Genomic DNA, 56435 nt, shown 5'->3' with positions numbered 1-56435 from the left:
GTCGTCAAGCTTCTCGATCTTGCTGCGGAGCCGCCGCTCATAACCAAATTGGCTGCGCGCCAGCACAAGGCTCGACAACACCGCATTCTGCGTGAACGGCCGCGGCAGAATGGCGTTCGGCGTCGCATGACACAGCGCGTCGGCATGAACGGTCTCCGTCGCCGGCAGGATCACGACCAGCGCCGATCGCGCATCGCCCGGAATCCATGGCAGACGCCGCGCCAGATCAGGTGAATATTCGCAGTAAACCACGTCGGCATCGGCGGGCACGCTCTCCGGCATCGGCCAGACCTGACGCACCCGCATCCGGAACCGCTGCAACTCGCGCAGCAACATGCCGACCTGATCGTCGACCGGCGCGACCACCACCGCCGACAGATCGGCAAGTTCCTGAACCATGGTCTTGCGCCCGCCGACGTCTCGGCTCAGCGTCGGCTTACGCGACATTTCGTTCATTGGACGCTTCCTGTTTGCGTTGCACGACCGTATCCGATCAGGAACGGATCGGCATGCACCGGCTCCTTCGACTGGCTGACGATATCGAACTGCCCAGTGCGATTGGCACGCCCGATCCGGGTCCACAGATCAGTATGCCCCGACATCGGGTTGACTGTCACCGCCCCTTGCGGCGCATCAAAGCTGGTGCCGAACACCATGGAGCGCAGCACTTCTGTGTCGAGCGAATTGACCTGTTCGAGCGCCTTCGCGAACAGATGCAGCTGGAAATAGGACGATTCGGCGCACATGTTGGTCGAGACGTCGGCGCCGAACCGCTTCTTGAAGCGCTGCACAAATGCGTTGTTGGCACTGCCCTCGACGCCTTGGAAATAAGATGCCGCCGTGACGTGCCCCGCGCCGACGTCGAAGCCCATGGCCGCAATTTCGGCTTCCGTCGTGGTCAGGCTGGCGATCGGCACCCGCTTCGGATCGAGCCCGACATTGGCGTAGGCTTGATAGAGAAACACGGTGCCTTCGCCGACGACAGTCGAGAAGATCACGTCGGGCCTGACGCGCTTGATGTCCTGGATGATCGGCACAAAGTCCTGCCAGCGCGCATAGACATTGACATAGCGCTCGCCGACCACCGATCCGCCATTGGCCTTGAGCAATTCGCGCATCACGCGGTTGGATTCGCGCGGATAGATGTAGTCCGAGCCCACGAAGTAGAACCGCGTTCCGAACGTATCCATCAGATAGCGGCACAGCGCGAGGCTGTTCTGGTTCGGCGAGGCGCCGGTGTAGATGACGTTCGGCGATGCCTCGAAGCCTTCGTAAAGCGTCGGATACCAGAGCAGGCCGTTGAGCCGTTCGACCACCGGCAGAACAGCCTTGCGGCTCGACGAGGTGTAGCAGCCGAAGATCGTGCTGACCTGGTCCTCGACCATCAGCCGCTTGGCGTAATGGCCATAAGCGGCGGAATCCGAGCCCGGATCGTAGGCAACGGGAACCAGCTCACGGCCGCAGACCCCGCCCGCCTCATTCACTTCCTCGATCGCGAGTTGCGTGCCCTGATACTGGGTCTCCTCGATCACCGACATGAAACCGGTTCGCGAGAACAGCACTCCTATCCGCCACGGAGCGGACGTCGTTTGGGTAAGGTTCGACATGATCAGGCCCTCAACAGAGTTGGAGGGACGAGAGGGATTATTGTTCTTGTTGCTCTCGAACAGCTTTGCCGGCGGCGCAAGATTGCATGACATCTGCCGCGAGACAAGGACCCCGGCCGCTCATCCTGTCAGCGGAGCTGACGCGAAACCGGGCAAGTGGATGTCTTAAGACCTGATCATAGGTGCAACGGTTCGCGAACCATCTATCTCCGGTAGACCTGCGATCGATTTCCCGTATCGAGGGCAGTCGCGAACGGTCACTTCGAGGAAACCTGCTGCTGGCGCCATTGCAGCAAGGCGTACGGTGGATTCGACTCCGGATGATGTTCGAAGACTCCCTCCACGTCAGCGCCGATCGTGACCTTCTGCGCGGGATCGCCGAGCAGATTGCCGACCATGCGGATTCCCCCGGCGTGAGGCAGATCGACAAGCACCGCAATATAAGGTCCATGCCCTTTCAGCGCCGCGTGCGAGGGATGCCACACGCGCTCCCAGCTGAAGATCCGGCCGCGCGGGGCGACCTCCGTCCATTCCGGATCGAAAGTGTGGCAGCGGTGGCAGAGCCATTCGGGTCCGAATTGCCAACTGTTGCAATGGCTGCAGCGCTGCACCAGCAGCCTGCCCTGTCGCAATCCTTCCCAATAAGGCGCTGACAGGCCATCAGGCTCTGCGACCGGGATTGGCAGGCCCGCCGGAAGATAGCCTGCGCTCGGATTGGTCATAAGGTGGCCTCCGAACCCAAAATGAGGTTGCTCGCGGGTGACACCATCGGACCTCCAATGACCATTGCGACATCGCTGCGGCGGGCCTGGCTTGTCGATGTGCCGCGCACCTGACGAACGGCCTCCAGCACGAGCTCAAAGCCGTGCATGTAGCATTCGGCGAGATTGCCGCCGCTGGTGTTGAGCGGCAGCCGCCCGGACGGCGCGATCAGGTTGTCGAATGTCAGAAAGTCGTTGGCGTCCTCCGGCTTGAAGAAGCCATGCTCCGCCAGCGCCATCACGACGCCGCCGGTGAAATTCTCATACGCCTGGACCACACCGACGTCGGACGGCCCTACCCCGGTCATGCGGTAAAGATCAGGCGCCACCGTGTCGAAACTCGCGGTGGCGTAGAGCGGCGCGTTGTGCGCCGTCGCGGCCGCACGATGTCCGGAGCCAAAGGCCGCACCGAGCAGATAGGCCGGCTTGCGCCTGAAGTCGCCGGCGCGATCGGCCGGCACCAGCACCAGGGCCGCCGCGCCGTCATTCTCCATACAGCAGTCGTAGAGATGAAAGGGCTCCACGATCCAGCGCGAGGCATCGTATTTCCCGGGATCGAGCGGCCTGCCGTGCATCACGGCACGCGGGTTGGCCTGGGCATGATGATAGGAAGCGAGCGCAATCGCGCGCAAGGCGTCCTGCCGGACGCCGTGCTCGTGCATGTAGCGCTGCACGCGCATCGCAAAGCGCTGCGGCGGCGCCAGCACGCCGTAAGGCATCAAATAGGACCGTTCGCCCGACACGGTGTGGATCCCGGCCGCCTGCCCGAAGCGGCCATATTGGCCCTGCGCCAAAGATCGGAAGACCACGACGCAATCGGCCAGACCCGCGACAATCGCGGCCGCCGCATTGGCAACGGCCGCGCAGCAGCCGCCACCTCCTCCGCCCCATTGCATGGTCGCTGTGCGCAATCGATGTGTGCCGAGCGCCGCCGCCAGCCGCGACGCCTCGCTGCGATCGTCGCTGTAGGAGGAAAAGCCATCGATATCGCGGGGATCGAGCCCGGCGTCCTCGCACGCCGCCAAAATGGCTTTCAGCGCGAGCTTGAGTTCCGGGTCGGGAGACGCGCCATGGCGATAATATTCGGTTTCGCCGATCCCGATCACGGCGACACGGCCCCGCAGCGTCCGCTCGTCTCGCGCTCGCGCCGTTTCACGCCTTGACGTCCTCTTTGGCATCCTTCCTTGACGGCTGGCTGCCGAAAGCGCCGCCCGCGGCAAGACGCGCGATCTGTGCCTCGTCATAGCCGAGCAGCTCGCGCAGCACGCCTTCGGTATGCTGGCCGACCGCCGGCGCCGCGACCGGATCGACGATCGGCGTCTGCGAGTAGCGGATCGGCAGGTTCACATTCGGCACCCAGCCGACCGTCTCGTGCGGAATCCGGGTGACGATGGCGCGCTCCCTCGCCTCGGGTGACCGGATCGCTTCGCCGACGGTGCGCAGCTGGCCGCAGGGAACACCGGCCGCCCGCATCTGCGATTGCCAGTGTGACCAGGGCTGCTTGCCAAACGCGTCACCGAGGATCGCGAACAACTCCTCACGCCGGCGGATCCGGTCAGGGCCTGTCGCATAAATCTCGGCCGCAGCAAGGTCTTCGCGCCCGAGCACCTGCGACATCAAGCGCTGGAAGATCTTGTCATTGCCGCAATTGATGTAGAACGAGCAATCGCTGGCCAGGAACACGCCCGACGGGCAGGTGTCGGGACTGGTGTTGCCGCTTCGCTTCGGATCGGCATCGTTGAAGAGCGACTGCATGGTCGCGTATCCCGTCATCAGCACGGCATTCTCGAACAACGATACCTCGATGGCCTGTCCCTGCCCACTGCGCTCGCGTGCGAACAGAGCCCCGAGGATTGCATTGCTCGCCATCATCGCGGTGCTGATATCCATCACCGGCGACAATGCGCGCACGCCCTCGCGATCGGCATAGCCGTTCATCGACACAAAGCCGCTCTCGACCTGCGCGATCGGGTCGAAACCGAGCCGGTCCGAAAACGCCCCGTCACGTCCATAGGCCGACACCGCGCAATAGATGATCTCGGGCTTGATCTTGCGGCAGCTGTCGTAGTCGAGCCCCAGCCGCGCCATGACGCCGGCGGAGAAATTCTCGACGACGACGTCGGCCGTGGCGATCAGCTCACGCGCAACCTTCAGGCCCTCGGGGGATTTGAGATCGAGCGCAACGCTGCGCTTGTTGCGGTTGGTCCAGAGAAACGGCGCGCCTTGCTTGAGATCGGGATGCACAGGAGGATGGCGACGCAAATCGTCGCCGCGGCCGGGCGCCTCGACCTTGATCACCTCGGCGCCCATGTCGGCCAGGATCATGGTGGCAAACGGTCCCGCGATGAAATGGGAAAAATCGACCACCCGAATCCCCTGAAGCGCCCTTGGCGCATTGGAGGCGCGAGGCGTGTGCTCCGGGAATTCGGCTTCAAGCTGATCCAACATCGGGACATCCGTCGGTTTGAGAAGTGTTGATCCACGTCTGCCGCAAACGTTCAATTGCTCTTCGATGACTCGACGAGCGAGCAGCCGCCCTGATCGAGCGGCCGAAACGCCTCCGGCCCGGACAGCACGCCGACCTGCTCCAGCAGATCCCACTTGCTCTTCGAGGCAGTCGGGCTCTTCACCTTGAAGATGTACATGTTGTGAATGGCGCGGCCATCCGCGCGAACGACAACTGGCCCGAACAAGACGTCATCGATCTGCGTCTCCTTCAGCTTGCGGATCACGACCTGGGCATCGTTGCTGCCTGCCACCAGCGCCGCGTTGAGATAGGCCAGCACCGAAGAGTACACGCCGGCGTGGAACGCGGTCGGTGACTGCCCATGTTGCCGCTCGCTGAACCTGGCCGACCAGGCGCGGCTGGCCTCGTTGAGGTTCCAGTAGAACGGCTGGGTGATGATCAGCCCCTCGCCGACCGCAAGCCCGCTGGATTCGACATCGTTGGTGGTGGTCAGCAGCGCCGCGAAGGTCCGCCCGCTCTGCTTCAGCCCGAATTCTGCGGATTGCTTGATCAGGCTGACCGTGTCGCCGCCTGCCGTTGCGAACGCGATCACGTCCGCGCCCGAGCCCTCGGCCTGCAGAATGAACGAGGCATAGTCCGCATTGTTGATGGGCACATTGACCGACCCGAGCACGGAGCCGCCGCCGGCACCGATCACCGCCGTCCCGTCGCGCACCATCGACTTGCCGAGCGCATTGTCGGTCGCGATGAAGTACCACCTCTTGCCGCCGTGACGGACGAGGTAGGCGCCGATCGTGTGCGAGGCTGCCCAGGTGTCGAACGTCCACTGGATCGTGTTGGGCGAGCAATGTTTCCCGGTCAGGTCCGACGACGCCGCGCTCGATGCAATCAGCGCCGCCCTGGTGCCGCGCACGACCTCGTTGACGGCGAGCCCAACGGCCGAGTTCGGCACGTCGGCGACCGCATCGACCTTCTCCTGATCGATCCAGCGGCGCGCGATTGCAGCGCCGACGTCGGCCTTGTTCTGGTGGTCGGCCGAGACGATCTCGACCTTGAAATCGGGATGAAGCCGCATGAAATCCTCGGCGGCCATCCTGGCTGCCGTCACCGACCCTTCGCCGGCATTGTCCGAGTAGGGACCGGATGCGTCATTGAGCACGCCGATCTTGATGGTGCGCGCAGCGTCCGCCGATGCGGGAGAACTGGCCCAAACGGCCAGCAGCGATATTCTGACTATACGCGAAAGATATTTCACTGTTACCACCCTTAATATGTTGTTGTCTTAGAGATCGAGCACCAGCGTCCGCGATTTGGCGCCCGAGCAGCAGATCATGACGCTCTGGTTCGCCGCCTGCTCGTCCTGGCTCAGGAACTGATCGCGATGATCGGGAATGCCCTCGAGCACGCGCGTCTCGCAGGTGCCGCAGACCCCCTCAGCGCAGGCGTAGTTCACCGCAATTCCGGCATCGAGCAGCGCATCGAGGATCGTCTTGCCGGCATCGACCGCAATCGTGCGGTTGCGCCGCGCGAGCCTGACGTCGAAGCCACCCTCGGTGGCCGGTGCTTCGCGCGCCTTGAAATACTCGACATGGACGTGATCGGCCGGACGATCGGCGGTCGTCGCCTCGAATGCTTCGAGCATCGGCACCGGGCCGCAGCAGTAGAGATGCGCGTGAGCCGGTGCGTTCCTGACGATAGCCGGGATATCGAAGACACGTCCCGATCGCTCGTCGTCGAAATCGACATGCATGTTCAAATGGACATCCGGTCGGAATGCAGCGAACTCGTCGAGAAAGGCGGCGGCGGCGCGGGTCCTTGCGGCATAGAACAGCTCCCAGCGGCGTCCCAGCGCCTCCAGACGGCGGATCATCGAGAAGAGCGGCGTGATACCGATGCCGCCCGCGATCAGGATCGAGTGCTCGGCCTCTTCGCGAAGCGCGAAGTTGTTTCGTGGTTGGGATATCGTGAGGATATCTCCCGCCTTGATGCAGTCGTGGACAAAGCTGGAGCCACCCCGGCTCTCGCCATCCCGATTGACCGCTATCACATAGCGATGCCGTTCGCGCTGGTCGTTGACCAGCGAGTAACTGCGGATCATGCCGTTCGGCAATTGCAGATCGATGTGGCTGCCGGCCGTAAACGGCGCCAGCTCGCCGCCGGCGCGGGCGATCAGCTCGTAGGAATTGATCCGCTCGGCCTCATAGCCGATGCGCTTGACCAGCACGTCCTGCGTCACGTCAGCCATGGCGGGATGGGCTCACAGCTCGTACCCGAAATCGGCACCGAGCTTCGCCCGCATGAACGGCGCGCCGACATCGACCCAGGAATCCTCCGGCGGCAGCCGCAGCGACACCGCCCGCACCATGAACACGTCGGGCTCCGTAACGCCCTTGGGCTTGACGGCGTGATCGCAATAGGCGCCAAGCGCTTCCAGGATGAAACGCCGCGTCATCGCGATACCGGTGTCGCTCGAGCAGAGCGTCTCCTTGGTGCGATCGAAGATCGGCGAGACGCCGCTCTGGCAGGCGCCGTCCTGCACCCACAGACCCGGCAGCCCCGAGAACCAGGTGGTCCGCTGTGCCTCGTAGTCGAACTGAAAGCCGTTCTGCGGATTGTATTTGGTCCAGTAGCCCGCGTATGGGACCGTCACCGGATGCTGGACCAGGGCGTGGCGGCTGGCGTGGCCGCTTTCGCGGCCCTTGTGTCCTTCGGCAAAGACCTGCCGCGTTTTCGGTAGCAGCGGCTCCGACGGATGATAGGAGAACATGATGCAGAGCGTGTTCTCGTCATCGATCGGCACCCAGGCGTGGCCGCTCAAATCCGGGAACGGCGACAGCGGCGGCACCAGCGTATAGAACGGCAGCAGGAACTGGTTGACGCGCCAATACAGCGTATTGGCATCGTAGTTGCGCCGCGCCGCGATGCTCATGCCAAAGTCCTGCTTGATGCATTCGAAGGTCGGCCGCAGGTCGCGCTTCTGGATGCAGGCGCTGGTCGTGCCCTGGGCATCCAGCCGTCCATGCAGCAGCGGTGCATGCGCCGAGTCGATCTCGCCTTCGACCGCCTGCAGCCAGTTGCACTCCTGGACGCGAACCGAGATGTGCACCTGCTCAGCCGGCACCAGATTCCATTCGAGATTCGGCAGCGGCGGAAGCTCGGTCTGGTCGGGACCCATATAGGTCCAGATCATCCCGTTGCGTTCCTTGCAGGGATAGGCCTTGATCCGTACGCGCTCCTTGAGGCGACTGCGCACCGGCTCCGCCGGCATGTCCGTCACCGCGCCGGTGACGTCGAACTTCCAGCCGTGATAGACGCAGCGCAGCCCGCAATCCTCGTTTCGTCCAAAGATCAGCGGCGCACCGCGATGCGGGCACGCCTGGTCGACCAGCCCGACGCGTCCTTCGGTGTCGCGGAAGGCGACCAGATCCTCACCGAGCAGCCGGATGCGCTTCGGCTGCCCGTCCTTGGCGAGGTCCGCCGACGGCAGGAAGGGAATCCAGTAAAGGCGGAAGAGATCGCCGAGCGGCGTGCCCTTGCCGACCCTCACCAGACGTTCATTGTCTTCGCGCGAGAGCATGCGTGTGCCTCCATCAATTGCGGGTGGTCGGACTTGCCGCTTCGCCGAGAAGCGCGGCGACGCGGTCAGACTGTCCGAGATCCTGAGCGGTCCAAAGCGGATCGGATGCGGTGAGCGGTTTTCGTGGAACGGGAGGCTGCTTGCCCTCCTCGACCAGGGTGACGATCAGCTCGATGCGGCGCCGTTCCAGTTCCCTCAATGCGTCCTCGACGACGACCGCTTCGGCCGTGCATCCCGGGAGCTCCGGATAGGCGAGACGAACCCGCCACTGCCCCGGCTCGGTTTCGACCGCCTCAGCCTCCAGCAGATAGGGAATAGAGAGCAGCTCACGCAGGTCCAAAACCGACCTCCCCAGACGATGTCTTCGCATCGCATTTGATACGTATACGTACTACATTGCCGGATGGCTGACAAGGGCCGAGAGCCATTGCATCGCCTGCGAACAGACTCGGGCGGCGGTTCACCGCAGGGTTGAGGACGTCAGGCCAAGCTGCTAACGGCTAACGCGAATTCGCAAATCGGAGTCCAACGACGGCATGGCAGCCGACAAGGCAACAAAAGCAGGTTCGTCCGCCGACATTGCGCGCAACTGGCAACTGGAAGGCGGCGTCGGATTTCTGCTGCGGCTGCTGGAGGCCCGCTACGACGGGCTTTACCAAAGCATGACGCGCCAGAGCGACATCACACCGCGGCAGTTCGGCGTGCTGATGGCGCTGCACCAATTGGGCCCGCTTACCCCCTCCGTGCTGGCAGACCGGATCAGCTGCGACCGCAACACGCTCAGCGAAATGCTGAAACGGATGGTCGCGCGCCGGCTGGTGGCAAAGAAGGACAATCCGGACGACCGCCGCTCACTCCAGGTGCAGATCACCGCCAAGGGCGAGGAAGCGCTTCTCGCCGTCATTCCGGCCGCCGCCGAGCTGCAAGACATCATGCTGGCTCCCTTGCGTAAGGAAGACCGCGCCCATTTCCTGAAATGCCTGCTGGCGATCGCGAAGGCTCCGCCGCCGGACGCGCCGTCGGATGCTTGAGATCGTTGGCGCCCGGGCCGCTCAAAGCGCGATGAGATTCGGCTCAACCGTCATCGCGCTTTAGCCCGTTGTTTGAGCATGATCTTTTCGGAAAACCGCTTCGCACTTTTCCGGATCATGCTAGGCCGGCGCCCTTCCAAACGTGCCGGCGGCAGCGAGTGCCGCGATTGCGTCGGGCGATAATCCAAGAAGCCGCGACAGCACATCGTCCCGCTGCGCACCGATACCGGGAACCTGACGCCCGATCGGCGTATCAGCCCCCGACATCTGCCACGGCGCATTGACGCCGACGAATTCGCCGGCGCCGTCCCCAACCGTCCCGAACACACCGCGCTGGCGCAAATGAGGATCGCTCAGCGCCGCGCCAGGTGCGCGATATTCGGCGCAGGGAACGCCGGCGCGGTCCAGCGCCGCAATGCATTCGGCGACGGTGTGGCGCTCGGTCCATTGCTCGATCACCTGCATCATGGCGGTCCAGTTGGCGCCGCGCGCCGGAATGCTCGCAAAGCGCGGGTCGTTCGCCAGCTCATCCTGCCCTGTCACCTCGCACAGCGCCGCAAAGTTGCGCGGCGTGACCGGGGCGATCAGGATATCGCCATCGCGCGTGCGCACGGGGCCATAGGTCGGCCGCGGCGAGTGGATCGGGAATTGCGCCTCCTGAAGCTCGTAGACCAAGAGGTTCAGCATGCAATCCATCAACGCCACGTCGACGCGCTGACCTTTGCCTGTGCGCGCACGCTGGACCATCGCGGTCTGGATCGCGGAATAGCCGAAAATGCCGCCGAGGATATCGGCGACAAAGATCGCCCCGGCAGCCGGTCGCTCCCGGTCACCGGCGTAGCGCATCAGCGAGGTATCAAATCCGCTTTCGGCATGCACGATCATGGCGTAGGCCGCACGCTCGGCAGCGGGGCCTGTCTGGCCATATCCCGAGATCGAGCAATAGATCAGCCGCGGGTTGATCTCGCAAAGCGCCTCGTAGCCAAGACCGAGGCGGTCCATGACCCCCGGACGGAAATTCTCGACGACGATGTCCGTCTCCGCGACCATGCGATGCACGAGCTTGATCGCATCGGCGTTCTTCAAGTCCAGTGCCAGGCTGCGCTTGCCGGCATTGAGCTGGCCGAAATAGGTGCTGTGGCCTTCGCGCAGCGGCGTCCGCAACCGCATGTCGTCGCCTTCCGGCGGCTCGATCTTGATGACTTCGGCGCCGACGTCGGCCAGCAGCCGCGCGCAATAGGGCCCCGCCACCATGATGGAAAAATCCAGCACCCGCACACCGGCAAGCGGCGCCCTGTCGCCATCCTTCTGCATCCGACTTCTCCTACCTCGGCAGTCCGAGCGCGCGCTGCGCGATCAGGCTGCGCTGAATTTCGTTGGTCCCGACGCTGATCACCCACATCAGCGAATGCCGTAGGTTTTGCTCGAAGCGGCCATTGTCGATTGCACCCGGCATCTGCTCGGACAGCGCGGCGCGCATGCCGAGAATGTCGAGCGCGGCCTCGCCGAAGCGTTCCATCAGCTCACCGGAGAACACCTTGCTGATCGCGCCATATTCCGGTGGCGTCACGCCGTAGGCGGCGAGCTCGGCGCAATGCATCATCAAGAGACGACCGATCTCGATTTCGGACGCCAAAGTCGCGATCCTGTCGCGGACGATCGGGTCATCAGCCAGGGACCGATCGCCGATGACATGCGCACGCAGCTGCTCGAAGGCATGCGCGACCTTCAGCACAATGCCGCCACCGACCAGCCCCCGCTCGAAGGCCAGCGCGCCGGTCAGCACCTTCCAGCCGCCATTGACCTCGCCAACCAGGTTCTCGGCGGGAATGCGAACATCGTCGTAGAAGATGTTGGCGAACGTGCCGTCATACATCGTAACCGACGGACGGATCGTGATGCCCGGCGCATCCATCGGAACGATGAACATGCTGATCCCGGCGTGCGGCGGTTTGGCGTCCTTGTCGGTGCGCGCGGCGAGGAACATGTATTTTCCCCACCAGGTGGTGGTCCAGATCTTCTGGCCGTTGATCACCCACTGGCCGCCGTCCCTGACAGCGCTGGTACGCAGCGCGGCAAGATCGGAACCAGCCTGCGGCTCGCTGTAACCCATGCCGTGCATGGCTTCGCCGCGCAGGATTTCCGGAAGGTATTTTTGCTGCTGCTCCGGCGTGCCGAACATCATCAGCGCGTTGGCCTGGATCGCCGCGCCGATCCGCGGTGCCTCGCCTCGCTCCATCGTCTCCATGAAGGCGATCTGCTCCAGCGGAGAGCGCGCCTGGCCGCCGAATTCTTGCGGCCATCCGAGGCCGATCCACCCGGTCGCACCGATGTCGCGGGCGAAGCTTGCATCGAACTCGCGCTTGGCGAATGGCCTCTGGTCGAACGCGTCCTTCCGGCTTCCGGACCAGTTCTGCTCGAGCCAAAGCCGGACTTGCTCGCGCAACGCATTGCCGGCCGGCCCGAGGTCGTATTGCGGCAGCCCCGCGCCGCCCGCGTCCAGCAGCCGCGCCGCCAGTCGGCGTTTCGCATCCGTCGCGCCGCCAAGCGCGATCGTATCGAGGTGCACCCGCTTGAAATGGGCCGGCGCCTCGTGCTCCTCGGCATAGCCGATCGCACCGAAAATATGCTGGGTCTCCAGCGAAACCCGCCGCAGCGCCTCGCCCGAGAATGCCGATGCGCAGTCGGCGAAGTAACGCCAGTCGTCGTCACCAGCATCATGCAATCTGGCGGTATGCTCCAGGATCAACCTGACGCCCTCGAGCGCGATCAGGCCGTTTGCCAGCTTGTGCTGAATGGCCTGGAATTTTCCGATCGGTTGCCCGAACTGATGCCTTTCCTTGGCATAGTCCACCGCCAGATCGAACGCGCGCCGGGCGGCACCATAAGCGCGCGCGATCAACGCCGTCTTGCCCTTGCGGCGGAGATCGCCGGCATCGACCGGACCGAGCGGAATCAGCGTGGCCGGCGCAGCGCTCAGCCTGATCTCGTAGAGCGCTGACGCGCCCATCGCCCGGGTCGCGACGCACGCGACGCCGGGAGCGCCGAGGTCGATCAGCGCAAAACGAGACTGATCGAGAGCGACCAGGAGATGCGTCGCGCTTGCCGCAGCCTCGACGAAGCGGAGCACTCCTGTTGCGTTGAGGCCCGCAACCTGGATCGAGCCCGCGCCGGGATCGGATCCAGCGCGGCGAATGAGAAGGCAACAATCGCCTTGCCGGAATGCAGCCGCTTCAGCAAATCAGCGGCAGCAGCGATCTGCGACCCGGAGACCGCAAGATTGGCCAACGCCACGGACCACATCGGCGCCGGACATCCGGCGCGGCCGAGCTCCGCCATGACAACGAGAATTTCGGCGAGCCCGCCTTCGCCACCCTCCGTACCGAGCGTGGCTACCCCCTGCCCGACGAGCCGGCGCCAGATCGCCGCGACTTCCTCCGGTGAGGCAGAGGCAGCCTGGCCACGTGTGCGCCAATGCTCATCCAGGAAGCCACGCAAGGAGTCACGCAGCATCCCTGTGACGTCGTCTCCCGACAGTTCGGTCGCGACCATCGCCCAGCCTATGCCTGGCCGTACCTGGGCTTGCGCTTCTCCTTGAACGACATGGTCGCTTCCTTGTGGTCCGCGGTCTCGAATGTCACCTGCTCGAGCGCCATCGAGGCCTCCAGCAGCATATTGACGCGCTCCTTGACGATCTGGTTGATCGACAGCTTGGTCCAGCGGATGGCCCAGGTCGGGCCGTTCGCAAGCTCGACCGCGATCTCGCGAGCCTTGGCCAGCACCTCGGCGCGCGGCGCGACGTGATTGACGAGCCCGATCCGCTCCGCCTCCTTGCCCTTCAGCAGCGTGCCGCGGATCAAAAATTCCTTGGCCTTGTTGATGCCGATCAGCAGCGGCCAGATCACGGTGCCGCCGTCGCCCGCGACCAGGCCGACGCGGGACACGTGGGTGTCGCCGATCCGGGCGTCCTCGGCCATCACGGTGATGTCGCAGAGCAGCGCGTGGGTCGCCGCGAGTCCGATGGCGTCGCCGTTGATCGCGGCGATGATCGGCTTGTCGAGCTCGAGCTGACGGGTGACGCCGCGCCGGCTGATCATGGGATCGTGCACCTCGCCTTCTTCCAGCACGTCGCCGCCCGGACGCTCCGACATCGCCTTCACGTCGCCGCCGACGCTGAAGAAGTCGCCGGCGCCGGTCAGCACCACGGCATTGACGGCGTGGTCGTCGGCGAGGTCGTCCCAGATCGTCCGCAATTCGCGGATCAGCTTCTGATTGATGGCATTGCGCGCCTGCGGACGGTTCAAGGTCACGGTCGCGACCTTGTCCGAAACCTCGACCGTCAGACATTCATATTTGGCGTAATTGGACACGTTTGCCTCCCTTGTTATTGCTGTTTGAGCGTTGATTTATTCTGCCGGCCCGGCGCGCTACCGGCGCATCCCCGGCTGCACGTCAGCCAATGCGACGTGAAGCGACATGGCCCCGGGATCCTGCTCCAGCATGCGCTGCACGGATTCCAGGTGCGACCGCAGCAGCCGGCTTGCCAGCGCCACGTCGCGCTCGCTCAGCGCCGCCAGGAATTGCCGCCGCTTCTCTGCCAGCCGCGCCATCGCAACCCCGCTCGAGGCGACCTTGGCATAGACGAAGCGCATGTGGATCTCGGTGACGGAATCCACGATCATCGCGATCACCTTGTTGCCGGTCGACGCCGCCAGCAGCTTGTAGAACTCGCGCGAACACTCGACCCGATCGAGCAGCCGGCCCTCCTTCGTAGCGAGCTCCGTCCGCTCAATATTGGCTTCGAGCGCGTCGAGATCGGCCCGCCGCGCATTGGCGCAGGCCAGCTGCACCACGAGGTCGAGCACATGGACCCGCGCCTCCGATAATTCCCGCACCGAGATCGTACCGAGGCTCAGCATGTCCCGCATGACCTCGTTCATGCGGCGGGTATCGCCCTGCTGGATAAAGGCGCCGCCCTTGACGCCCTTCAGCAGCCGCAGCACGCCGGCCATCTCGAGGCTGCGCAGCGCTTCGCGCAGCACATTCCGGCTGACGCCGAGCTGTTGCGCCAACTCACGCTCGGCCGGCAACTTGTCGCCGGGCTTCAGCACGCCGAGTGCCAGCTGCTCGCGGATGCGCTCGCAGATTTCCTCGAACGTCCGCCTTGTGTGGATCGGCTTGAAGGTCGGCGCGGCCGCGGAACCGGCCGCACGAAGATCTGTGGCCCGCTCCCGCCGGTTCGGCGAGGCGGCACGAGGGCGCTGCGGAGCGCGAGGGCTTGACTTGGTGCTCATGCGGTGAATTATTAAATGGATCACCCATTCAATGGAAGCCCCTTTTTGGCTTCCGGCGAAGAAAACAGACGGGGAGCCGCATGAATTTTTCCGAGGAGCAGGTCGCATTCCGCGACAACGTGCGCAGGATGGTCGCCAGGCATGTGGCGCCGATCGCCGCCGAGATCGACGAGACCGACCGCTTCCCGCTCGAGCTGGTCAAGCTGTTCGGCGAGATGGGACTGATGCAGCTCTGGGTGCCGGAGCGCTACGGCGGCCCGAACGGCAATTTGACCATGGCCTGCATCGCGCGGGAGGAGATCTCGAAGGTCTCCCCTGCCTGCGCATCGATCGCGGCACTCAACACCATGTTCATCATGCCGCTGCTGCATTTCGGCTCGGAGGAGCAGCTCCGGAAATATCTGCCGATCATCGCCGAGGGCGGCGTCGTCACGGCGATTGCAATCTCCGAGCCGCAGGCCGGCTCCGATGTCGCCGCACTCAGCACCCGCGCCCGGAAGGACGGCGACAGCTATGTCCTGAACAGCCGCAAGCAATGGTGCAGCTACGGCGTCGTCGCCGACTATATCGTGGTGATGGCGCGGACCAGTGACGGCGCCGGCGCTGATGGCATCAGTGCCTTCATCGTCGAACCGAAAAAGATGCCGGGCATCTCGTTCGGACGGCACGAGCGCAAGATGGGCTTTCGCGGCGCCCCCAACACGCCGATCTTCTTCGACAATGTCCGGGTTCCCGCCGAGAATCTCGTCGGCGAGGAAGGCAAGGGTTTTCGCGCGTCGATGCGCGCGCTCGACCTCAATCGACCAACCATCGGCGCCCAGTCGGTCGGCCTTGCGCAGGGCGCGCTCGATGCCTGCATCGCCTACGCCAAGGAGCGCAAGCAGTTCAAAAAGCCAATCTCCGAATTCCAGGGCGTGCAGTTCATGCTCGCCGACATGGCGATGCAGATCGAGGCTGCCCGCGCGCTGGTCTATGAATGCGCCCGCGCCGGCGATGCCGGCGACTGGAAGCGCCTCAATGTGCTCGCCAGCATGGCCAAATGCGTCGGCAGCGACATGGCCATGAAGGTGACGACCGACGCCGTCCAAATCTTCGGCGGCTACGGCTACACGATGGACTACCCGGTCGAGCGCATGATGCGCGACGCCAAGCTCACCCAGATTTTTGAAGGCACCAACCAGATCCAGCGCGTGGTGATCGCCCGCGAGTTGCTGCGCTAGCGATTTCAACAAGAAACGAATTACAGGGAGGAACGACCTTGAACCCCATCATCAACCGGGCGCTGGCGGCCGTGGCGCTGTGCGCCCTGCTGGCGGCGCCTGCCGACGCGCAGAAGGCCTATGGTCCCGGCGCCAGCGACACCGAGATCAAGCTTGGTCAGTCGACGCCGCTGAGCGGCCCCGCCTCTGCTTTCGGCGCAGGCGCCGGGCGCGCGGTGGTCGGCTATTTCGAGATGCTGAACGCGAACGGCGGCATCAACGGTCGCAAGATCAACTTCACGCAGCTCGACAATGCGTACAGCGCGCCGAAGGCGGTGGAGCAATCGCGCAAGCTGATCGAGGACGTCGGCGTATTGGCCGAAGTCGGTACGATCGGCACGGCGCCCAACGTCGCGATCCAGAAATACCTGAACGGCAAGCAGGTGCCGCAGCTCTTCATCACCGCCGGCGGACGCCGCTTCAACGATCCCAAGGCGTTCCCGTGGACGATCCCGCTCTATCCGGACTTCGAAACCGAAGGCCGCGTCGTCGCCAAGTACATATTGGCGGCAAAGCCCGAGGCCAGGATCGGCGTGCTTTACCAGAATGACGACTACGGCAAGGATTACCTCAAGGGCCTCCGCGCCGGCCTCGGCCCCAAGGCCGAGTTGATCGTTGCCCAGGCCTCGTACGAACTCGCCGACCCGACGATCGACTCGCAGATCGTCCAGCTCAAGGCCGCGGGCGTCGACACACTGATCGAGCAGTCGTCGTCGAAAGCCGCCGCGCAATCGATCCGCAAGGTCTATGAGCTCGGCTGGAAACCCCTGCACGTGATCGGCGGCTCGACGGCGTCGGTGGACACCATCCTGAAGCCGGCTGGCCTCGAAGCCTCAAAGGGATTGGTGACCACGCAATTCCTCAAGCAGCCGGGCGATCCGGCCTGGGCCAAGGACGACGAGGTCAACGCCTACAAGGATTTCTTGAAGAAATACGCCCCCTCGGCCAATCCGGACGATTATTCCGTGCTGGTCGCCGACGTGAACGTGCATGCCGTGGAGTTGGCATTGCGCAAGTGCGGCGATCAATTGACCCGCGAGAACCTGATCAAGGAGGCGACGTCGCTGAACGGGGAACGACTGCCGATGATGCTGCCGGGCATCTCGATCAGCACCCGGCCCGGCGACTACACGCCGTTCCGAACGCTGCGGATTGCGACATTCGACGGCGAAAGCTGGTCGCTGACCGGCGAGCCGCTCTCGGCGGATTGAAACGCTTGGCGAGAAACCCCGCTTCTCGCCAACGTCACCTCAGGCGCCAAGCTCGGCAGATCAAGCCCATTGGCACGGGCGCATTCGACTGCGGTCTCATAACCGGCGTCGGCGTGACGCATGACGCCCGTGGCCGGATCGTTCCACAGTACGCGTTCGAGCCGGCGTGCCGCCTCCGGCGTGCCGTCGGCAACGATCACCATGCCGGCGTGCTGCGAATAGCCGATGCCGACGCCGCCGCCATGATGCAGCGACACCCAAGTGGCGCCGCTCGCACAGTTGAGCAGCGCATTGAGCAGCGGCCAATCGGACACTGCGTCGGAGCCATCGCGCATCGCCTCGGTCTCGCGGTTTGGGCTCGCCACCGATCCGCTGTCGAGATGATCGCGGCCGATCACGATCGGCGCCTTGAGCTCGCCGCGCGCCACCATCTCGTTGAAGGCAAGGCCGAGACGATGGCGGTCGCCGAGACCGACCCAGCAAATCCGCGCCGGCAGCCCCTGAAACTTGATGCGCGCCTTTGCCATGTCGAGCCAGTTGTGCAGATGGCTGTCGTTGGGCATCAGCTCCTTGACCTTGGCATCGGTCTTGAAGATGTCCTCGGGATCGCCCGATAGCGCCGCCCAGCGGAACGGTCCCACGCCACGGCAAAACACCGGACGGATATAGGCGGGAACGAAGCCCGGAAAATCGAACGCCGCCTTCAGGCCCATGTCCTTCGCCATCTGGCGGATGTTGTTGCCGTAGTCGAGCGTCGGGATTCCCTGCGCGTGGAAATCCAGCATGGCCTGGACGTGATCGACCATCGAGGCCTTGGCTGCGCTTTCCACCGCCTTCGGGTCAGCCGCGCGCCTGGCTTCCCACTCGGCGAGCGTCCACCCCTTCGGCAAGTAGCCGTTGATCGGATCATGCGCGCTGGTCTGGTCGGTCACGATGTCCGGACGCACGCCGCGGCGCACCAGTTCCGGAAAGATCTCGGCCGCATTGCCGAGCAGGCCGACCGAAACCGGCCTTTGGCTCTTGGCCGCCTCGGCGATGATCGCCAGCGCTTCATCGAGCGTCGTCGCCTGGCGGTCGAGGTAACCCGTGCGCAGCCGCATCTCAATGCGGCTCGGCTGGCATTCCACCGCTAGCATCGAGGCGCCCGCCATCGTCGCGGCCAGCGGCTGCGCGCCGCCCATGCCGCCGAGGCCCGCCGTGAGGATCCATTTGCCGGCGAGACTGCCGCCATAATGCCGGCGCCCCACCTCGACGAACGTCTCATAGGTCCCCTGCACGATGCCCTGGCTGCCGATATAGATCCACGAGCCCGCCGTCATCTGGCCGAACATCATCAGGCCTTGCCGGTCGAGCTCGTTGAAATGATCGAGCGTTGCCCAATGCGGCACCAGGTTCGAGTTCGCGATCAGGACGCGCGGCGCATCCGCATGGGTGCGGAAAATCCCGACCGGCTTGCCGGATTGCACAAGGAGCGTCTGGTCGCCTTCGAGCTTGCGCAACGAGGCGGCAATCCGATCAAAACTCTCCCAGTCGCGCGCCGCACGCCCGATGCCGCCATAGACCACAAGCTCGCTCGGACGCTCGGCGACATCTGGATCCAGATTGTTCATCAGCATGCGCAGCGGTGCTTCCGTCAGCCAGCTCTTGGCGCTGATGTCGGTGCCACGGGGAGCACGGATGATGCGTTCGTTGTCCAATCGGCGGTTCATGACGGATGTTCCTGTCGGCTACGCAAGTCTTCTAAGCGAGTCTTGGAAACGGATCGGCTGAAAGGGCGGCGATCGCGGCAGCCGGTAGTGCGTCGGCCTCGATCAGCGCCGCAGCCTTGGCGAGATCGTCGGCCATGTAGCGATCAGCAGCGAGCGCCGGAACGTGCTCGCGCAACGCGGCGATGACGGCAGCGAGCGGCGCGCTTGTCGAATGTGGCGCGCGTAGCGTGATGCCTTGCGCGGCGACCAGGAGCTCGATGCCGAGGATGGCGGCAAGGTTGTCAGCCATGTCGGACAGCCGGCGCGCGGCATGCGCGGCCATCGAGACGTGATCCTCCTGATTGGCACTGGTCGGCGTGGAGTCGATCGAGCATGGCAATGCACGCTGCTTGTTCTCGGCATAGAGCGCGGCCGCCGTCACCTCGGCGATCATGAACCCCGAATTGATGCCGGGTTCGGGCGTCAGGAACGGCGGCAGGCCAAAGTTCAGGGCGGGGTCGACGAGCGTCGCGATCCGACGCTCGCTGGTCGCGCCGATCTCCGCCAGTGCGAGCGCAATCTGGTCGGCGGCGAACGCCACCGGCTCGGCGTGAAAATTGCCACCCGAGACGATCTCGCCGGTCTCAACCAGGACCAGCGGATTGTCGGTGACGGCATTGGCCTCAATGGTCAGCCCCCGCGCGGCTTGCGCGAGCAGATCGAGCACGGCGCCCGCGACCTGCGGCTGGCAGCGCAGGCAGTAAGGGTCCTGCACCCGTTCGTCGCCTTCGAGATGCGATTGCCTGATGTCGCTGCCGTCGAGCAATGCGGTCAAGGTCGCAGCGGCGGCGATCTGCCCGTCATGGCCGCGCAATGCCTGGATTTCGGGGCGGAACGGCACCGTGGAGGCCATCGCCGCATCAACCGACAGCGCACCGGTCACCAGCGCAGCACACGCCAGACGATGCGCGCGCAGCACTCCGGAAATGGCATAGGCGGTCGAAAACTGCGTGCCGTTGATCAGCGCGAGCCCCTCCTTGGGGCCAAGCGTCAACGGCGCGAGGCCGGCAGCCGCGAGCGCTTCGCCGCCCGGCACGACCTTGCCGTCAAGAATTGCCTGTCCCTCGCCGATCATGACGGCGGTCATATGGGCGAGCGGCGCCAGATCCCCGGAGGCGCCGACCGAGCCCTGCTGCGGCACCAGCGGATCAACGCCGCGCGCCAGCATGCCCTGCAACTGCTCGATGACATCGCGGCGCACGCCGGACGCGCCGCGGCCGAGCGAGATCACTTTCAGCGCCATCATCAGGCGGACGATCGGCTCGGGCGTCGCTGGCCCGACCCCGCAGCAATGCGACAGGATGAGGTTGCGCTGAAGCAGTGCTGTTTGATCAGGCGCGATGCGCGTCGACGCCAGCTTCCCGAAGCCGGTATTGATGCCGTAGACGGGAACATCGATACGCGCGGCCTTCGCCACGATCTCCGCAGCCGCCTCGACGCGCGGCCAACACGACGGATCGAGCACGATGGTCGCGCCCGCAAGCACTCGCGCCAGCACGTCCAGGCCGACGGTTCCGGGTGTCACGACGACAGGCGCATCGCGATCGTTCATTGCCCCCTCCACACCCGGCTGTGCAGCGGGTTGAAGCCAATGCGGTAGACCAGTTCGGCCGGGCGCTCGCTGTCCCAGATCGCGAGATCGCACCATTTGCCGGCTTCGAGCGTGCCGGTCTCGGCGAGCATGCCGAGCGCGCGCGCTCCTTCCCGCGTCACGCCGGCGAGGCATTCGGCGACCGTCATCCGGAACAGCGTTGCGCCCATGTTCATCGCGAGCAACAGCGAGGTGAGCGGCGAACTGCCCGGATTGCAGTCGGTCGCCAGCGCCATGTGCACGCCGTGGGCGCGGAACAGCTCGACCGGCGGCTTCTGTGTCTCACGAATGAAATAGAACGCGCCGGGCAGCAAGACCGCGACGGTCCCCGCCTTTGCCATCGCGGCGGCACCGGCTTCATCGGTGTGCTCCAGATGGTCGGCCGACAGCGCGGAGAATCTTGCGGCGAGCGCTGCACCGCCAAGATTTGACAGCTGATCCGCATGCAGCTTCACAGGCAGTCCGAGCGCACGCGCCGCCTCGAACACCCGCGCCGTCTGCTCTCCGGAAAATGCGATGCCTTCCATGAAGCCATCAACGGCATCGGCAAGACCGGCCTTGGCCACGGCCGGCAGCATCTCGTTGCAGACCAGATCGATGTAGCGATCCTTGTCGCCGTCGGCTTCGGGCGGCAGCGCATGCGCACCGAGGAAGGATGTGCGGATCGCAACCTGCCGCAGCTGGCCGAGGCTGCGTGCGGCGGCCAGCTGCCGCATCTCGGTCTCGGCATTAAGGCCATAGCCGGACTTGATCTCGACGGTGGTTGCGCCCTCGCCGATCAGCGCGTCGAGCCGCGGAAGTGCGCCGGCGACAAGCTCGGCCTCGGTCGCGCGGCGCGTTGCGGCAACGGTCGAGACGATGCCGCCGCCGGCGCGCGCGATCTCCTCATAGCTTGCGCCCTTCAGGCGAAGCTCAAACTCGTGCGCGCGGTTGCCGCCAAAGACGAGATGGGTGTGGCAATCGACCAGCCCGGGCATGATCCAGCGGCCGCCGCAATCGATCCGCTCGCTGGCATCCGCGTCCACAGGAAAATCCGATTGCGCGCCGGCATAGACGATGCGGCCGTTGCGCGCCGCGATCAGGCCCCGCTCGACCTCGCCGAGATCGGCGCGATCGCCGCGCATCGTGGCGAGCCGGGCGTTGTGCCAGATACGGTCGAAACGCTCTGCCATGCGATCGTCCCCTTGAGGTGGGATGCTTGACTTATATGTCTAGACATATAATCGTGTGCCGGTTCTGTCCAGCCGGCGTGGAAAAATGACACGACTGCATTTCGCATTCGCGCTGCTGCCTTCGGGCTGGGCCAGTGACGTGCAGGTCGCCGTCGCTAGCGGCACGATCGCCTCGGTGACGGCAGGCGTGGCGCCAGCCGCCGGCGATGAACGGCACCAGCTGGCCGTTCCGGGATTGGCAAGCCTGCACAGCCACGCCTTTCAGCGCGGCATGGCCGGCCTCGCCGAGCTGCGCGGCGACACCACCGATACGTTCTGGACCTGGCGCGAGACGATGTATCGCTTTGCGCTGGCAATGACGCCGGACGACGTCGCGGCCGTAGCAACCCTGCTCTATGTCGAGATGCTCGAGCGGGGCTTTACCCGCGTCGGCGAGTTTCACTATCTGCATCATGATCGCGACGGCGCGCCCTACGCCAATCCCGCGGAGATGGCGGTGCGCATTGCGGAAGCCACTGAGGCCTCCGGCATCGGGCTGACGCTGCTGCCGAGCTTCTATGCCCACAGCACTTTTGGCGGCGCAGCGCCGCATGCCGGGCAGCGTCGCTTCATCTGCTCGGTCGATCAGTTCGCCGCGCTGATGGCAGCCTCGCGCGAGGTGATCCGAAAATTGCCCGGCGCCAATATCGGCATCGCGCCGCATAGCCTGCGCGCAGTGGCGCCGGATGAACTCGCAGCGATCATCCCGCTTGCCGAGGCGGATCCAATCCATATCCACGCTGCCGAGCAGGTGCGTGAGGTCGAGGATTGCCTCGCCTGGTCCGGGCGGCGGCCGGTGGAATGGCTGCTCGAACATGCTCCCGTCAATCAGCGCTGGTGCCTGATTCACGCGACCCACATGGGCGATCAGGAAGTCGTTGCGCTCGCCCGCTGCGGCGCAGTGGCCGGCCTCTGCCCGGCCACCGAAGCGAGTCTCGGCGACGGCATCTTTTCGGCGCGCGAATTCCTCGCCGCAGGCGGCCGGTTCGGCATCGGAACCGATTCCAACGTGCTGGTCGGAGTCGCCGACGAGCTGCGTCAGCTTGAGTACGGCCAGCGACTGAAGCACCGGGAGCGCAATGTGCTCTCCGGGCGTCCCGGCGCATCCACCGGCCGCGCGCTGCTCGATCACGCGCTCGCAGGCGGTGCGCAGGCGCTGGCACAAACCAGGACTGGGCTGATCCCCGGCGCACGGGCCGACATCGTCAGCCTCGACACCGCGCATCCATCGCTCGCCGGACGGTCGGGCGATGCAATTCTCGACGGCTGGCTGTTCGCTGCCGGAGGCGACGCGATCGACTGCGTCTGGGCCGGTGGCGACAAGGTGGTCACGGGCGGACGGCACCGGCTGCGTGCCAGGGCGCGCGAGCAATTCAATGCAAGCGTCCGGAGGCTCGTCGCATGAGTCTCGCCTCCGATCGGGCCCGCCTCGATGCAGCCAGCAAGCCGACGCTCTACAAGCGCATCCGGCTCGACATCGAGACACGGATCCTGACCGGCGAATGGCCGCCGGGTCACCGCATCCCCTTCGAGCACCAGTTGATGACGCGCTATCACTGCTCGCGCATGACGGTGAACAAGGCGCTGTCGGAGCTGGCGCAGGCCGACCTGATCGAGCGGCGGCGCCGTGCCGGTTCCTTCGTGCGCCGTCCGCAGCATCTGTCGGCGGTACTCAAGATCGCCGACATCAGAGCCGAGATCACCGCGCTCGGGCGCAGCTATGGCTATCAGCTGATCGATTGCCGCCGGCGCACCGCTACATCAGCCGATCGTGCCAGGCTCGGCGCGAGCCAGGCCGGCAAGGTGGTCGCGATCGCCTGCCGGCACAGCGCCGACAATGTGCCGTTCGCCGTCGAGGACAGGCTGATCGATCTCACCACCGTGCCGGAGGCCGCAACGGCTGACTTTGCGCGCGAACCGCCGGGATCGTGGCTGCTGCATCATGTGCCGTGGACCGAGGCTGAACATACAATCAGCGCCGTCGTTGCTGACGATCGCACCGCCGAGGCACTCGACATAGCGGTCGGCGCGCCCTGTCTCGTGATCGACCGCTACACCTGGCGTAGCGCGCGGACGCTGACCGCGGTGCGGCTGCATTATCCGGGCGAGACGCACCGCCTGGTGGCTCGCTTCAAGGGAGGCTGAGGACGCCTTGCGCGGCATAATTCATGCAATGCATCATGGGCCACCGTCATCAAGATGCTTCATGCGGCAATCCGCCGCGACTGACGTGAAGAGATCACTCTCGTGAAGAGATCACTGACGTGAAGAGATCAACAGGGTTCAATCCATCGTCCAAGGGGTCGACAATCATGCGTTCCGTCAAGCTATTGCCCGCAGTCGCAGCTTTGCTCGTGTCCACCGCCGCGTTCGCCGATGACGTCAAGGTCGGCGTCGGCATCTCCGGATGGACCGGCTTCGCACCGCTGACGCTCGCCAAGGAGGCCGGCATCTTCAAGAAGAACGGCCTCGACGTGACGCTGAAGAAGATTCCGCAGAAGGACCGGCATCTCGCGATCGCCTCGGGCGACATCCAGTGCGCCGCCACGACAGTCGAGACCTGGGTCTCCTGGAACGCCAACGGTGTCGCGACCAAGCAGATCTTCCAGCTCGACAAGAGCTATGGCGCCGACGGCATGGCGGTGCGCAACGACGTCGCCGCGATCAAGGACCTGAAGGGCAAGACCGTCGCCGCCTCCGCGCCGGGCACCTCGCCCTATTTCGCGCTGGCCTGGATGCTCAAGAAGAACGGCCTCACCGTGAAGGACGTCACCGTGGTGAATCTGGAGCCCGCTGCCGCCGCGCAGGCCTTCGTCTCCGGTCAGAACGATGCCGCGATGACCTACGAGCCTTATCTGTCGACCGTGCGCGCGGCGCCCGACAAGGGCAAGATCATCGCGACCACGCTCGACTATCCGATGGTGATGGATACGTTCGGCTGCACGCCAAAATTCCTGACCGACAATCCGAAGGCGGCCCAGGCGCTCGCCGACAGCTATTTCGAGGCGCTGGACATGATCGCCAAGGATCAGGCCAAGGCCTACGAGATCATGGGCGCAGACGTGAAGCAGTCCGGCGAGCAGTTCGGCAACTCGGCAAAATACCTGCGCTGGCAGGACAAGGCCGCCAACCAGAAATTCTTCGCCGGCGACTTCCTCACCTTCAACAAAGATGCAGCCGAGCTGCTGCTCGAGGTCGGCATCATCAAGGCTGCGCCGAAGGTCGAGGACATCTACGACGCAAGCTTCATCAAGTAACGCAACAATCATTTCGGCCGGCCCCGCCTCGCGGCACTGCAGGCGGGACCGGCGCATGAGATTCGCCTGGATACCGTGATGCGTCCTCTCGAGCCCACGACATCGAAGCAGCGCGTGGCCTATGGCCTCGCGTTCTTCGTGCTGTTCGTCGCCCTCTGGTCCTGGGCGACGTTTGGCGGCCATGTATCGAAGACGTTTCTCGCCAACCCGCTGACCATGGTGCAGGAAGGCTATGAGCTGCTTGCCAAGCAAGGCTTCCTGTTCGATATCGGGATGACGATCTGGCGGGTCGTCGGCGGCTTTGCCCTTGCCGCCGTGATCGCGGTGCCGCTCGGCGTGCTGATGGGCGCCTACAAGCCGATCGAAGCCTTCCTCGAACCTTTCGTGTCCTTTGCGCGCTATCTGCCGGCGTCGGCCTTCATCCCGCTGTTGATCCTGTGGGCCGGCATCGGCGAGTTGCAGAAGCTGCTCGTGATCTTCATCGGCGCGGTGTTTCAGATCATCCTGATGGTGGCGGTGACCGTCGGCGCCACGCGGCGCGATCTGGTCGAAGCCGCCTACACGCTCGGCGCGCGCGACCGCGGCATCATCCGCCGGGTGCTGCTGCCGTCCGCAGCCCCCGAGATAGCGGAGATCCTCAGGTTGGTGCTGGGCTGGGCCTGGACCTACGTCATCGTCGCCGAATTGATCGGCTCGTCGTCGGGCATCGGGCACATGATCACCGACAGCCAGGCGCTGCTCAACACCGGCCAGATCATCTTCGGCATCATCGTCATCGGGCTGATCGGCCTGATCTCCGACTTCCTGTTCAAGGCCTTCAACGCCAGGCTGTTCCCGTGGAAGCTCGCATGACCGCGCTCAGGATCGATCAGGTCTCGCGAACCTTCCCCGCCCGCGCCGGCCACGCGCCGACCCGGGCGCTCGAGCCGACGACGCTCGATGTCGGCGACAACGATTTCGTCACCATCCTCGGCCCCTCCGGCTGCGGAAAGTCCACCTTGCTCCGGATCATTGCCGGGCTCGACCGGCCGACCAGCGGGCGGGTCACGCTCGATGGCCGCGAGGTCACAGGCCCCGGCGCCGATCGCGGCATGGTATTTCAGTCCTACACACTGTTTCCATGGCTGACCGTGCGCGAGAACATCGCCTTCGGCCTGCGCGAGCGCGGCGTTGGACAGGCGGAGCGCCACGAGATCGCCGACGCCTTCATTCGCCGGGTCGGACTATCCGGCTTCGAAAATCACTGGCCCAAACAGCTGTCGGGCGGCATGCAGCAGCGCACCGCGATCGCCCGGGCGCTGGCCAATGATCCGAAGATCCTGCTGCTCGACGAGCCGTTCGGCGCGCTCGACAACCAGACGCGGGCATTGATGCAGGAGATGCTGCTCGGCATCTGGGAGCGCGACCAGAAGACGGTGCTGTTCGTCACCCACGATATCGAGGAAGCGATCTTCCTCGGCAGCCGCGTCATCGTCATGAGCGCGCGTCCCGGCCGTATCAAGGCCGAGATTACGGTCGACCTGCCGCATCCCCGCTCCTACAAGATCAAGACCACGCCGGAATTCGTCGCCCTGAAGGAACGGCTGGTCGAGGAGATCCGCACCGAGGCCTTGAAGGTCGCCGAGCAGGCCTGACGGCCCGCCCCGTCGTCAGTGGCTGATCATCCAGGGACGCGCGGTCGGAAAGCCTTTTGCCCCGCTCTTGGTCTTGGTCATCAGCCGAGCCGGCTTCTTCTTTCCCGTGGTCGAGCAGCAGCCGCAGCCCGGGCCGTGCGCGGCCTTGTACTGATCGAGCGTCTTCGGCGCGTGCCGGCTCTGCTCATTGGTGGCGTGAGCCTTGCGCTTGTCCGAGGACATGCAGAAGAACGCCGGCGCGGTCAGGATCACGCGCGGCGACGTCGTCTCGCATTGCGGACAGTCCTGCGGCAGGTCGCATTCGGCCATCGGCCGCATGTCGGTGAAGGGACCGCAGTCGTTGCAGAGATATTCGTAGATCGGCATTTCCGTATCCTCGCGCAATCGTGTGAGGTTTCCCGCGGCGGATGCGGGGCGGCCAATACGCAGCCGTCCCGCATCCTTCGCGCAGGGATCACTTGAAGGATTACTTGTCGGGCGAGATCGGCATCTGGATGTCGCCCTTGATGTGCTTGATCGGTCCCGCCGACGACGGCATCACGTCGAAGTCGAAGATTTCCGTCGGCAGCCACAGCGTGGCGCAGGCATTGGGCCCGTCGACCACGCCGGAGATGTGGCCCTGACACGGTGCGGTGCCGAGGATCGAATAGGCCTGGGCGCCCGAGTAGCCGAACTTCTTCAGGTATTCGATCGCGTTCAGGCAGGCCTGGCGATAGGCGATGTGGACGTCGAGATAGTGCTGCTTGCCGGCCTCGTCGACCGAGATGCCCTCGAAGATCAGGTAGTCCTTGTAGTTCGGCGTGATTGGCGACGGCTTGAACACGGGGTTCTTGATGCCGTACTTCGCCACCCCGTCCTTGATGACATCGACCTTGATGTGCAGCCAGCCGGCCATTTCAATGGCGCCGCAGAAGGTGATCTCGCCGTCGCCCTGGCTGAAATGCAGGTCGCCCATCGAGAGCCCGCCGCCCGGCACATAGACCGGGAAATAGATCTTCGAGCCGCGCGACAGATCCTTGATGTCGCAATTGCCGCCATGCTCGCGCGGCGGCACGGTGCGGGCGCCCTCGAGACCGATCTTGGCCTTGGCGTCGCCCTTGGCCTGGCCGGCATGTGCGGTCGGCGCGAACGGCGGATTGGCGAGGCCCGGCACCCGGGTCGGATTGGTCGCGATCAGCTCGGCCTCGCGCTTGTTCCAGGCCGCCAGCATCTTGGCATCGGGCAGACAGCCGATCAGGCCGGGGTGGATCAGGCCGGCGAAGTTCACGCCGGGGACGTGACGCGACGAGGTGTAGAGGCCCTTGATGTCCCAGATCGACTTCTGCGCCAGCGGGAAATGGTCGGTGAGGAAGCCGCCGCCGTTCTGCTTGGAGAAGAAGCCGTTGAAGCCCCACAGGCTCTCCTTCAGCGGACCGACGTCGAGCAGGTCAACAACCAGGAGATCGCCGGGCTCCGCGCCCTTGACGCCGATCGGGCCGGACAGGAAGTGCACGATCGACAGGTCAATGTCGCGCACGTCGTCGGCCGAGTCGTTGTTCTTGATGAAGCCGCCGGTCCAGTCGACGGTCTCGATGATGAAATCGTCGCCCGGGCTGACCCACTCGACAATCGGAACCTCCGGATGCCAGCGGTTGTGGATCTTGCCGTTTTCATAGGCCGACTTGCTGAGATCGACCTTGATCAATGTATCTGGCATCGCATTGCTCCCCTTCGGTTACTGGTTAGACAGATAAATACTTGGAGATCTGTGCGGCATCGACGCTGTCGCGCGGATCGTCGCGGACGATCTCGCCGTTCTCGATGACGAGCACGCGGTCGGCGATGTCGAGCGCGAAGCTCAGGACCTGCTCGGAGACGACGATCGATAGCCCGCGCTCGTCGCGGATCCGCTTCAGGGTCCGCGCCATGTCCTTGATGATCGACGGCTGGATGCCCTCGGTCGGCTCGTCCAGCAGCAGCACCTTCGGCTTGGTCGCAAGCGCCCGGGCGATCGCGAGCTGCTGCTGTTGTCCGCCCGAGAGATTGCCGCCGCGGCGGCCCTTCATCTCGAGCAGCACCGGGAACAGTTCGTAGATATCGCCGGGGACCTCGGAACCGCCTGACACCACGAGCCCGGTCTCGATGTTCTCCTTCACCGTCATGGTGGAGAAGATCATGCGGCCCTGCGGTACGTAAGCGAGACCCTTCGCCACCCGCTCATAACTCTTCATCGCTCCGAGCTCGGTGCCGTCCATGGTCACCTTGCCGCTCTTGGCCGGCAGGATGCCCATCAGGGACTTCATCAACGTGGTCTTGCCCATGCCGTTGCGGCCCATGATCGCAACGATCTCGTTAGGCGCGACGGAGACGTTGAGGCCGTGCAGCACCTCGCTCTGGCCATAGGCGACGTGAAGATCATTGATTGCCAGCATCGACGCGCTCCTTAGTGACCCAGGTACACTTCAATAACCTTGGGATCGTTCTTGACGTGCTCCATCGTCCCCTCGGACAGGATCTGCCCCTGGTGCAGCACCGTGACCTTGTGCGCGATGTCCTCGACGAATTTCATGTCGTGCTCGATCACCAGCACCGAGCGATCCTTGATGATGCGGTTGAGCAGCTCGGCGGTCTTGGCGCGCTCCGACACGCTCATGCCGGCGACCGGCTCGTCGAGCATCAGCAAGTCCGGGTCCTGGATCAGCAGCATGCCGATCTCGAGCCACTGCTTCTGGCCGTGGCTCAGCTGGTCGGCATAGGTGTTGAGGCGATCCTTCAGGAAGATCATCTCGGCGACCTCCTCGACCCGCTGCTTGACCGCGTCATCGCGCTGGAAGGCCAGCGAGCCGAACACGGTGCGGCCGCGCGGATAGGAGATTTCGAGGTTCTCGAACACGGTGAGATCCTCGAACACCGACGGCGTCTGGAACTTGCGGCCGACGCCGGCCTGCACGATCTCGTTCTCGCGCAGCCTGGTCAGCTCCTGGCCGCGGAACTGGATCGAGCCTGATGTGGCCCTGGTCTTACCGCAGATCAGGTCGAGCACCGTGGTCTTGCCGGCGCCGTTCGGGCCGATGATGACGCGGATCTCGTTCTCCTCGACATAGAAGGAGAGATCGTTCACCGCCTTGAAGCCGTCAAAGGACACGGTGAGGCCGGAGACCGCGAGCAGGAAGTCCTTGGGCTGATGACCGACGAGCATGATGGTTCCTCCTCACTCAGCCGGTGCGCCGTCGGCGACAAGCGCCGCCGATTTTGATCTTCGCGATGCCAGCAGGCGGTCGATGCGCGGCTGGACGTGGTCCGCCCAGATGCCGGAGAGCCCGTTCGGGAACGCCAGCACGACCGCGATGAACAGCGCGCCGAGGCCGAACAGCCAGACCTGCGGGAAGGACTCCGAGAGGCTGGTCTTGGCGAAATTGACCAGCAGCGCGCCCCAGACCGCACCGAAGATCGACATCCGGCCACCGACCGCGGTGTAGATCACCATCTCGATCGACGGCACAATGCCGACAAAGGACGGCGACATGAAGCCGACCTCGAGCGTGAACATGGCGCCGCCGATCGCGGCAAACACCGCCGCGGCGCAGAACGGGAAGATCTTGAAATTGGCGACGCTGTAACCGGAGAAGCGCACGCGGTCCTCCTGCTCCCTCATCGCCACCAGGATGCGCCCGAGTTTTGTCAGGCGGATGAACTGCGCGGCGACGATGCAACCGAACAGCAACACAACCTCGACAAAGTACAGAATGAATTTGGCGTGATCGGTGCGGATGTCCCAACCGTGCAGTGTGCGCAGATCGGTGATGCCGTTGATGCCGCCGGTGTAGCCCTGCTGTCCCACGATCAGAATGGTGAGGATCGCGGCGATTGCCTGCGTGATGATCGCAAAATACACGCCGCCGACCCGGCGCTTGAACATCGCCGCGCCGATGATCAGCGCAAAGAAGGCCGGAACCAGCAAGATCGCCAGCACCGTGAGCGAAAAACTGTGGAACGGCTTCCAGAACAGCGGCAGCTGCGTGATCTGGTTCCAGTCCATGAAGTCGGGGATGCCCGGCGTCGACTGTATCTTGGTGTTCGCCACCGAGGACGCCTCGAGCTTGAGGTACATCGCCATGCAGTAGCCGCCGAGGCCGATGCCGACAAAGGCGTAGGTCAGGTATTTCGCGACCAGGTTGAGGCGGAAGATATCCAGCGACAGCGGCAGGATGAGAAACAACAGCACCGCGAGCGCAACAAAGCCGATCAGTTCGGAGCGATTGAAAAAGCGCGAGTTGATGATCATGACCTGCCTGTTGTTCTTATTTGCGGACCTTGAGCGCGAAGAGCCCCTGCGGACGCACCATCAGGATCGCGACGATCGTGAGCAGCGTGATCACCTTGGCCATCGATCCCGACAGGAAGAATTCCAGCGTCGACTGGGTCTGCGAGATCGAGAAGGCAGAGGCGATGGTGCCGAACAGCGACGCGGCGCCGCCGAACACGACCACCAGGAAGGTATCGACGATGTAGAGCTGGCCGGCGGTCGGCCCGGTCGACCCGATCATCGTGAAGGCCGAGCCTGCGACGCCGGCGATGCCGCAACCGAGCGCAAACGTGGAACGGTCGACCTTCTCGGTGTTGATGCCGACGGCGCCGGCCATCACCCGGTTCTGCACGACGGCGCGCACCTGCTTGCCCCAGGTCGACCAGAACAGCACATAGGCGACCGCAATCGTGATCAGGATGGTCAGCGCCATCACGAACATGCCGTTGATCGGGATCTGGATCGAGTCGGTCGCCTGCCAGGAACCCATCATCCACTCCGGCAATTCGACGCCGACCTCGCGCGCGCCGAAGATCTAGCGATAGGCCTGCTGCAGGATCAGGCTGAGGCCCCAGGTCGCGAGCAGCGTATCGAGCGGACGCTTGTAGAGATGGCGTATCAGCGCCCACTCGACCAGCATGCCGAGCGCGCCTGACGCGATGAACGCCAGGATCATCGCGATGAAGAAGTAGCCGGGAAACAGCCAGGGCGCGATGTGCTGCACCGTGTTCGACGTCATCCAGGTGACGTAGGCCCCCAGGATCATGAACTCGCCATGGGCCATGTTGATGACGCCCATCTGGCCGAAGATGATGGCAAGCCCCAGCGCCATCAGCACGTAGACGGAGAACAGGATGAGCCCGGCGAATCCTTGCATCGCAAGGATCGCGCCGAGATCACCGATCGAATAGTCGCCGAACATCTGATCCTCCAGTCCAAGGGCGGTCCACCGGCATGCGCCGCGACGCAGCGGCGTCCGATCCGCGGCGTGGGCGGGTAACGTCCACGCCGCGATGCGTTGAGGTTGAGGGTGGCGCGCTAGGCGCGCCGCCTCACTGGTAGCCCTTGGGGAACGGATCCGGCTCGACGAGATCGGCGGTCTCGTAGATCAGCTCATACTGGCCATCGGCCTTGGCGCGTCCGACGCGGGTCTTCGACCACAAGTGATGGTTCTCGTGGATCCGGACGTAGCCTTCCGGCGCGCCCTTGAACTCGACGCCGGGCGACGCCGCCGCGATCTTGTCGATGTCGAAGGAGCCTGCCTTCTCCACCGTCAACTTCCACAGCCACGGGCCGAGATAGGCGGCTTGCGTCACGTCGCCGATCACGGTCTTCTCGCCCCACATCTTCTTGAAGGCGGGCACGAACGCCTTGTTGTTGGCGTTGTCGAGCGACTGGAAGTACTTCATGCAGGCGTAGGCGCCCGCGATGTTTTCACCGCCGATGCCGTCGATCTCGTCCTCGGTGACCGAGATCGTCAGCAGCGTCTGCTTCGACAGGTCGATGCCGGCCGCCTTCAGCTGCTTGTAGAACGCGACGTTCGAGCCGCCGACGATGATCGCGTAGATCACGTCAGGCTTGGTCAGCTTGATCTTGTTGATGACCGAGTTGAATTGGGTCGAGCCGAGCGGGAAGTATTCCTCGCCGACCACCTTGCAGCCCTGCAGGTGGTTCTCGATATGCTTGCGCGCGATCTTGTTCGAGGTGCGCGGCCAGATGTAGTCCGAGCCGAGCAGATAGAAGCTCTTGGCGCCCTTGGTCTTGTTGACCCAGTCGAGGCCGGCGATGATTTGCTGCGTCGCCTCCTGGCCGGTGTAGATGACGTTCTTGGACTGCTCGAGGCCTTCATAGAAGGTCGGATAGTAGAGCATGCCGTTGTACTGCTCGAACACCGGCAGCACCGCCTTGCGCGAGGCCGAGGTTCAGCAGCCCATCACGGCGGCGCATTTGTCGTTGACCAGGAGCTTCTTCGCCTTTTCCGCGAAGGTCGGCCAGTCGCTCGCGCCGTCTTCCTGGATGAACTTGATCTTGCGGCCGAGCACGCCGCCGGCGGCGTTGATCTGCTCGATCGCGAGCTTCTCGGCCTCGACCGATCCGGTCTCGGAGATCGCCATGGTGCCGGTCACCGAGTGCAGGATACCGACCGTGACTTCGCTATCGGTGACTGCAAGACCCGTGGTGCTGACCGCGGAGGTTGCAGGAACATCGGCAAATGCCGGACGGCCCAGCATCGAAACGGCCGGCAAAGCGGCCATTCCCATCAAGAGCTTGCGCCGAAGCGGAGACTGCAGGCCTGGTTTTGTTTCGTCTGACATGAGCACCCCATCTGGTTCGAGAACGCTTATTGATGAGGCGAGGATTGCTTACTTTTGTGCACCGCACTGATACGTGAGATCGCGTATACTGCACCGCAAAATAGCGACGTAGGTTTTTGGTACGGGATTTGCCCGCGATCAGAGCATCGTGGACCAGGAGTAAGAACGAGTGGCAGGGCGGCAGCGGATAGACCGCGTCAGGCGCCAATACAATCAATGGGTCGCCAACCAGACGCTGGAAGACTACGCGCTGCGCTTCACCGCCAAGAGCGCCAGGCGCTGGTCCGCCGCCCGCGTCGCCAACACCGCGCTTGGCGCGATCTCCTTCCTTGCGCTGGAGGCGATCGGGGGCACCATCACGCTGAACTATGGCGCGATGAACGCCTCCGCCGCGATCCTGGTCGTCAGCGTCATCATCTTTCTCTGCGGGCTGCCGATCGCCTACCACGCGGCGAAATGCGGCATCGATATCGATCTGCTGACCCGCGGCGCCGGCTTCGGCTATATCGGCTCGACCATCACCTCGCTGATCTACGCCTCCTTCACCTTCATCTTCTTCGCGATCGAGGCCGTGATCCTGGCCAGCGCACTCGACATGTGCTTCGGCATTCCGCGACCGATCGGCTATTTGATCAGCGCGGTCGTGATCATTCCGCTTGTGATCTACGGCATCACGCTGATCAGCCGCTTCCAGCTCTGGACCCAGCCGTTGTGGATCATCCTCCACATCATGCCGTTCGCGGCGATCGCCTGGGCCAACCCGCATTCGTTCACCGAGTGGCGCAAATTCGCTGGCGATCACGGCGATCCCGCAGGCAACCTCGATCTCCTGCTGTTCGGCACCGCGGCCTCCGTCGTGTTCGCGCTGGTGGCGCAAATCGGCGAGCAAGTCGACTTCCTGCGCTTCCTGCTGCGTGACCGCCGCACCTCGCGAAAGGCCTGGTGGATCGCCCTGCTCAGCGCCGGTCCGGGCTGGATCGTGCTCGGCGCGCTGAAGCTGCTGGCCGGCTCGTTCCTGGCCTTCTTCGCGCTCAGCCACGGCGTCTCGGCCGAGCACGCGGCCGAGCCCGCCAACATGTATCTCGAAGCCTTCCGTTACGTGCTGTCGCAGCCGGATCTCGCAATGGCGCTGACGGGGACCTTCGTGATCCTGTCGCAGGTCAAGATCAACGTCACCAACGCCTATGCCGGCTCGATCGCCTGGTCGAACTTCTTCTCCCGCCTCACCCACTCGCATCCCGGCCGCGTGGTGTGGCTGGTGTTCAACGTCGTCGTCGCGCTGCTGTTGATGGAGATCGGCGTCTACAAGGCGCTGGAGCAGACGCTCGCGCTCTACTCGAATGTCGCGATCGCCTGGGTCGGCGCGCTGGTGGCCGATCTCGTCATCAACAAGCCGCTCGGCTTGCGGCCGCAGCATATCGAGTTCAAGCGCGCCCATCTCTGCGACATCAATCCGGTCGGCGTCGGCGCGATGACGATTGCGACGGTGGTCTCGATCAGCGCGTTCTACGGCCTGTTCGGCCCGACGGCGAAGGCGCTGTCCGCCTTCGTTGCGCTGGCCGTCGCGTTCATCGCGGCCCCCCTGATTGCCTGGGCGACCGACGGCAAATACTACATCGCACGCAAGCCGAAGCGCAGCTGGCAGAACCTGGAATCGATCCAGTGCTGTATCTGCGAGCATGCATTCGAGCCCGAGGACATGGCCTCATGCCCGGCCTATGCCGGCCCGATCTGCTCATTGTGCTGCTCGCTCGACGCGCGCTGCCACGATCTCTGCAAGCCACACGCGCGGATCGGCGCGCAGGTCTCGGACGCCCTCGGCAAGGTGATGCCGCAGCCGATCTATGCGCGCCTCAACTCGCAGCTCGGACATTACCTCGGCGTGTTCGCAGTCTCGGCCGGTCTGGTGGCACTGGTGCTCGGCCTGATCTATTTGCAGACCACGGCGGCCGTGCATGCCAACGAATTGCTGGCCGACGTGTTGTGGAAGGTATTCTTTGCGCTGACCCTCATCATCGGCGTCGTCGCCTGGCTGTTCGTGCTGGCGCAACAGAGCCGGCGCGCCGCCGAAGAAGAAACGCGCCGCCAGACCACCCTCCTCATCCAGGAGATCGACGCCCACAAGCGCACCGATGCCGAACTGCAGCGCGCCAAGGAAGTCGCGGAATCAGCCAATCTCGCCAAAAGCCGATACGTCGTGGGCCTCAGCCACGAGCTCCGCTCGCCGCTGAATGCGATCTCCGGCTACGCGCAACTGCTGGAGCAGGACAACAGCCTGCAGACGCGGCCGCGCGACCAGGTGCGCGTGGTCCGCCGCAGCGCCGATCATTTGTCGGGACTGATCGACGGCATTCTGGATATTTCCAAGATTGAAGCCGGCCGGCTCTATCTTTCGCGCGACGAGGTGCGGCTGAACGATTTCCTCGAGCAGCTGGTCGGCATGTTCCGCCTGCAGGCCGCCGCCAAGGGCATCGACTTCGTGTTCAGGCGGCCGGCCGTGCTGCCCGTCGTCGTCTACGCCGACGAAAAGCGGCTGCGCCAGATCCTGATCAACCTGCTGTCGAATGCGATCAAATTCACCCAAACCGGACGGGTGCAGTTCGTCGTGCATTACCGCAGCCCGGTCGCCGAGTTCGAGGTGATCGATACCGGGCCGGGGATCCAGCCCGACGACCTCGAGCGGATCTTCGCGCCCTTCGAGCGCGGCGCGCTCGGCGTTTCGCAGCCGCAGACCGGCACCGGGCTTGGCCTGACCATCAGCCGCCTGCTCGCGGGTGTGATGGGCGGCGACATCAAGGTCTTGAGCACGGTCGGCACCGGCAGCACGTTCCGCGTCAAGCTGCTGCTCTCCGAGGTCACCAATCCGCGCCGCGAAGCGCCGGTCGATGCTCCCGTGTACGGCTATCATGGCCCGCGCAAGACGATCCTGATCACCGACGACGACCCGACCCATCGCGATCTCTTGCGCGAGATCCTGGCGCCGCTCGGCTTCATCCTGCTCAGCGCACCGGACGGACTGGGCTGCCTAGCGCTGGCGCAGCAACGCCGGCCGGACATGTTCCTGCTGGATATCTCGATGGCCGGCATGGACGGCTGGACGGTCGCCGAAACCTTGCGCTCCGAAGGCCATCACCAGGCCCGCATCCTGATGATCTCGGCAAGTGCGCTGGAGGCCCATGGCGCGCCGCTGGCGCAGCCGTTCCACGACGGCTATTTGATGAAGCCGATCGACATCCCGCGGCTGTTAGAGACCATCCGCCTGCTGCTCAAGATCGAGTGGCAGTATGAGGCCGAGCAGGCTCCGGCCCCGCAATGGAAACCCGATGGTGGCTCTCGTCCGCCCGTGAAATATGTCGAAGAGCTGATCAGCCTCGGCCAGCTCGGTTATATCAGGGCGATCCAGCTCAAGCTCGACGAAATCGGCAACGAACATCCCGAACACGCCGATTTCGTCGGCCAGATGCGCACGCTGATCGACCGGTTCGATCTCGATCAGTATATGGCGACATTGAAGATATTGCACAGCTATGACCATTGAACAAAGAAAGCGCGACGTAGCGCTCGTCGTCGACGACTCCCCGGAGACGTTGCGCCTCCTCACCGACGCGCTCGATGGCGCCGGCATGACCGTGATGGTCGCACTCGACGGGGCCTCCGCGATGCGCATCGTCGACCAGATCACGCCGGATATCGTGCTGCTCGATGCCGTGATGCCCGGCATGGACGGCTTCGAGACCTGCAGGCGGCTGAAGCGCGACGCCGGGCTCGACGGCGTCCCGATCATCTTCATGACGGGACTGGCCGAAACCGAGCACATCGTGCGCGGGCTCGAGGCCGGCGGCGTCGACTATGTCACCAAGCCGATCGTGGTCGAGGAGATGCTGGCCCGCATCCGGGTCCATCTCGCCAACGCGCGGATGACGCAAAGCGCCCGCGCGGCACTCGACGTCTCCGGCCGCTATCTGCTCGCGGTCAACAGGTCAGGCGCGCTGCTGTGGGCGACGCCGCAGGCACAGAAGCTGCTGTCGGACACGCTCGCCGATGCCGCCGACAATTTCGCGCTGCCGGATCCGATGCCGCAATGGCTCGAGCAGGCGCAGAAAGGTGTTGCCGGAAAGAAGACCGCGACCGTGGCGTCATTCCCCGGCAACGAGCAGCTTCGGCTGCAATATATGGGCAAGCTCGGCCCCAACGAGTTCCTGCTGCGGCTGGCCAAGGACACCAGCGGCGACATGCCGGCCGAATTCTCCAGCGAGCTCGGCCTGACCACCCGTGAGGGCGAGGTGCTGTCCTGGCTCTCCAAGGGCAAGACCAACCGCGACATCGCGCAGATCCTGGGCTTGAGCCCGCGTACCGTCGACAAGCATCTCGAGCAGATCTACGCCAAGCTCGGGGTCGAGAACCGCACCGCCGCGGCCGCGATCGCGGTCAACGCGAGGCACCGCAAGTCCTGAGGCATCCGCCTGCTTGGGCTGCGCGCCTCGTCCCGGCCGGTTAGACGTCGAAGAACACCGTCTCGTTGTCGCCCTGCAGATGGACGTCGAACGTGTAGACGCTGCCCGCACCGGCCTTGCGCTTGGCGATCAAGCGTGGCGCGGCGATCAGCCGGCACCAGCGCCAGCACGGAATCGCCGGCGTTGCCGGCCTCATCGTCAAAATAGATCCGCGTGTAGAGATGCAACAGCATGCCGCGCGCGAACACCGCGAGCGCGACGTGCGGCGCCTGCGGCTTGCCGTCGGCATCCGGCACCACACCCGGCTTGAAGGTGTCGAAGGCGTAGCTGCCGCTCTTGTCGGTGCCGCAGCGGCCAAAACCCTTGAAGGACGAATTCGGCAGTGCGCGCGCATCCTGCGGATCGGAGAAGCGGCCCTGGCTATCGGCCTGCCAGATCTCCAGCATGCAATCTGGGATCACGGCGCCGGCGCCGTCATAGACCTTGCCCTCGACGCGGATGCGCTCGCCCGAGACATCGCCCGTCAAGAGATTGTTGGTGAAGGCGTCGTTCCACTCATATTCGCCGTTCGGCGTCAGACCGTACTTGAAATAGGGGCCGACGGTCTGCGAGGGCGTGATTCCATCAGGACGCGGGTTCGACACGTTACTTGGTCTCCATCGGCGTGGCGTTGCGGCCGCGCAGCACGATATCGAAGCAGTAGCACAGCGCCCATTCCGGTTGGGTGTTGTCGAGATCGAACGACGAGATCATCCGCGCCCGCGCCTTTTCATCGGTCACCGAGTTGAAGATCGGATCGAACGGAAACAAGGGATCGCCGGGGAAATACATCTGCGTCACCAGACGCGAGACGAAGGAGTGGCCGAACACCGAGAAGTGGATATGCGCCGGCCGCCAGGCATTGTGGTGATTGCCCCAGGGATAGGCGCCGGGCTTGATGGTGATGAACTTGTAGTAGCCCTTGGCATCGGATTGCGTACGCCCGGCGCCGGTGAAATTCGGATCGAGCGGCGCCGGATGCTGGTCGACGACATGGATGTAGCGGCCGCAGGCATTGGCCTGCCACAGCTCGACCAGCGTGTTAGGCACGCCGCGGCCGTCTTCGTCCAGCACATGGCCGTGCACGATGATGCGTTCGCCGAGCGGCTCGCCCCTCGCCTGGATGGTGAGATCATTGTCGTGCTCACGCACGGTCTCATGACCGTAGACCGGCCCGGTCAGCTCCGAGACCGTGTGCCGCATCGGGATCAGCGGCTTTTGCGGCGCGCGTTTGATCGCGCTCCGGTACGCAGGGGACAGCCGCGCGGGATGGACGCTGTTCGAAGCGACCGGATAGATCAACGTCATGGGTTTGCTCCAGACCGAGTTGCTGCCGATGCCACCGGCGCCGGACGTCAGGCCGGCACCTTGAAATCGTAGGAGATGCGCCCGGCCGGCAAATAGAACAGGGCGATCACCGCGCCGCCCCTGACCTCGGGATAGTGTCGGCTGCCCGGATCCGGCGCCGTCCAGCCCGGCCCCTGCCAGCCCTGCAAGCCCTTCAACTGCGCGCCCTTGTCGAGGGGAACGACGAGGTTGAGCTCGCCGTAGGGATGACCGTGATACTGCCCGCGCAGCACGTCATGATCGTCGTCGTCCTTGAAGCGGCGCGGATCGGCGCTGTTCATGTAAACCGCGGTGATGCTGAACTGGAACGTCTCGGGGACCGGCTCAAGGATGCGGCTGCGCCGATAGTTCGGCCCCTCCACTTCCTGGTTCGCCGCCCAGCCTTCCTCGACGCCCAATTTGATGAGGCGTGCCAGATCCTGGTAAAGCGCACTCTCTTCCCCGTAGATCTCGTTGAGCCATCGCTCCATCGCCGCGCTCGGCGTCATGTCCTTGACTTCGCGCAGAAACGGAATGCTGCGTTCGATAAGCTGTTCCCGACTTCCCATGACTTACTCCTGTTCTAGTTCTCAAAACCCTCAAAGGAGGCGAACGCCTCCAAATCCGCGCGCGGCATCAGCCGCGCTCTCGCCTGCTCCCTCGGATGGCCCATCGAGATGCCACAGGCCACCATCTGCTCCGCTGGGATCGACAGCATCGGACGCAAAATCCGGTGGTACTTGGCGAGCGTTTCCTGCGGGCAGGATTGCAGTCCGCGTCCCACCACAGCCAGCATCATGGTCTGGATGAACATGCCGAGATCGAGCCAGCTTCCCATGGCGAGGCGGCGATCGATGGTCACGATCAATCCGACCGGCGCACCGAAGAAGGCAAAATTCTTGGCGGTCTGCCTGCTCCGCGCCGCGGCATCGCTCTGCTCTATCCCGAGCGAGCCATAGAACAATCGGCCGAACTCCTGGCGACGGCTGAGATACGGCTCAGGGAACTCGGTGGCGTAGTATTGATACTCGGAGACGTGCTCGCTCGGCTCCCGCTCATAGGCGTGCAGGAGGGCCGCCGACACCTCGGTCTTGGCAGCGCCCGCGAGCACGTAGACGTGCCAGGGCTGGATGTTTGCGCCACTCGGCGCAAACCGCGCCACACGCAGGATTTGCTCAATGGTCGACCGCGCGACCGGACTGTCGGAGAACTGACGGCACGAAAGGCGGCTCGCGATCACGTCGTCGATTGGATTGCGCGCAGCTCCGCACGCCCCGCCCCCATCAATCACGACTTCTTCACGAAGGGGCATCCGCCGTCCTCCATCGGTCTGAAAGCTTCGTCCCTCGGGATCGTCGCCAACAGCTGGTAGTAATCGAACTGGTACTTCGACTCTTCCGGAGCCTTGACGCGGAACAGATACATGTCGCGGACCAGCCTTCCGTCCTGCCGGATCTTGCCGTTACGGGTCATGAAATCGTTCACCGGCAATTCGCGCATCTTGGCGGCGACAGCGGGTCCGTCGAGCGTGCCTGCGGCTTCGACCGCCTTGAGGTAGTGCATGACAGCGCCATAGGTGCCGGCATGGATCATGGTGGGCACTTTCTTCGTCTTCTCGATGAAGCGCTTCGACCACGCCCGCGTCTCATCGTTGAGGTCCCAGTAGAAGGCTGAGCTGAGCATCAGGCCTTGCGCGCTTTGCAGGCCGAGGCTGTGGATGTCGGCGATGAAGACGATCAGGCCGGCCAGCTTTTGCCCGCGCGTCACGCCGAACTCGCCCGCCTGCTTGACGGCGTTGATGAAATCGCCGCCGGCGTCGGCGAGCGCGATCACGTCGGCCTTGGAGGCCTGCGCCTGCAGCAGGAAGGACGAGAAATCGGGCGTGTTGATCGGGTGTTTCACCGCGCCGACCACCTTGCTGCCGGTGGCATCGATCACCTTGCGGCTGTCGGCCTCGAGCTGCGCTCCGAGCGAATAGTCGGCCGACAGGAAGCACCAGGACTTGGCGCCGAGACGCGAGATCGCGCGCGTCGTCCCCTGCGACAGCGCATAGGTGTCGTAGGTCCAGTGGATGCCGGTCGGCGAGCACTCGTCGCCGGTCAGCCGGGACGTCGCTGCGCCGGTAGCAAGGAAGAGCTTCTTCTTGTCGCGCGTGATGCCTTGCACCGCCAGCGCGACCGCGGAATTCGGAACATCGAGGATCGCCTCGACGTTCTCGTTTTCCAGCCAGCGCCGGGTAAGCCGACATCCGCCTTGTTCTGGTGATCCCCCGCGACGATCTCGATCGGCCGCCCGAGCACCTTGCCCTTGAAATCATCCACCGCCATTTGCGCGGCGACGACTGAGCCCTGGCCGCCATTGTCCGCGTAGAGCGACGACATGTCGGTCAACACGCCGAGCCTGACCGGCCCGTTCTGTGCAACCGCGGACGGCGCCACAGCCAGGAGCGTCAGCGCCAGTCCAACTGATTTGCGCACACCACTTCGGGCCGATCTCACCCAGGGCTTCATCGTTTTTCTCCTCCAAACCCGGTGGCGGCAATCTTGGCCAGAACGTCGCGTTGCGGAAGTGAAAGTCTTGCAGCTTGATCCTGAACCGGCTTCAGATCGCCAATGGCGGCGATGCGGCGATGCGCTCCCGGACGATCCGATCGGTTGCATCCGCCGAACGCCTGGCCTTAACTGCACACGATCGCGGGAATTTGCCGAGGTGCGCGATCCGTAACAGACGGGGCTCACTGCGTGTCCGTTTCCATCAAGACACTGGACCTGAACCTGCTCAAGGTGTTCGACGCCGTCATGGAGGAGCGCAGCGTGCTGCGCGCCAGCCAGAAGGTCGCGCTGAGCCAGTCTGCCGTGAGCCATTCGCTGGCGCGGCTGCGCGAGATGCTCGATGACGACCTGTTCGTGCGCACGGCGACCGGCATGCAGCCGACGGCCCGCGCGTTGACGATGGCCCCGCAGGTCCGCCAGGCGCTGCGGTCGCTGGAGGCCGCGGTCGAGCTGCCGACCTTCGTTCCGGCGGTCTCGACCAAGCCGTTCACGCTCGCCGCCAACGACTTCACGACGATGGTGCTGGCGCCGCCGCTCTTGAAGATCTTGAGCCGGGAGGCTCCGGGAATCGATCTCACCATCAAGCCGGTGACGCGGATCGATCTTGCCGAGCAGATCGACCTCGGCCGCATCGATGTCGCGATCGGCGTGTTCTCGTCGCCGCCGAGCCGCTTCCGCACCGCCCTGCTGTTCGAATATGACGACGTGCTGATCGTCGGCAAAAAACGCAAGCTTGGCCGGCTCGACAAGGCAAAGCTCGCGACCCTGCCGCTGGTCGTCGTGTCCTTTGGCGGCGAGCAGGAAGGCGCGATCGGTGGTTACATCTCCGAGCGCGGGCTTGCGAGACGTTCGGAGATGTATGACCGCCCCGCGCTTGAACGGGCGCTGTCCGACAGCGACCACCCGCCACGGATCGCGGTCTCGCTGCCGCATTTCCTTGCTTTGCCCGCGCTGCTGGTCGAGTCCGAACTGGCGGCGATCGTTCCGCGGCCGCTGGCGCGGGCGCTCGAGCAGGCGCATGCGATCACGACCCATGAGCTGCCTTACACCACGACGCCCGTTGAGGTTCGGCTGCTCTGGCACGAACGCGTCGAGGACGAACCATCGCACGAATGGCTTCACGAGGTGCTCCGCCGCGCCACCGAAGAGCTCAGGCGTGGGCGTTAGCGGCAATCACCGGCGCACACCTCACTGCGCGGCCATGGCCCCGGACATCGGAACCCAACGCTCACCATCGAAACGCTGCGGCCGCAGCGACGCGATCAGACGATAATCGTCCGGACTGGTGTTGACGGTGATGCCCGGAATCAGCCCCGGAAGCGCAACGTTCTTCAGCGCGGTGGCATGCTTCATGAGGTTCTGCCGGGACAGATCATCGCCGCAGGCCTCGATGACCTTGGTCATGAGGACAGCGATGTTCCATCCGGTGAAGTTGAGCTGATCCTCGATGTCGCCCTCGGGATAGTACTTTTTCATAAAGGCCAGCCACTCGAGATAGGCGGGATCGTTGGCCCATTCCGGATCGCCGACCGACTTGGTCGGTGTCGCCGAGATCGCCCCCTTGGCGTTGTCGAGCCCGGCCGGCTTGAGGATCGTCGGCACGAAGTTGCTGCCGATCGGCAGGAACTGCTGCGCACGCCAGCCGAGCTCACCTGCCTTGCGGATCGCCTGCGAGGTGAACTTGCCGGTCGACGCATTGAGAAAGACGTTGGCATTGGTACTGGCCAGCGAGACCACCTGCGAATCGACCGTCGGCGACGTGACCTCGTAAGGCGACGCCGCGACGATCTCGGCCTTGGGATCGAGCCGGGCCAGTTCGACCTTGAAGCTGCGTAGATATTCGCGGCCGTAGTCGTCGTTCTGGTACAGCACGGCGACGCGCGACGCCGGAATGTGCTCGGCCACCAGCCGCGCATAGATCGCAGCCTCGGTGCTGAACAGCGTCATCCCCGAGATCGTGTAGGGGCTCGTCTTCGGATCGGCGAAGCGCTCGCTGGCCGCGAACACGAACAGCTGAGGGATCTTCTTGGCGTTGAGATATTTCTGGACCGCCGCATTCTGCGCGGTTCCCATGCTGCCGAAGATCGCGACCGCCTCGTCATTCTCGATCAACCGGCGCGTCTGCTCCACGGCCTTCGGCGGGCTATAGCCATCGTCGAGCGAGATCAGCCTGACCTTGTGGCCATTGATGCCGCCGCGGTCGTTGATCATCTGGAAATAGCGGGTCTGCACCTTGCCGACGGCACTCAGCGCCGACGCAGGGCCGCTGTAGGGCATGGTCTGTCCAAGGATCAACTCGGTCTCGGCCGCCCTGGCCGAACCGCAAGCAGCCAGCAAGGCTGCGAACCAGAATGTCGCGCGAAGTCCGCGCATGCGCTCCTCCCTCTGTTTTCTTACCCGGACTATTCTTCCTAGGAAGATAATTGTCAACCCAAACCTCAAGCGGCAAATGGCCGCTCCGGAGAGCGATGTGCAGCGCCTGGAGCGAGTCCAGGAACTTGCGGGGCGACACATCAATTCGACGGTGTTAGATTATCGTACGGATGATGCCGCGCCGCTGGCGCGGGACGAAGGGGACTGGAAGGGAATGAAGAAGAGCAGCGTGTCACGCCGCGCCGAACCTGCGATCAAGCAGCCGCCTGCACCCGACAGCACCCTTTACGACGACATCGAGGCCGCCTGGCTCGCGCAGCGTCCCGACCTCGACCTCGCCGCCGCCTGCACCTTGTTGCGGCTCGAGCGCGTCAACCAGCTTCATGAGATGCGCCTGCAGGACATCGCAAAGGCTGTCGGGTTGCAGACCGGCGAGCTCTATGTCCTGCTGGCGCTCAGGCGCTCGGGAAAGCCGTACGAGTTGCGGCCGACTGATCTGTTCCGCGCCCTCCTCGTCACATCGGGCGCCATGACCAAGCGCGTGGCCCGGCTGCAGGAAGGCGGCTTCGTGCTGCGCGTCTCGGCCAGCGACGACGGCCGTTCCGAGCTGGTCCGCCTCACCGCCAAGGGTCTCGCGACCGCCGACCGCGGCATTGCCGAAGTTGCGAGGGTCGTTGCGGGCGTCACCGAGGCGAGCGGGTTGACCAAGGCGGAGCTCGCCATGCTCGACCGCTGCCTGCGCAAGCTGCTCACCGTCCGAACCGTGAAGGCGCCGAAGAAGTCCGGCCGGCTTGCGGCAGCGGATTAGCTGCAACACTACGTCACAGCCTTGTTGCCCGTCCTCAACAGCGATTTGAGATCGCATGAGCTGTCTGCGGCCTGGTCCGGTGTCGGCGAAATGCCGGCTGCTATCAGGCGCCGCGCCACCATCTGATCACCGGGATTGTTGATGCTGTCGACCGCAACCAGCCTGCCCTGCCGGTAATTGAACACGGAGAAGCTGCCGTCTTCGATCGCGCCACGGATCGCGGTCCGGTCGCTGCGCGTGGCGCAGCCGACGATCTGAAGCTTGAGATCGTGCTGATCCGACCAGAACCGCGGCACACTAGTATAGGCCTCGTGGCGGTCCGCGATTGCAAGCCCTGCGGCCGCTCCCTGATCCTGCGCATGCTGAACCGACTCCAGCCTGATCCAGCCCTCCGCGAACCGGCTGTAGTGATTGGCGCAGTCGCCGGCGGCGTAGATGCCCGGGCGTGCCGTCCGGCCATGCTCATCCACCACAATGCCATTGGCGCATTCGAGCCCCGCGGCAATCGCGAGCTCATCATTGGCGATGCCGCCAATGCCGACGACGACAAGGTCGGCGCCGAGACGAACACCACCGTTCAGTTCGACCGCCACGACCCGTCCGCCCTCTCCGATCATGGCCGAAACGGCTGTGCCGAACTTCACCGTAACGCCCGCCCGGACGTGACGATCGAGCAGGAAGCGCGACACCACCGGAGATACCGCCCGCTCGAGCAATCGGGACGCGGCCTCGATCACCCTCACCCGCTTGCCGAGCCTGGCCGCGGAGGACGCCACCTCGAGCCCGATGAAGCCGCCGCCGACGATGACGATCTCGCTGGCCTGCCCGAGCCGCGCCTTGAGATCGACGGCATCGGCGATTGATCGCAGACAGCAGACGCCGTCGAGTTCAGCGCCGCTGATAGCGATCCTTCGCGCACGCGAGCCGGTGGCGATGACGAGGCTGTCGAAGGCGAGTACCGCGCCATCCGCCGACGTGACCCGGCCAGCACTGCGATCGATCTCAACGACGCGATGGCCCAGAAGCAGCTCGATTCGCTTGCCCGCGAAAATGGCCTCGTCGTGCATGAGGAGCTCCTGTGCGCCGATCTCGCCGAGCAGGAAGTCCTTGGAAAGCGGCGGCCGTTGATACGGCAGCGCGCTCTCGTCGGCGATCACGGTCACCGGTTCGGCATAGCCGGCATCACGCGCCGCAAGCGCCGCCTGAATGCCGGCATAGGATGCGCCGATGACGACAAGGCCGCTCACGATTTGACGCTCACGCCGCCGTCACGCGCAGTTTCGAGCGCAGCACCGCCGTCGAGCTGCACATAGACCTCGCCATCGCGGATCTCGACCTTGAACGCCTCGATATCCTTGTAGGCGCTCGACCGGCATTTGCCATCACGGACATCGAACATCGCGCCATGCAGCGGGCACTCGATCACATGCCCTTCGAGAAACCCGGTGGACAGCAGCGCAAACGCGTGCGAGCAGACATCGTCCGTTGCGAAGATGTCGTCGTCGACCTTGTAGAGCGCGACACGCCGGTCGCCCACCTTGAAGCCGAGCGGCTCGCCTTCCGACAGTTTCGCGGCGGCACATAGATGATGCCAGGTCGATTTTTGCAATGTCATGAGATGGCGTCTCCTGGGCCAGGGCCGGGACATGGGCGCGGACGCACCGTCCGCGCCCTCGACTTCCCTTGGGGGTCCGATCCGATCAGCGGGGAATCTGCCGCCAATCCTCCGAGGCGGAGGCGAGCCGGCCGCCGACCGCGCGAATGTCCCTGTAGGACATGGTCTCGCTCTGGCCGCTCTTCGGCGCCTTGCCGTCCATGAAGTCGCGCACCTCGTCGAGCAGCTGGCGACGCACCCTGACAATCGCCTGGTCGGCCGAGCAGAGATATTCCTGCGAACGGTCGACGATCGGCCCCATGCTGACCATCACGACGAAATCCTCGATGACGATCTCGTGGAAGCCGGTGCTGTTGCCGGCATCCATGATCTGGCGGTTCTGTCCCCAATTGTTGCTTTGGTCACCCGGCAGGCCGCCGGCCATCGGCCATTGATTGGCGCGCTGCACCTTGCGCCAGGAATCCACCGGCTTCTCGGGATTGTAGAAGATGTACCACTGGATCAGGTTCTCGTCGTCGATCGGCACCGCGATGATCGCAGTGCGATCCTGCTGCGGCCCGGAGAAGATCGGCGCGATCAAGCCATAGTAGGGCATCACGAACTCGGTGACGCGGGCGAGGCATGATCCGTCCGGCGCGGTACGCAGCGCCGCGGCACGGAAGCCGTAGGACTTCTTCTCGAATTCGTAGCCCACTTCGGTGTTGACGCGCGTCGCGCCGAAGTCGCTCGACGATGTCGCGGTCCAGCTCTGGTGCAGCAGCGCGACATGCGAGGAATCGATGGTGGCCTCGACGCCTTGCAGCCAGTTGGCATTGAGCTCGATGCCGGCCGTATAAACCTGGTCCGGCGGCAAATCCATCCACTCGAAGTCGGGCGCGGGCGGCGCGGTGCCCTCCCCGAGCCAGACCCAGATCAGCCCGGCGCCTTCCCGCACCGGATAGGATTTCGCCTTGACGGTCTTGGCGAATTCCCTGGGGTTGTTCGGCTCGTTCGGAACGTCCAGCACCTCGCCGCTGGCGTTGATCTTCCAACCGTGGAACAGGCAGGTCAGCGAGCAATCATCGACCCGCGCCAGCGCAAGCGAGGCGCCGCGATGCGGACAGGCCTCATCGAGGAAGCCGACGGTGCCGTCCTTGCCCCTGAACGCCACGAAGTTGCGGCCGAACAGCTTGACCCGGACCGGCGCCTCTCCCTTGCGCACGCGCACCGAGAGAACGGCCGGCAGCCAGTAATGCTGCCGCAGCATCCGTCCCATCGGCGCGTCACCCGTGACGCGGCACAGCAATTCATTCTCTTCCCTCGTGACCATCGCAAAACCTCCCTGGTTGACGCCTTCGACGTTCTGAGCCTAATATCTTCCCAGGAAGATTATTGTCAAGTTATCTTCCGAAGAAGCCATATCGGGAGATCGCATGACCAAGGGACGCCTCAAGGATCGCATCGCGCTGGTGACGGGAGGAAGCCGCGGCGTCGGAAAGGGCGTGGCCATCGGCCTCGCCGAAGCCGGCGCGACCGTCATTGTCACTGCGCGCACACGCAACCGCGGCGGATCGGAATGGCCGGGATCGCTGGATGAAACCATCGCCGCGATCGATGAGGCCGGCGGCCGCGGCATCGGCCTGCTGTGCGATCATTCGGACGACGGTTCGGTGCAGGAGATCTTCGACCTGATCCGGCGCGACCATGGCCGCCTCGACGTGCTCGTCAACAATGTGTTTGCGGCACCGAACGTGATGCCGGTCAATGTCCCGTTCTGGCAGGTGCCGGCCTCGCTGTGGGACACCCTGCATCGTGTCGGCCTGCGCTCGCATTTCGTCGCCAGCCAGCTCGCGGTCCCGCTGATGCTGCCGCAAGCGCGCGGCCTGATCGTCAACACCTCGTCGGGCGGCGGCGTCAGATACACCTTCAATGTCCCGTTCGGCGTTCAGAAATCAGGCGTCGACCGGATGGCGCGCGACATGGCGCATGAGCTGCAGCCTTTCGGCATTGCCGCGGTCTCGATCTGGCCCGGTTACATCAAGAGCGAGAAGCTTGCGGCGCAGCCCGACCGCGTGCCGCCGGCGCTCGCTAGGCTGATTGCCGAGCGCGGCGAGACGCCGGTGTTCGCCGGCCGCGCGGTCGCCGCCCTTGCCGCCGATCCCGACGTGATGGCCAAGAGCGGCCAGATCCTGCTCGCCTCGGAGCTGGCAGCCGAATACGGCTTCACCGATATCGACGGAAAGGTCCCGCCGCCGCCGAGCCGCGATCCCGCGCCGCTCTCCGTGTTCAAGCCAACCCTGTTCGACCGTTAGCGACGCCATCGAGCGGCCGAGGGCGCGCACCGGCGGACGCGATGGTCAACCTTCGCAGGGCATGGCAGAAAGGATGGACCTGCTCATTCCTGCGGAGAATATCATGGACCGCCTGGCGGCAATGGAGACCTTCGTTCGGGTGATCGAAACCGGATCCTTCTCCGGCGCCGCGCGGCAGCTTCGGATCAGCCAGCCGGCGGTCTCGAAGTCCATCGCGCAGCTCGAGGAATTCCTCGGGGTTAAACTGCTCACCCGTTCGACCCGTGGCCTCACCCCGACGGAAGCGGGGTTGGGCTATCTCGAGCGCGCTAGGCGCGCGCTGGAAGAGGCCGCCGAAGCAGAGCTCGCCGCGCGCGGCGCCGGCGCCGGCCTCAAGGGCCGATTGCGGATCTGCGCCGCCGTCACCTTCGCCCGCATCCACCTCATTCCGATGCTGCCGAAGTTTCTGGCGCTGAACCCGGAGCTCGAACTCGAAGTCGTGCTCGACGACCGTCAGATCGACCTCGTGCAGGAGGGCATCGACGTAGCGCTGCGAATGGGCAAGATGACTGACTCGACGCTGACCGCACGCCGTGTCGCCAGATGCAAACGCCTGGTGCTGGGTACGCCGGCCTATTTCAAGCGCGCCGGCACGCCGTCCACGCCGAGCGAGCTGAGCCGGCATCAGGCCGTCGTGTATCTCCGTGAGGGCAGCGTGTGGTCGTTCCGGCGCGACAGCACCGAGCTCGCCGTCACCGTGCAGAGCCGGCTGCGGGTGACCGCCGCCGAAGGCGTCAGGGCCGCAGTGCTTGCCGATGCAGGCATCGCCGTCGCATCGGAATGGATGTTCAGCCTCGAACTCCGGTCGGGCGCCGTGCGGGCGGTGTTGCCGGAATGGGGTCTGCCCGCGCTCGATCTCTGGGCCGTGCTTCCGGGCGGGCGCGCGGCGACCGCCAAGGCGCGGACGTTCGTGACGTTCTTCGAGCGCACGTTCAACGAATGACGACGTCCCCCGGCCCGCGTCGGCGGCCGGTGAGACGAATGAGCATGTCTTCGATCCCCGATGGCATTCAGCGCGGCGCACCGCGGCGTAGGGTGGCGGCAATGGAGTTGCTCATCCCGAGCCTCCCGCCAAGGAGTGTCGCCATGTCCCGCATCTCGATCGTGAAGCGCGCTGCCCATACCGCCGCCGCGGCCTTCGTCTTCGCCAGCCTGCTTTCACCTGCGAACGCCAACCAGTCCGATACGATCCGCGTGTTTCCCGATTTGCAGATCAGCGCGATGGCGGATCATGCCGACGTCAAGGCGGCTGCGCTGACCTCGCGCCGGCCCTGGCTGGCACCGGTCGGCAACCGGCAGCCGCAGCGCGCCGACGCTCCCAGGCCCGAGACCGTGTCGGCATGGGAGCGACAGCAACAGCAGTTCGACCAGGACCTCGACCACAGGCTGGTCATCTGCCGCGGCTGCTGACCATTCGATTTATTCCCGACGGGAATAAGGACTAGTCGGACGGCAGCGCTACCCGGCCCGGCGATCTCCTTTAGCTTGCTGCGTGTGAGTTCAACAACACGGACGGCGCCGCCGTCCACCACGCAGCAGCCAAGGAGAACCGTCATGTCGCTTCAAGCCAAGCTCGACGCTTTCAAAGCCGATTTCGAAGCCGGAAAGCCGCCCTACAGCGTTCCCCGGCCGGTCATCGAGATCATGCACCGCGCCACCGCGGAGCTGATCGAGTCCGGCGCCGCGCAGCGCGCCAGGCGGGCCGGCGATGTCGCCCCGTCGTTCTCGCTCAGGGATCCCGACGGCAACGTCGTCAATTCGGCCGATCTGCTGCAGCGCGGCCCGCTGGTGCTCAGTTTCTACCGCGGCGTCTGGTGTCCGTATTGCAACATGGAGCTGCAGGCGCTCGAAGCCGCCAAAGCGGAGTTCGACAAATACGGTGCCTCACTGGTCGCGATCTCGCCGCAGACCGCGCCGAACAGCCGCAAATCGGTGCGCCAGAACAAGCTCTCCTTCCCGATCCTGTCCGACGTGAAGGGTGAGGTCAGCGAGGCCTTCGGACTGCGCTTCCATCTGCCCGATGATCTGGTCGCGCTCTACAAGCAGCTGAAGAACGATCTGCCGAGCTTCAACGACGATCCGAGCTGGACGCTGCCGATGCCGGGGCGCTACGTGATCGGACAGAACGGCGTGATCCTCTACTCCGAGGTCAACCCGGATTACACAAGCCGCCCGGAGCCGGAAGACATGATCCCGGTTCTGCAGCAGGCCGCCACTGTCCGGGCGTGATGGTACACGAAGCGGCCGGTGGCGATCGCCCATCGGCCGCTTCTCTTTCGCAGGCTATAAATCAACAGCCGGCGACATCGCCTTCGGATCGGCCGATGCGACCCGGTCCGCTAGAACCTCCTGTCCGGAATGCTGCGCTTTTCGCCACTGCGCCGGCGTGACGCCCATGTGGCTCTTGAAGGCGCGCTGAAATGCGGCCTCCGACTGATAGCCGACCATCTCCGCAACGCCGCCGGTCGAGAGCGACGATCGCCTCAACTCGTTCGCCGCCAGCGTCATCCTGATATCGGTGAGCAGATCGCTAGCCGAGCGCCCGAGCTTCTCCTGGAACTGCCGTGCCAGCGTGGCGCGCGACATGTTGCAGAGACGCGCAAGCTCCGGCAGCGACCATGCACGCGCAGGCTCGTTGAACATGGCGGCCACAGCCGGCGCAAGACGGGGATCACCGGCCAGCGCAAGCAGACCGCGTGACTTTGCGTCGGTCTCGCTCGCAAGCCGCAGCACAAGCGCAAACATCGCCGTGGACAGCGCGTTCAGCATGGCGCGGCCGCCCAGATGATCGTCCGCCGTTTCGCCGCGCATCAGCGACACAAGTCCGGCGAGCTGTGCGGCCGTCCCCTCTCCCACGCGCGGTCCGGCATGCACGACAAGACGCGGCGGGAGATAGGTGCGCAACAGGCGGTCGTGCGGAGGCGCGATCGCGAAGTGTCCGCACAGCAGGTCGAGCCGCTCGTCCGAACCCAGGTTCTCGCTGATCGTGAAATTCTGCGCCGCCCGGTTGCGCGCCGGCAGCGGTGGCGTCCCGCTGCCGTCATGCATCAGGTGCCGCGGGTTGCCGGGAAGCAGAAGGATGTCGCCCGCCTTCAGCTGCAGCGGCCGGCCGCCCGCTGGGTCGTCCAGGATCGCCGAGCCGGCGAGCACCGCATGATAGGGGATCTCGTTGCTCAAGCCCGGTCCCTGGTCGATGCGCCAGGGCACGCCGTAGCTGCAGCGCAGGTCGAGCCAGCCGCGCACCGGCATCATCTCGAACAGCCGGCTGAGCCAATCCATGGGCGATCTCCTGAAGCGGCCAGATTGAGACGATAGAGCATATATGTGAGCTGTGATGACATTCAATGCCTCATATCGCAATTCTATTGTCACTCCGTAATCGATCACCAACCCCAACACGGAGTGCCACCATGTCCCGTCTTTCAGTCCCCAATCTCGAAACCGACACCGGCCCGTCGGGCCAGATCTACGCCCAGATCAAGAAGGCGATCGGCAGCGTCCCGAACACCTACGCGGCAATCGCCGCCCACGGTCCGGCCGCGCTGAAGGCGATCCTCGCCGCCGATGCGGTGCTGGCCGGCAGCAGCCTGCCCAAGCGCGATCAGGAGGTCATCAAGCTCGTGATCAGCGCCGCCGGCGGCTGCGATTACTGTGTCGCCGCGCATTCGCACCTCGCGAGACTCGCCGGCGTGAAGGCCGACGCGCTGAAGCAGATCCGCGACGGCGAGCCGAGCGGCGATGCCAAGCGCGATGCGCTGGTCAATTTCGTTCGCAAGCTTGCGCAGTCGAGCGGCACCGTCAGCGCCGAGGACTTCGCCGCGATCCGGGCGGCCGGTTACAGCGACGCGCAACTGGTCGAGATTAGCCTGGCGTTCGCGACCACCGTCTTCACCAACGTCTTCAACCGCATCAACGACACCGACATCGACTTCCCCGCCGTCGCGTGAAGCGACCGCGCGATGTCACGTCAAAGGATCACGACCATGACCACGCTTTCCAACACCACGCTTGCCAACACCACGCAAAATCCGCTTGTTCGCGCGCTGTATCGGTCCGGCCTGCTCGCGGAGGATCTCGACTACCATATCGTCCGGGCCTCGATGGTGATCATGTTCCTGTTCTTCGGTTACCAGAAGTGGTTCCCGTACGAATTCGAACGGCTGGTCCCGTTCATCAGCAACGGGCCGTTGATCTGGTGGCTGTATCCCGTCTTCGGCCATGCCGGCGCCAGCTATTTCCTCGGCGCCTCGGAATGGACCTTCGGATCCCTGCTGCTCGCAGGCTTCTGGGACAAGCGGCTCGGCGTTCTCGGCGCGCTCGGCTCAACCGGCACGTTCATCGCGACGGTCACCATCATCCCGTTCATGCCGGAAGGCTGGGACGTTGCGGCCGGAGGTTTCCCTGCGATGACCGGCAACGTGCCCTTCCTGATGAAGGATGTCGTCCTGCTCGCCGTCTCGCTCTACCTGCTGAGACAGGACGTGGTTCGCTTGACGCGGCAATAGGTGGCATCCGCTGATGGCGACGGATCGCCGGCGAACCCAGCGTTCGCCGGCGATCGCGTGTTGACGGGGGGCGGGGCGGACTGGGAAACCGACGGGCATCGCGACGCGGCGGCGATTGTTGCGGTGCAGGTAAGGTTCAGAACGTGCTTCGATGTCACGCCATAACTCGTTGCCGAATTTGCAGAATACGTTGAAATTGCCGATCCGTTTCCCGTGCGAGATCGAATTATCGGCTCGGTTGTTCGATCCAAGTCGCGTCGGCGTTGCCATGCACGAATGATCCGGTAGCTCTCCGGCCATGACCATAGTTCAGCCGCGCGGTCTGGGTTACAAAATACCGCCGGTGTTGTTCTGGGGTGAGCCGATGAAGAAGGACGACGTCACGTGCCCGCGCTGCGGGGCTGGATTCCGACGCCTCGAGTTGACGTCCGGCTCAGGAAACAGGGGCGAGTATCGCTGCCCGGTCTGCGAGACGACGCTCGAACTGTTCGATGGCGACAAGCTCGTCGCCTACCGCCTGACAATCCAGCCGTCGATTCGCGCGTTCAAGGATTAGCGGCTCTGGAATGCCGATGCGCCGCGCCCCCCCTGAATCATGATTGCCGCTTGAGGATATAGCAATCCATGATCCAGCCATGTCGCTCGCGCGCCTCACGCCGCGCGGCGACGATGCGAGGGCCGACCTCGGCCAACTCACCGGCCATGATGATCTGATCCGCCATGCCGAGATAGGCGCCCCACCAGATCCGCAGCCCTGCCGGATCCAGCGTCTGGAAGGCAGCGCCGCCGTCGAGCATCACGACCACGGTGTCAGTGCTGGACGGCCATCCGCCCTCGCGCAGCCGCCGGCCTGTGGTGACCAGGAACGGCTCGCCGATCTCGTTGAGCGGCAGCGAATGCGCCGCGCACAGCGCCTGGATCGACGTGATGCCGGGGATGACTTCGATCGATGGCAGCGGATCGAGCCGTCGCGCAATCCGCAGGCTTGAATCATAGAGCGACGGATCGCCCCAGATCAGCAGGGCAACCCGGCCCTCGCCGCCGAGATGGCGCGCGATTTCCTGCGACCAGGTCGCGGCCACCGCATCATGCCAATCGTCCACGCCCCGGCGATAATCCTCTTCGCCGGCATCGCGCACCGGCAGGTCGAACTCGGCAATGCGTGTCCGGTCGTTGCTCAACGCCTCCGCGCAAGTCGTTCGCCGCAAATCGGCGAGATCCGACTTCGCGGTCCCCTTGCGCGGGATCAGGATCAGATCGGCAGCATTGATCGCTGCGATCGCAGCGAGGATGAGCTGCCGGGGATCGCCGCAACCGATGCCGATGAGAGAAAGCGTCAGCATGACCGCGTCACCCTTGGTCCGGCGCCAAAGCACCGAACAGAATAATTGCGGCCGCCGTTGCGGCACCCGCATGCGTGAGCCGTTCGGCAAGGTCCACGATCGTGGTGCGAACAATCCGCTCGTCGGCATGGCCGAGCGATTCCGCCAGCAACGCCGGCGTCTCGGGCGCAAGGCCGTGCGCGATCAGCCTTGCCGCCAGCGCCGGGAAGGTGCGCCGCCCCATGTAGACGACGGTGGTCGCTTCCGGATCGGCCAGCGCCGCCCAATTCAGGTCCGCAGGCAATTCACCGGTGACGTCGGCGCCGGTCACAAACTGGACCCGGCGCGAGGTCAGCCGTCGCGTCAGCGGAATGCCGGCCTGTGCGGCGGCGACCGAGGCCGAGGTCACGCCGGGAACGATCTCGTAGCCGATGCCGGCCGCGCGCAGCGCCTCGATCTCCTCTTCGAGCCGTCCGAAGATGCCGGCGTCGCCCGATTTCAGGCGCACCACGCGCACGCCGGTCGCGGCATAATCGACCAGCAGCCGGCTGACATGATGCTGCCTGGCCGACAGCCGGCCGGCGCGCTTGCCGACCGCGACAAGATTGGCACCAGTGCGCGCGAGATCGAGGATCGCGCCCGAGGCAAGGTCATCGTAGAGCACCACGTCGGCCTCGCGAAGCCGCGCCGCCCCTTTCACCGTCAGGAGCTCGGGGTCACCGGGGCCGGCCGAGACGAAGGAGACGAATCCGCTCACCGGTCCTCCGCAATCAGATGGAAGAATGTCCCCGTTGCACGGCCGCGCCGCGATCCGGTTTCGGCCACGATCGCGCCGGTCGCATCGCGCACCGCCGCGAGCGGCGTATCCGGCTGCGCGATGATCGTCGAGTAGTGAAACTCGTGGCCGCGCAGGCGTGCGCCCGGCTCGTGCCCGGGCATCGGTGCAACGAGCTCGGCAAGCCGGTAGCCCAGATGCATGCGGCGTTTGGCATAGCTCGTCTCAAGGCCGAGCAACCCCGCCATCTCGTGGCGCACGTCATCGGCGTCGGTCAGCGCGCGGCCCAGCACCATGTAGCCCCCGCATTCGCCATGCACCGGCTTTGTCGCGGCGAAGCCACGCAATTGCCCGAGAAATCGCCCGTTGGCGGCAAGCCGGCCGGCATGCAGTTCGGGATAGCCGCCGGGCAGCCAACACACATCGGCGTTGGCGTCGGGGCCTTCGTCGGCAAGCGGCGAGAACGTCACGATGTCTGCGCCGGCCGCGCGCCACGCTTCGAGCATGTGCGGATAGACAAACGAGAATGCGGCGTCGCGGGCGAGCGCGATGCGCTGGCCGGGCGGCGTGACGCCGAAGCGGCGCGTGGACGATTGCACCGGCGAGACGCGGGCCGATCGCAGCACGGCGTCCAGGTCGACATGCTCGGCGACGAAGCGCGCGGCTTCCTCGATCAGGCCGTCGATCTCGGCCTGCTCTTCGGCCTGCACCAGGCCAAGATGCCGCTTCGGCAAGGCAATCTCGGCATGGCGAGGCAGCGCACCCAACACAGCAATGCCCGCGCCTGCCATGGCGCCGCGCACCAGATCCTCATGCCGCTTGCTTGCAACGCGGTTGAGAACGACGCCGGCCAACCGCACGCCGGTGCGGAAATCGCGTAGTCCTGCCGCGACCGCGGCCGCCGTCTGCGCCTGGCCGGAAGGATCGATCACCAGCAACACCGGCCACCCCATCATCTCGGCGACATCTGCGGTGGCGCCGGTGCCGGACACGCCGCGCGCGGCAACGCCGTCGAACAGGCCCATCGAGCCCTCGGCCAGCACCAGGTCGGCGTCCGCGCCGCGGCTCGCCAGGCACTCGATCGCATC

The 56435-nt window shown here is 64.7% G+C and carries 52 protein-coding genes and 5 pseudogenes (2 of these 57 running past the window's edge); 20 read left to right on the top strand and 37 right to left on the bottom strand.

The features are described 5' to 3' along the window. The 9 genes from HAP54_RS31510 to HAP54_RS31470 all read right to left on the bottom strand — a co-directional run. A protein-coding gene (locus HAP54_RS31510) for an ANTAR domain-containing response regulator (RefSeq protein WP_029080628.1) crosses the window boundary here: on the bottom strand, window positions 1–456 show its 5' portion. Its footprint begins 186 nt before the window's first position; only the first 456 of its 642 coding nucleotides appear in the window; its start codon is at window positions 454–456; the stop codon falls past the left edge of the window. Next, window positions 453–1607, bottom strand: a complete 1155-nt coding sequence (locus HAP54_RS31505; RefSeq protein ID WP_210297516.1) for a transporter substrate-binding domain-containing protein — start codon at window positions 1605–1607, stop codon at window positions 453–455. Before HAP54_RS31505 ends, HAP54_RS31510 begins: the two co-directional genes overlap by 4 nt. Before the next feature lie 257 nt (window positions 1608–1864). Then, window positions 1865–2329, bottom strand: coding sequence for a Zn-ribbon domain-containing OB-fold protein (locus tag HAP54_RS31500; protein WP_166294095.1), 465 nt, complete (start codon window positions 2327–2329; stop codon window positions 1865–1867). Continuing rightward, window positions 2326–3546 (bottom strand): thiolase C-terminal domain-containing protein, encoded by a 1221-nt coding sequence (locus tag HAP54_RS31495; protein ID WP_166294093.1) that lies wholly within the window; start codon window positions 3544–3546, stop codon window positions 2326–2328. The genes HAP54_RS31500 and HAP54_RS31495 overlap by 4 nt, the downstream gene beginning before the upstream one ends. Beyond that, complete coding sequence (locus HAP54_RS31490) at window positions 3521–4816, bottom strand: CaiB/BaiF CoA transferase family protein (protein ID WP_166294091.1); 1296 nt, start codon at window positions 4814–4816, stop codon at window positions 3521–3523. The genes HAP54_RS31495 and HAP54_RS31490 overlap by 26 nt, the downstream gene beginning before the upstream one ends. A gap of 50 nt (window positions 4817–4866) precedes the next feature. Next, entirely contained in the window at window positions 4867–6090 is a 1224-nt protein-coding gene (locus HAP54_RS31485; protein ID WP_166294089.1) for an ABC transporter substrate-binding protein, read from the bottom strand. 27 nt (window positions 6091–6117) lie between these two features. After that, window positions 6118–7080: a PDR/VanB family oxidoreductase gene (locus tag HAP54_RS31480; RefSeq protein WP_166294087.1), complete on the bottom strand. Its 963-nt coding sequence runs from the start codon at window positions 7078–7080 to the stop codon at window positions 6118–6120. Between the two features lie 12 nt (window positions 7081–7092). After that, the gene (locus HAP54_RS31475; protein ID WP_166294085.1) at window positions 7093–8412 is read right to left on the bottom strand and encodes a Rieske 2Fe-2S domain-containing protein; all 1320 of its coding nucleotides are present in this window, start codon (window positions 8410–8412) and stop codon (window positions 7093–7095) included. A 13-nt stretch (window positions 8413–8425) separates the two neighbouring features. After that, window positions 8426–8752 (bottom strand): hypothetical protein, encoded by a 327-nt coding sequence (locus HAP54_RS31470; RefSeq protein WP_166294083.1) that lies wholly within the window; start codon window positions 8750–8752, stop codon window positions 8426–8428. 196 nt (window positions 8753–8948) lie between these two features. On the opposite strand from HAP54_RS31470, the gene HAP54_RS31465 reads away from it, so the two are divergent. After that, entirely contained in the window at window positions 8949–9443 is a 495-nt protein-coding gene (locus HAP54_RS31465) for a MarR family winged helix-turn-helix transcriptional regulator (RefSeq protein WP_166294081.1), read from the top strand. A gap of 120 nt (window positions 9444–9563) precedes the next feature. On the opposite strand, the gene HAP54_RS31460 is transcribed toward HAP54_RS31465, so the two are convergent. From HAP54_RS31460 to HAP54_RS31440, 5 genes are read right to left on the bottom strand one after another with little or no spacing between them, the layout of a single operon-like run. Beyond that, a complete protein-coding gene (locus tag HAP54_RS31460; protein ID WP_166294079.1) occupies window positions 9564–10757 on the bottom strand; it encodes a CaiB/BaiF CoA transferase family protein in 1194 nt (397 codons plus the stop codon). Between the two features lie 10 nt (window positions 10758–10767). Continuing rightward, window positions 10768–12573: an acyl-CoA dehydrogenase family protein gene (locus HAP54_RS31455; protein ID WP_224741706.1), complete on the bottom strand. Its 1806-nt coding sequence runs from the start codon at window positions 12571–12573 to the stop codon at window positions 10768–10770. Then, complete coding sequence (locus HAP54_RS31450) at window positions 12498–12995, bottom strand: acyl-CoA dehydrogenase family protein (RefSeq protein ID WP_224741707.1); 498 nt, start codon at window positions 12993–12995, stop codon at window positions 12498–12500. Before HAP54_RS31450 ends, HAP54_RS31455 begins: the two co-directional genes overlap by 76 nt. 8 nt (window positions 12996–13003) lie before the next feature. Next, window positions 13004–13813, bottom strand: a complete 810-nt coding sequence (locus HAP54_RS31445) for an enoyl-CoA hydratase/isomerase family protein (RefSeq protein ID WP_224741708.1) — start codon at window positions 13811–13813, stop codon at window positions 13004–13006. A gap of 57 nt (window positions 13814–13870) precedes the next feature. After that, the gene (locus HAP54_RS31440) at window positions 13871–14737 is read right to left on the bottom strand and encodes a FadR/GntR family transcriptional regulator (RefSeq protein WP_166294077.1); all 867 of its coding nucleotides are present in this window, start codon (window positions 14735–14737) and stop codon (window positions 13871–13873) included. An 80-nt stretch (window positions 14738–14817) separates the two neighbouring features. On the opposite strand from HAP54_RS31440, the gene HAP54_RS31435 reads away from it, so the two are divergent. Further along, the gene (locus HAP54_RS31435; RefSeq protein WP_166294076.1) at window positions 14818–15957 is read left to right on the top strand and encodes an acyl-CoA dehydrogenase family protein; all 1140 of its coding nucleotides are present in this window, start codon (window positions 14818–14820) and stop codon (window positions 15955–15957) included. Between the two features lie 47 nt (window positions 15958–16004). Further along, complete coding sequence (locus tag HAP54_RS31430; protein WP_414646231.1) at window positions 16005–17207, top strand: ABC transporter substrate-binding protein; 1203 nt, start codon at window positions 16005–16007, stop codon at window positions 17205–17207. A 44-nt stretch (window positions 17208–17251) separates the two neighbouring features. On the opposite strand, the pseudogene hutU reads toward HAP54_RS31430, so the two are convergent. The 3 genes and pseudogenes from hutU to hutI all read right to left on the bottom strand — a co-directional run. Continuing rightward, a pseudogene (gene hutU, locus HAP54_RS31425) lies at window positions 17252–18916 on the bottom strand (urocanate hydratase); the annotation flags it as partial. A 31-nt stretch (window positions 18917–18947) separates the two neighbouring features. Next, the gene (gene hutH / locus HAP54_RS31420; protein ID WP_166294074.1) at window positions 18948–20507 is read right to left on the bottom strand and encodes a histidine ammonia-lyase; all 1560 of its coding nucleotides are present in this window, start codon (window positions 20505–20507) and stop codon (window positions 18948–18950) included. Further along, window positions 20504–21718, bottom strand: coding sequence for an imidazolonepropionase (gene hutI / locus HAP54_RS31415; RefSeq protein ID WP_166294072.1), 1215 nt, complete (start codon window positions 21716–21718; stop codon window positions 20504–20506). Before hutI ends, hutH begins: the two co-directional genes overlap by 4 nt. An 85-nt stretch (window positions 21719–21803) precedes the next feature. Between hutI and HAP54_RS31410 the strand changes: the two genes are divergently transcribed. From HAP54_RS31410 to HAP54_RS31390, 5 genes are all read left to right on the top strand, one after another. Next, window positions 21804–23162, top strand: a complete 1359-nt coding sequence (locus HAP54_RS31410) for a formimidoylglutamate deiminase (RefSeq protein WP_166294070.1) — start codon at window positions 21804–21806, stop codon at window positions 23160–23162. Continuing rightward, entirely contained in the window at window positions 23159–23902 is a 744-nt protein-coding gene (gene hutC / locus HAP54_RS31405) for a histidine utilization repressor (protein WP_166294068.1), read from the top strand. Before HAP54_RS31410 ends, hutC begins: the two co-directional genes overlap by 4 nt. Before the next feature lie 167 nt (window positions 23903–24069). Further along, on the top strand, window positions 24070–25014 hold the full coding sequence (locus HAP54_RS31400; RefSeq protein WP_166294066.1) for an ABC transporter substrate-binding protein: 945 nt from the start codon (window positions 24070–24072) through the stop codon (window positions 25012–25014). A gap of 78 nt (window positions 25015–25092) precedes the next feature. Beyond that, window positions 25093–25866 (top strand): ABC transporter permease, encoded by a 774-nt coding sequence (locus HAP54_RS31395; RefSeq protein WP_166294064.1) that lies wholly within the window; start codon window positions 25093–25095, stop codon window positions 25864–25866. Next, the gene (locus HAP54_RS31390; RefSeq protein WP_166294062.1) at window positions 25863–26648 is read left to right on the top strand and encodes an ABC transporter ATP-binding protein; all 786 of its coding nucleotides are present in this window, start codon (window positions 25863–25865) and stop codon (window positions 26646–26648) included. Before HAP54_RS31395 ends, HAP54_RS31390 begins: the two co-directional genes overlap by 4 nt. A 15-nt stretch (window positions 26649–26663) precedes the next feature. On the opposite strand, the gene HAP54_RS31385 is transcribed toward HAP54_RS31390, so the two are convergent. The 7 genes and pseudogenes from HAP54_RS31385 to urtA form a co-directional block, all read right to left on the bottom strand. Beyond that, window positions 26664–27014 (bottom strand): FmdB family zinc ribbon protein, encoded by a 351-nt coding sequence (locus HAP54_RS31385; protein WP_166294060.1) that lies wholly within the window; start codon window positions 27012–27014, stop codon window positions 26664–26666. Window positions 27015–27114: 100 nt separating this feature from the next. Next, the gene (gene fmdA / locus HAP54_RS31380; RefSeq protein ID WP_166294058.1) at window positions 27115–28344 is read right to left on the bottom strand and encodes a formamidase; all 1230 of its coding nucleotides are present in this window, start codon (window positions 28342–28344) and stop codon (window positions 27115–27117) included. Between the two features lie 25 nt (window positions 28345–28369). Continuing rightward, window positions 28370–29059: an urea ABC transporter ATP-binding subunit UrtE gene (urtE, locus tag HAP54_RS31375; protein ID WP_166294056.1), complete on the bottom strand. Its 690-nt coding sequence runs from the start codon at window positions 29057–29059 to the stop codon at window positions 28370–28372. Between the two features lie 11 nt (window positions 29060–29070). Further along, complete coding sequence (urtD, locus tag HAP54_RS31370) at window positions 29071–29826, bottom strand: urea ABC transporter ATP-binding protein UrtD (protein WP_029080653.1); 756 nt, start codon at window positions 29824–29826, stop codon at window positions 29071–29073. Between the two features lie 12 nt (window positions 29827–29838). After that, window positions 29839–30912, bottom strand: coding sequence for an urea ABC transporter permease subunit UrtC (urtC, locus tag HAP54_RS31365; RefSeq protein ID WP_166294054.1), 1074 nt, complete (start codon window positions 30910–30912; stop codon window positions 29839–29841). Window positions 30913–30928: 16 nt separating this feature from the next. Continuing rightward, window positions 30929–31855: pseudogene (gene urtB / locus HAP54_RS31360) on the bottom strand (urea ABC transporter permease subunit UrtB). Between the two features lie 130 nt (window positions 31856–31985). Further along, window positions 31986–33248, bottom strand: a pseudogene (gene urtA / locus HAP54_RS31355) (urea ABC transporter substrate-binding protein). Window positions 33249–33417: 169 nt separating this feature from the next. On the opposite strand from urtA, the gene HAP54_RS31350 reads away from it, so the two are divergent. Next, the gene (locus HAP54_RS31350) at window positions 33418–36786 is read left to right on the top strand and encodes a hybrid sensor histidine kinase/response regulator (RefSeq protein WP_166294052.1); all 3369 of its coding nucleotides are present in this window, start codon (window positions 33418–33420) and stop codon (window positions 36784–36786) included. Then, entirely contained in the window at window positions 36776–37702 is a 927-nt protein-coding gene (locus HAP54_RS31345; protein WP_166294050.1) for a response regulator, read from the top strand. The genes HAP54_RS31350 and HAP54_RS31345 overlap by 11 nt, the downstream gene beginning before the upstream one ends. A 40-nt stretch (window positions 37703–37742) precedes the next feature. Here HAP54_RS31345 and pcaG read toward each other — a convergent pair. From pcaG to HAP54_RS31320, 5 genes and pseudogenes are all read right to left on the bottom strand, one after another. Next, window positions 37743–38346, bottom strand: a pseudogene (gene pcaG, locus HAP54_RS31340) (protocatechuate 3,4-dioxygenase subunit alpha). Window position 38347: 1 nt separating this feature from the next. Further along, window positions 38348–39049: a protocatechuate 3,4-dioxygenase subunit beta gene (gene pcaH / locus HAP54_RS31335; protein ID WP_166294049.1), complete on the bottom strand. Its 702-nt coding sequence runs from the start codon at window positions 39047–39049 to the stop codon at window positions 38348–38350. 47 nt (window positions 39050–39096) lie between these two features. After that, entirely contained in the window at window positions 39097–39636 is a 540-nt protein-coding gene (locus HAP54_RS31330) for a DUF4863 family protein (RefSeq protein ID WP_166294047.1), read from the bottom strand. Window positions 39637–39650: 14 nt separating this feature from the next. Next, window positions 39651–40379 carry a nitroreductase gene (locus HAP54_RS31325; protein WP_166294045.1) on the bottom strand — a complete coding sequence of 243 codons (729 nt, stop codon included), beginning with the start codon at window positions 40377–40379 and terminating at the stop codon, window positions 39651–39653. Next, window positions 40355–41448, bottom strand: a pseudogene (locus HAP54_RS31320) (ABC transporter substrate-binding protein). The gene HAP54_RS31325 and the pseudogene HAP54_RS31320 overlap by 25 nt, the downstream one beginning before the upstream one ends. Between HAP54_RS31320 and HAP54_RS31315 the strand changes: the two are divergent. Both HAP54_RS31315 and HAP54_RS31310 read left to right on the top strand, forming a co-directional pair. Continuing rightward, on the top strand, window positions 41447–41791 hold the full coding sequence (locus HAP54_RS31315) for a hypothetical protein (protein WP_248114577.1): 345 nt from the start codon (window positions 41447–41449) through the stop codon (window positions 41789–41791). The pseudogene HAP54_RS31320 and the gene HAP54_RS31315 sit on opposite strands and share 2 nt — an antisense overlap. A gap of 17 nt (window positions 41792–41808) precedes the next feature. Continuing rightward, window positions 41809–42786 carry a LysR family transcriptional regulator gene (locus tag HAP54_RS31310; RefSeq protein WP_166294043.1) on the top strand — a complete coding sequence of 326 codons (978 nt, stop codon included), beginning with the start codon at window positions 41809–41811 and terminating at the stop codon, window positions 42784–42786. A 21-nt stretch (window positions 42787–42807) separates the two neighbouring features. Here the strand turns inward: HAP54_RS31310 and HAP54_RS31305 are convergent, their stop codons facing one another. Then, window positions 42808–43992, bottom strand: coding sequence for an ABC transporter substrate-binding protein (locus HAP54_RS31305; protein WP_166294041.1), 1185 nt, complete (start codon window positions 43990–43992; stop codon window positions 42808–42810). On the opposite strand from HAP54_RS31305, the gene HAP54_RS31300 reads away from it, so the two are divergent. Beyond that, complete coding sequence (locus tag HAP54_RS31300) at window positions 43991–44800, top strand: MarR family transcriptional regulator (RefSeq protein WP_176422192.1); 810 nt, start codon at window positions 43991–43993, stop codon at window positions 44798–44800. The genes HAP54_RS31305 and HAP54_RS31300 overlap by 2 nt on opposite strands. A gap of 8 nt (window positions 44801–44808) precedes the next feature. Here HAP54_RS31300 and HAP54_RS31295 read toward each other — a convergent pair whose 3' ends face one another. From HAP54_RS31295 to HAP54_RS31285, 3 genes are all read right to left on the bottom strand, one after another. Then, a complete protein-coding gene (locus HAP54_RS31295) occupies window positions 44809–46047 on the bottom strand; it encodes an NAD(P)/FAD-dependent oxidoreductase (protein WP_166294037.1) in 1239 nt (412 codons plus the stop codon). Next, window positions 46044–46415 (bottom strand): non-heme iron oxygenase ferredoxin subunit, encoded by a 372-nt coding sequence (locus tag HAP54_RS31290; RefSeq protein WP_166294035.1) that lies wholly within the window; start codon window positions 46413–46415, stop codon window positions 46044–46046. The genes HAP54_RS31295 and HAP54_RS31290 overlap by 4 nt, the downstream gene beginning before the upstream one ends. A gap of 85 nt (window positions 46416–46500) precedes the next feature. Then, a complete protein-coding gene (locus HAP54_RS31285; protein WP_166294033.1) occupies window positions 46501–47724 on the bottom strand; it encodes a Rieske 2Fe-2S domain-containing protein in 1224 nt (407 codons plus the stop codon). 103 nt (window positions 47725–47827) lie between these two features. Between HAP54_RS31285 and HAP54_RS31280 the strand changes: the two genes are divergently transcribed. The 4 genes from HAP54_RS31280 (at window position 47828) to HAP54_RS31265 (ending at window position 50974) form a co-directional block, all read left to right on the top strand. Beyond that, window positions 47828–48706, top strand: a complete 879-nt coding sequence (locus HAP54_RS31280) for an SDR family NAD(P)-dependent oxidoreductase (protein WP_166294031.1) — start codon at window positions 47828–47830, stop codon at window positions 48704–48706. 103 nt (window positions 48707–48809) lie between these two features. After that, window positions 48810–49688, top strand: a complete 879-nt coding sequence (locus HAP54_RS31275; protein WP_166306549.1) for a LysR family transcriptional regulator — start codon at window positions 48810–48812, stop codon at window positions 49686–49688. 143 nt (window positions 49689–49831) lie between these two features. Then, on the top strand, window positions 49832–50155 hold the full coding sequence (locus HAP54_RS31270; RefSeq protein WP_166294029.1) for a hypothetical protein: 324 nt from the start codon (window positions 49832–49834) through the stop codon (window positions 50153–50155). A gap of 144 nt (window positions 50156–50299) precedes the next feature. Then, a complete protein-coding gene (locus HAP54_RS31265; protein ID WP_166294027.1) occupies window positions 50300–50974 on the top strand; it encodes a peroxiredoxin-like family protein in 675 nt (224 codons plus the stop codon). A 54-nt stretch (window positions 50975–51028) separates the two neighbouring features. On the opposite strand, the gene HAP54_RS31260 is transcribed toward HAP54_RS31265, so the two are convergent. Then, window positions 51029–52024 (bottom strand): AraC family transcriptional regulator, encoded by a 996-nt coding sequence (locus HAP54_RS31260; protein WP_224741710.1) that lies wholly within the window; start codon window positions 52022–52024, stop codon window positions 51029–51031. Between the two features lie 131 nt (window positions 52025–52155). Here HAP54_RS31260 and HAP54_RS31255 point away from each other — a divergent pair, with 131 nt between their 5' ends. From HAP54_RS31255 to HAP54_RS31245, 3 genes are all read left to right on the top strand, one after another. Next, window positions 52156–52692, top strand: coding sequence for a carboxymuconolactone decarboxylase family protein (locus HAP54_RS31255; protein ID WP_166294026.1), 537 nt, complete (start codon window positions 52156–52158; stop codon window positions 52690–52692). Window positions 52693–52728: 36 nt separating this feature from the next. Further along, window positions 52729–53250 (top strand): YkgB family protein, encoded by a 522-nt coding sequence (locus HAP54_RS31250; protein WP_035976744.1) that lies wholly within the window; start codon window positions 52729–52731, stop codon window positions 53248–53250. Window positions 53251–53614: 364 nt separating this feature from the next. Continuing rightward, on the top strand, window positions 53615–53806 hold the full coding sequence (locus tag HAP54_RS31245; RefSeq protein ID WP_166294024.1) for a hypothetical protein: 192 nt from the start codon (window positions 53615–53617) through the stop codon (window positions 53804–53806). A gap of 37 nt (window positions 53807–53843) precedes the next feature. On the opposite strand, the gene cobF is transcribed toward HAP54_RS31245, so the two are convergent. The 3 genes in view from cobF to HAP54_RS31230 are tightly spaced (at most 7 nt apart) and all read right to left on the bottom strand, a layout consistent with a single transcriptional unit that may run on beyond the window. Further along, on the bottom strand, window positions 53844–54593 hold the full coding sequence (gene cobF / locus HAP54_RS31240; protein WP_166294022.1) for a precorrin-6A synthase (deacetylating): 750 nt from the start codon (window positions 54591–54593) through the stop codon (window positions 53844–53846). Between the two features lie 7 nt (window positions 54594–54600). Continuing rightward, window positions 54601–55329 (bottom strand): uroporphyrinogen-III C-methyltransferase, encoded by a 729-nt coding sequence (gene cobA / locus HAP54_RS31235; protein WP_166294020.1) that lies wholly within the window; start codon window positions 55327–55329, stop codon window positions 54601–54603. Continuing rightward, a protein-coding gene (locus HAP54_RS31230; protein WP_166294018.1) for a cobyrinate a,c-diamide synthase crosses the window boundary here: on the bottom strand, window positions 55326–56435 show its 3' portion. 201 nt of this gene lie beyond the right edge of the window; 1110 of the gene's 1311 nt are visible here — the last part of the coding sequence; the start codon falls outside the window, past its right edge — the gene reads right to left on this strand; its stop codon occupies window positions 55326–55328. The genes cobA and HAP54_RS31230 overlap by 4 nt, the downstream gene beginning before the upstream one ends.

Origin of the sequence: Bradyrhizobium sp. 2S1, assembly GCF_011516625.5 — a bacterium.
GTDB classification, from domain to species: domain Bacteria; phylum Pseudomonadota; class Alphaproteobacteria; order Rhizobiales; family Xanthobacteraceae; genus Bradyrhizobium; species Bradyrhizobium septentrionale.
The sequence above is the reverse complement of the archived record's forward strand: the minus strand, read 5'-3'. Positions and strand labels throughout refer to the sequence as shown.

Bases quoted from the DNA above. Each gene is read 5' to 3' on its own strand.
- pcaH (WP_166294049.1), bottom strand. From the start codon at position 39,049: ATGACGTTGATCTATCCGGTCGCTTCGAACAGCGTCCATCCCGCGCGG.
- HAP54_RS31410 (WP_166294070.1), top strand. From the start codon at position 21,804: ATGACACGACTGCATTTCGCATTCGCGCTGCTGCCTTCGGGCTGGGCC.
- HAP54_RS31285 (WP_166294033.1), bottom strand. From the start codon at position 47,724: ATGGTCACGAGGGAAGAGAATGAATTGCTGTGCCGCGTCACGGGTGAC.
- HAP54_RS31260 (WP_224741710.1), bottom strand. From the start codon at position 52,024: ATGGATTGGCTCAGCCGGCTGTTCGAGATGATGCCGGTGCGCGGCTGG.
- HAP54_RS31440 (WP_166294077.1), bottom strand. From the start codon at position 14,737: ATGAGCACCAAGTCAAGCCCTCGCGCTCCGCAGCGCCCTCGTGCCGCC.
- cobF (WP_166294022.1), bottom strand. From the start codon at position 54,593: ATGCTGACGCTTTCTCTCATCGGCATCGGTTGCGGCGATCCCCGGCAG.
- HAP54_RS31495 (WP_166294093.1), bottom strand. From the start codon at position 3,546: ATGCCAAAGAGGACGTCAAGGCGTGAAACGGCGCGAGCGCGAGACGAG.
- hutI (WP_166294072.1), bottom strand. From the start codon at position 21,718: ATGGCAGAGCGTTTCGACCGTATCTGGCACAACGCCCGGCTCGCCACG.
- HAP54_RS31395 (WP_166294064.1), top strand. From the start codon at position 25,093: ATGCGTCCTCTCGAGCCCACGACATCGAAGCAGCGCGTGGCCTATGGC.
- HAP54_RS31245 (WP_166294024.1), top strand. From the start codon at position 53,615: ATGAAGAAGGACGACGTCACGTGCCCGCGCTGCGGGGCTGGATTCCGA.
- HAP54_RS31505 (WP_210297516.1), bottom strand. From the start codon at position 1,607: ATGTCGAACCTTACCCAAACGACGTCCGCTCCGTGGCGGATAGGAGTG.
- HAP54_RS31300 (WP_176422192.1), top strand. From the start codon at position 43,991: ATGCGCTCCTCCCTCTGTTTTCTTACCCGGACTATTCTTCCTAGGAAG.
- urtE (WP_166294056.1), bottom strand. From the start codon at position 29,059: ATGCTGGCAATCAATGATCTTCACGTCGCCTATGGCCAGAGCGAGGTG.
- HAP54_RS31325 (WP_166294045.1), bottom strand. From the start codon at position 40,379: ATGCCCCTTCGTGAAGAAGTCGTGATTGATGGGGGCGGGGCGTGCGGA.
- HAP54_RS31480 (WP_166294087.1), bottom strand. From the start codon at position 7,080: ATGGCTGACGTGACGCAGGACGTGCTGGTCAAGCGCATCGGCTATGAG.
- HAP54_RS31250 (WP_035976744.1), top strand. From the start codon at position 52,729: ATGACCACGCTTTCCAACACCACGCTTGCCAACACCACGCAAAATCCG.
- urtC (WP_166294054.1), bottom strand. From the start codon at position 30,912: ATGATCATCAACTCGCGCTTTTTCAATCGCTCCGAACTGATCGGCTTT.
- hutH (WP_166294074.1), bottom strand. From the start codon at position 20,507: ATGAACGATCGCGATGCGCCTGTCGTCGTGACACCCGGAACCGTCGGC.
- HAP54_RS31270 (WP_166294029.1), top strand. From the start codon at position 49,832: ATGTCCCGCATCTCGATCGTGAAGCGCGCTGCCCATACCGCCGCCGCG.
- HAP54_RS31490 (WP_166294091.1), bottom strand. From the start codon at position 4,816: ATGTTGGATCAGCTTGAAGCCGAATTCCCGGAGCACACGCCTCGCGCC.
- HAP54_RS31280 (WP_166294031.1), top strand. From the start codon at position 47,828: ATGACCAAGGGACGCCTCAAGGATCGCATCGCGCTGGTGACGGGAGGA.
- HAP54_RS31290 (WP_166294035.1), bottom strand. From the start codon at position 46,415: ATGACATTGCAAAAATCGACCTGGCATCATCTATGTGCCGCCGCGAAA.
- HAP54_RS31400 (WP_166294066.1), top strand. From the start codon at position 24,070: ATGCGTTCCGTCAAGCTATTGCCCGCAGTCGCAGCTTTGCTCGTGTCC.
- HAP54_RS31500 (WP_166294095.1), bottom strand. From the start codon at position 2,329: ATGACCAATCCGAGCGCAGGCTATCTTCCGGCGGGCCTGCCAATCCCG.
- HAP54_RS31265 (WP_166294027.1), top strand. From the start codon at position 50,300: ATGTCGCTTCAAGCCAAGCTCGACGCTTTCAAAGCCGATTTCGAAGCC.
- HAP54_RS31390 (WP_166294062.1), top strand. From the start codon at position 25,863: ATGACCGCGCTCAGGATCGATCAGGTCTCGCGAACCTTCCCCGCCCGC.
- fmdA (WP_166294058.1), bottom strand. From the start codon at position 28,344: ATGCCAGATACATTGATCAAGGTCGATCTCAGCAAGTCGGCCTATGAA.
- HAP54_RS31345 (WP_166294050.1), top strand. From the start codon at position 36,776: ATGACCATTGAACAAAGAAAGCGCGACGTAGCGCTCGTCGTCGACGAC.
- hutC (WP_166294068.1), top strand. From the start codon at position 23,159: ATGAGTCTCGCCTCCGATCGGGCCCGCCTCGATGCAGCCAGCAAGCCG.
- HAP54_RS31435 (WP_166294076.1), top strand. From the start codon at position 14,818: ATGAATTTTTCCGAGGAGCAGGTCGCATTCCGCGACAACGTGCGCAGG.
- HAP54_RS31255 (WP_166294026.1), top strand. From the start codon at position 52,156: ATGTCCCGTCTTTCAGTCCCCAATCTCGAAACCGACACCGGCCCGTCG.
- HAP54_RS31465 (WP_166294081.1), top strand. From the start codon at position 8,949: ATGGCAGCCGACAAGGCAACAAAAGCAGGTTCGTCCGCCGACATTGCG.
- HAP54_RS31275 (WP_166306549.1), top strand. From the start codon at position 48,810: ATGGACCGCCTGGCGGCAATGGAGACCTTCGTTCGGGTGATCGAAACC.
- HAP54_RS31460 (WP_166294079.1), bottom strand. From the start codon at position 10,757: ATGCAGAAGGATGGCGACAGGGCGCCGCTTGCCGGTGTGCGGGTGCTG.
- HAP54_RS31450 (WP_224741707.1), bottom strand. From the start codon at position 12,995: ATGGTCGCGACCGAACTGTCGGGAGACGACGTCACAGGGATGCTGCGT.
- HAP54_RS31305 (WP_166294041.1), bottom strand. From the start codon at position 43,992: ATGCGCGGACTTCGCGCGACATTCTGGTTCGCAGCCTTGCTGGCTGCT.
- urtD (WP_029080653.1), bottom strand. From the start codon at position 29,826: ATGCTCGTCGGTCATCAGCCCAAGGACTTCCTGCTCGCGGTCTCCGGC.
- HAP54_RS31315 (WP_248114577.1), top strand. From the start codon at position 41,447: ATGTCGGTCAACACGCCGAGCCTGACCGGCCCGTTCTGTGCAACCGCG.
- HAP54_RS31475 (WP_166294085.1), bottom strand. From the start codon at position 8,412: ATGCTCTCGCGCGAAGACAATGAACGTCTGGTGAGGGTCGGCAAGGGC.
- HAP54_RS31330 (WP_166294047.1), bottom strand. From the start codon at position 39,636: ATGGGAAGTCGGGAACAGCTTATCGAACGCAGCATTCCGTTTCTGCGC.
- HAP54_RS31385 (WP_166294060.1), bottom strand. From the start codon at position 27,014: ATGCCGATCTACGAATATCTCTGCAACGACTGCGGTCCCTTCACCGAC.